At 69.5% G+C, this 57350-nt stretch carries 53 protein-coding genes and 3 tRNA genes (2 of these 56 cut by a window edge); 30 read left to right on the top strand and 26 right to left on the bottom strand.

Going from position 1 to position 57350, the window contains the following annotated elements; all coding sequences use genetic code 11:
• Nucleotides 1-2378, bottom strand: partial view of a variant leucine-rich repeat-containing protein gene (locus tag F8O02_RS01330; RefSeq protein WP_158035376.1) — the 5' portion only. The gene continues 598 nt to the left of window position 1, outside the view; 2378 of the gene's 2976 nt are visible here — the first part of the coding sequence; its start codon is at nt 2376-2378; its stop codon lies off the left edge, out of view.
• 251 nt (nt 2379-2629) lie between these two features.
• Here F8O02_RS01330 and F8O02_RS01325 point away from each other — a divergent pair, with 251 nt between their 5' ends.
• Together F8O02_RS01325 and F8O02_RS01320 are read left to right on the top strand one after the other, a co-directional pair.
• Nucleotides 2630-4087 (top strand): amino acid permease, encoded by a 1458-nt coding sequence (locus F8O02_RS01325; protein ID WP_158035375.1) that lies wholly within the window; start codon nt 2630-2632, stop codon nt 4085-4087.
• Nucleotides 4088-4193: 106 nt separating this feature from the next.
• Nucleotides 4194-4604, top strand: a complete 411-nt coding sequence (locus F8O02_RS01320) for a hypothetical protein (RefSeq protein WP_158035374.1) — start codon at nt 4194-4196, stop codon at nt 4602-4604.
• Between the two features lie 62 nt (nt 4605-4666).
• On the opposite strand, the gene F8O02_RS01315 is transcribed toward F8O02_RS01320, so the two are convergent.
• Entirely contained in the window at nt 4667-6139 is a 1473-nt protein-coding gene (locus F8O02_RS01315) for a CCA tRNA nucleotidyltransferase (protein ID WP_158035373.1), read from the bottom strand.
• A gap of 85 nt (nt 6140-6224) precedes the next feature.
• Here F8O02_RS01315 and F8O02_RS01310 point away from each other — a divergent pair, with 85 nt between their 5' ends.
• The 6 genes from F8O02_RS01310 (at nt 6225) to F8O02_RS01285 (ending at nt 14007) form a co-directional block, all read left to right on the top strand.
• The gene (locus F8O02_RS01310) at nt 6225-8381 is read left to right on the top strand and encodes a DUF6049 family protein (protein ID WP_158035372.1); all 2157 of its coding nucleotides are present in this window, start codon (nt 6225-6227) and stop codon (nt 8379-8381) included.
• A complete protein-coding gene (gene murJ, locus F8O02_RS01305) occupies nt 8378-10030 on the top strand; it encodes a murein biosynthesis integral membrane protein MurJ (protein ID WP_158035371.1) in 1653 nt (550 codons plus the stop codon). Before F8O02_RS01310 ends, murJ begins: the two co-directional genes overlap by 4 nt.
• Nucleotides 10031-10211: 181 nt before the next feature.
• On the top strand, nt 10212-11180 hold the full coding sequence (gene trxB / locus F8O02_RS01300; RefSeq protein WP_158035370.1) for a thioredoxin-disulfide reductase: 969 nt from the start codon (nt 10212-10214) through the stop codon (nt 11178-11180).
• Between the two features lie 60 nt (nt 11181-11240).
• Nucleotides 11241-11564, top strand: a complete 324-nt coding sequence (trxA, locus tag F8O02_RS01295; RefSeq protein WP_158035369.1) for a thioredoxin — start codon at nt 11241-11243, stop codon at nt 11562-11564.
• 47 nt (nt 11565-11611) lie between these two features.
• Nucleotides 11612-12976, top strand: coding sequence for an aminotransferase-like domain-containing protein (locus F8O02_RS01290; protein ID WP_158035368.1), 1365 nt, complete (start codon nt 11612-11614; stop codon nt 12974-12976).
• 71 nt (nt 12977-13047) lie between these two features.
• Nucleotides 13048-14007: a D-alanine--D-alanine ligase family protein gene (locus F8O02_RS01285; RefSeq protein ID WP_158035367.1), complete on the top strand. Its 960-nt coding sequence runs from the start codon at nt 13048-13050 to the stop codon at nt 14005-14007.
• Nucleotides 14008-14157: 150 nt separating this feature from the next.
• Here F8O02_RS01285 and F8O02_RS01280 read toward each other — a convergent pair whose 3' ends face one another.
• The 9 genes from F8O02_RS01280 to rpmH form a co-directional block, all read right to left on the bottom strand.
• Nucleotides 14158-15459, bottom strand: a complete 1302-nt coding sequence (locus F8O02_RS01280) for a ParB/RepB/Spo0J family partition protein (protein ID WP_158035366.1) — start codon at nt 15457-15459, stop codon at nt 14158-14160.
• Nucleotides 15449-16339, bottom strand: a complete 891-nt coding sequence (locus F8O02_RS01275; protein ID WP_318655761.1) for a ParA family protein — start codon at nt 16337-16339, stop codon at nt 15449-15451. Before F8O02_RS01275 ends, F8O02_RS01280 begins: the two co-directional genes overlap by 11 nt.
• A gap of 273 nt (nt 16340-16612) precedes the next feature.
• Nucleotides 16613-16831, bottom strand: coding sequence for a hypothetical protein (locus F8O02_RS01270; protein ID WP_158035365.1), 219 nt, complete (start codon nt 16829-16831; stop codon nt 16613-16615).
• Between the two features lie 26 nt (nt 16832-16857).
• Entirely contained in the window at nt 16858-17535 is a 678-nt protein-coding gene (gene rsmG / locus F8O02_RS01265; protein ID WP_158035364.1) for a 16S rRNA (guanine(527)-N(7))-methyltransferase RsmG, read from the bottom strand.
• A gap of 2 nt (nt 17536-17537) precedes the next feature.
• The gene (locus tag F8O02_RS01260; protein WP_158035363.1) at nt 17538-18092 is read right to left on the bottom strand and encodes a Jag family protein; all 555 of its coding nucleotides are present in this window, start codon (nt 18090-18092) and stop codon (nt 17538-17540) included.
• Nucleotides 18089-19066, bottom strand: a complete 978-nt coding sequence (yidC, locus tag F8O02_RS01255; protein ID WP_158035362.1) for a membrane protein insertase YidC — start codon at nt 19064-19066, stop codon at nt 18089-18091. Before yidC ends, F8O02_RS01260 begins: the two co-directional genes overlap by 4 nt.
• A 21-nt stretch (nt 19067-19087) precedes the next feature.
• Nucleotides 19088-19396, bottom strand: a complete 309-nt coding sequence (gene yidD, locus F8O02_RS01250) for a membrane protein insertion efficiency factor YidD (RefSeq protein WP_158035361.1) — start codon at nt 19394-19396, stop codon at nt 19088-19090.
• A complete protein-coding gene (gene rnpA / locus F8O02_RS01245; RefSeq protein WP_158035360.1) occupies nt 19393-19743 on the bottom strand; it encodes a ribonuclease P protein component in 351 nt (116 codons plus the stop codon). Before rnpA ends, yidD begins: the two co-directional genes overlap by 4 nt.
• Nucleotides 19744-19749: 6 nt before the next feature.
• Nucleotides 19750-19887, bottom strand: a complete 138-nt coding sequence (gene rpmH / locus F8O02_RS01240; RefSeq protein ID WP_158035359.1) for a 50S ribosomal protein L34 — start codon at nt 19885-19887, stop codon at nt 19750-19752.
• Between the two features lie 308 nt (nt 19888-20195).
• Here rpmH and dnaA point away from each other — a divergent pair, with 308 nt between their 5' ends.
• The 9 genes from dnaA (at nt 20196) to F8O02_RS01195 (ending at nt 30959) form a co-directional block, all read left to right on the top strand.
• Entirely contained in the window at nt 20196-21686 is a 1491-nt protein-coding gene (dnaA, locus tag F8O02_RS01235) for a chromosomal replication initiator protein DnaA (RefSeq protein ID WP_404821166.1), read from the top strand.
• A 922-nt stretch (nt 21687-22608) separates the two neighbouring features.
• Nucleotides 22609-23748, top strand: coding sequence for a DNA polymerase III subunit beta (gene dnaN, locus F8O02_RS01230; protein WP_158035357.1), 1140 nt, complete (start codon nt 22609-22611; stop codon nt 23746-23748).
• 12 nt (nt 23749-23760) lie between these two features.
• Nucleotides 23761-24930, top strand: coding sequence for a DNA replication/repair protein RecF (gene recF / locus F8O02_RS01225; protein ID WP_158035356.1), 1170 nt, complete (start codon nt 23761-23763; stop codon nt 24928-24930).
• Complete coding sequence (locus F8O02_RS01220) at nt 24923-25396, top strand: DUF721 domain-containing protein (protein ID WP_158035355.1); 474 nt, start codon at nt 24923-24925, stop codon at nt 25394-25396. The genes recF and F8O02_RS01220 overlap by 8 nt, the downstream gene beginning before the upstream one ends.
• Nucleotides 25397-25599: 203 nt before the next feature.
• Complete coding sequence (gene gyrB / locus F8O02_RS01215; RefSeq protein ID WP_158035354.1) at nt 25600-27546, top strand: DNA topoisomerase (ATP-hydrolyzing) subunit B; 1947 nt, start codon at nt 25600-25602, stop codon at nt 27544-27546.
• A gap of 77 nt (nt 27547-27623) precedes the next feature.
• On the top strand, nt 27624-30185 hold the full coding sequence (gyrA, locus tag F8O02_RS01210) for a DNA gyrase subunit A (RefSeq protein WP_158035353.1): 2562 nt from the start codon (nt 27624-27626) through the stop codon (nt 30183-30185).
• 14 nt (nt 30186-30199) lie between these two features.
• Nucleotides 30200-30613 (top strand): DUF3566 domain-containing protein, encoded by a 414-nt coding sequence (locus tag F8O02_RS01205; RefSeq protein WP_158035352.1) that lies wholly within the window; start codon nt 30200-30202, stop codon nt 30611-30613.
• Nucleotides 30614-30687: 74 nt separating this feature from the next.
• A tRNA-Ile gene (locus tag F8O02_RS01200) sits at nt 30688-30764 on the top strand.
• Between the two features lie 122 nt (nt 30765-30886).
• Nucleotides 30887-30959: transfer RNA gene (locus tag F8O02_RS01195), tRNA-Ala, on the top strand.
• A gap of 101 nt (nt 30960-31060) precedes the next feature.
• Here F8O02_RS01195 and F8O02_RS08965 read toward each other — a convergent pair.
• From F8O02_RS08965 to F8O02_RS08960, 4 genes are all read right to left on the bottom strand, one after another.
• Nucleotides 31061-31201 carry a hypothetical protein gene (locus tag F8O02_RS08965; protein WP_179416240.1) on the bottom strand — a complete coding sequence of 47 codons (141 nt, stop codon included), beginning with the start codon at nt 31199-31201 and terminating at the stop codon, nt 31061-31063.
• Nucleotides 31198-31626 (bottom strand): type II toxin-antitoxin system RelE/ParE family toxin, encoded by a 429-nt coding sequence (locus tag F8O02_RS01190; RefSeq protein ID WP_158035351.1) that lies wholly within the window; start codon nt 31624-31626, stop codon nt 31198-31200. The genes F8O02_RS08965 and F8O02_RS01190 overlap by 4 nt, the downstream gene beginning before the upstream one ends.
• Before the next feature lie 164 nt (nt 31627-31790).
• Complete coding sequence (locus F8O02_RS01185) at nt 31791-32876, bottom strand: 2,3-butanediol dehydrogenase (RefSeq protein WP_158035350.1); 1086 nt, start codon at nt 32874-32876, stop codon at nt 31791-31793.
• A 268-nt stretch (nt 32877-33144) separates the two neighbouring features.
• Nucleotides 33145-33732, bottom strand: coding sequence for a hypothetical protein (locus tag F8O02_RS08960; RefSeq protein WP_179416241.1), 588 nt, complete (start codon nt 33730-33732; stop codon nt 33145-33147).
• Nucleotides 33733-33803: 71 nt separating this feature from the next.
• Here F8O02_RS08960 and F8O02_RS01175 point away from each other — a divergent pair, with 71 nt between their 5' ends.
• Both F8O02_RS01175 and F8O02_RS01170 read left to right on the top strand, forming a co-directional pair.
• Nucleotides 33804-34343 (top strand): peptidylprolyl isomerase, encoded by a 540-nt coding sequence (locus F8O02_RS01175; protein WP_158035349.1) that lies wholly within the window; start codon nt 33804-33806, stop codon nt 34341-34343.
• Between the two features lies 1 nt (nt 34344).
• Nucleotides 34345-35076 carry a rhomboid family intramembrane serine protease gene (locus F8O02_RS01170; RefSeq protein WP_179416242.1) on the top strand — a complete coding sequence of 244 codons (732 nt, stop codon included), beginning with the start codon at nt 34345-34347 and terminating at the stop codon, nt 35074-35076.
• A gap of 202 nt (nt 35077-35278) precedes the next feature.
• On the opposite strand, the gene F8O02_RS01165 is transcribed toward F8O02_RS01170, so the two are convergent.
• The gene (locus tag F8O02_RS01165; RefSeq protein WP_158035347.1) at nt 35279-35539 is read right to left on the bottom strand and encodes a cell division protein CrgA; all 261 of its coding nucleotides are present in this window, start codon (nt 35537-35539) and stop codon (nt 35279-35281) included.
• A gap of 50 nt (nt 35540-35589) precedes the next feature.
• On the opposite strand from F8O02_RS01165, the gene F8O02_RS01160 reads away from it, so the two are divergent.
• From F8O02_RS01160 to F8O02_RS01155, 3 genes are read left to right on the top strand one after another with little or no spacing between them, the layout of a single operon-like run.
• Nucleotides 35590-36393: a class E sortase gene (locus F8O02_RS01160; protein WP_225734047.1), complete on the top strand. Its 804-nt coding sequence runs from the start codon at nt 35590-35592 to the stop codon at nt 36391-36393.
• A gap of 9 nt (nt 36394-36402) precedes the next feature.
• Nucleotides 36403-36558: a hypothetical protein gene (locus F8O02_RS08955; RefSeq protein ID WP_179416243.1), complete on the top strand. Its 156-nt coding sequence runs from the start codon at nt 36403-36405 to the stop codon at nt 36556-36558.
• On the top strand, nt 36558-37205 hold the full coding sequence (locus tag F8O02_RS01155) for an anthranilate synthase component II (RefSeq protein WP_158035346.1): 648 nt from the start codon (nt 36558-36560) through the stop codon (nt 37203-37205). The genes F8O02_RS08955 and F8O02_RS01155 overlap by 1 nt, the downstream gene beginning before the upstream one ends.
• Nucleotides 37206-37324: 119 nt before the next feature.
• Here F8O02_RS01155 and pknB read toward each other — a convergent pair whose 3' ends face one another.
• The 7 genes from pknB to F8O02_RS01120 all read right to left on the bottom strand — a co-directional run bounded on the left by pknB (nt 37325) and on the right by F8O02_RS01120 (nt 46318).
• Nucleotides 37325-39112, bottom strand: a complete 1788-nt coding sequence (pknB, locus tag F8O02_RS01150; RefSeq protein ID WP_158035345.1) for a Stk1 family PASTA domain-containing Ser/Thr kinase — start codon at nt 39110-39112, stop codon at nt 37325-37327.
• A gap of 239 nt (nt 39113-39351) precedes the next feature.
• Nucleotides 39352-40869 carry a serine/threonine-protein kinase gene (locus F8O02_RS01145; RefSeq protein WP_158035344.1) on the bottom strand — a complete coding sequence of 506 codons (1518 nt, stop codon included), beginning with the start codon at nt 40867-40869 and terminating at the stop codon, nt 39352-39354.
• Nucleotides 40866-42320 (bottom strand): peptidoglycan D,D-transpeptidase FtsI family protein, encoded by a 1455-nt coding sequence (locus F8O02_RS01140; protein WP_158035343.1) that lies wholly within the window; start codon nt 42318-42320, stop codon nt 40866-40868. The genes F8O02_RS01145 and F8O02_RS01140 overlap by 4 nt, the downstream gene beginning before the upstream one ends.
• A complete protein-coding gene (locus F8O02_RS01135; protein WP_158035342.1) occupies nt 42317-43735 on the bottom strand; it encodes an FtsW/RodA/SpoVE family cell cycle protein in 1419 nt (472 codons plus the stop codon). The genes F8O02_RS01140 and F8O02_RS01135 overlap by 4 nt, the downstream gene beginning before the upstream one ends.
• Complete coding sequence (locus tag F8O02_RS01130; RefSeq protein WP_158035341.1) at nt 43732-45138, bottom strand: PP2C family protein-serine/threonine phosphatase; 1407 nt, start codon at nt 45136-45138, stop codon at nt 43732-43734. Before F8O02_RS01130 ends, F8O02_RS01135 begins: the two co-directional genes overlap by 4 nt.
• Nucleotides 45139-45141: 3 nt before the next feature.
• Nucleotides 45142-45645, bottom strand: a complete 504-nt coding sequence (locus F8O02_RS01125) for an FHA domain-containing protein FhaB/FipA (RefSeq protein WP_158035340.1) — start codon at nt 45643-45645, stop codon at nt 45142-45144.
• 1 nt (nt 45646) lies between these two features.
• Nucleotides 45647-46318: an FhaA domain-containing protein gene (locus tag F8O02_RS01120; RefSeq protein ID WP_179416244.1), complete on the bottom strand. Its 672-nt coding sequence runs from the start codon at nt 46316-46318 to the stop codon at nt 45647-45649.
• 285 nt (nt 46319-46603) lie between these two features.
• On the opposite strand from F8O02_RS01120, the gene F8O02_RS01115 reads away from it, so the two are divergent.
• Nucleotides 46604-46690, top strand: a tRNA-Leu gene (locus tag F8O02_RS01115).
• 411 nt (nt 46691-47101) lie between these two features.
• On the opposite strand, the gene F8O02_RS01110 is transcribed toward F8O02_RS01115, so the two are convergent.
• Both F8O02_RS01110 and F8O02_RS01105 read right to left on the bottom strand, forming a co-directional pair.
• On the bottom strand, nt 47102-47377 hold the full coding sequence (locus F8O02_RS01110) for a hypothetical protein (protein ID WP_158035338.1): 276 nt from the start codon (nt 47375-47377) through the stop codon (nt 47102-47104).
• Nucleotides 47374-48591, bottom strand: coding sequence for an ABC transporter ATP-binding protein (locus F8O02_RS01105; protein ID WP_158035337.1), 1218 nt, complete (start codon nt 48589-48591; stop codon nt 47374-47376). The genes F8O02_RS01110 and F8O02_RS01105 overlap by 4 nt, the downstream gene beginning before the upstream one ends.
• A gap of 287 nt (nt 48592-48878) precedes the next feature.
• On the opposite strand from F8O02_RS01105, the gene F8O02_RS01100 reads away from it, so the two are divergent.
• The 4 genes from F8O02_RS01100 (at nt 48879) to F8O02_RS01085 (ending at nt 53129) form a co-directional block, all read left to right on the top strand.
• Entirely contained in the window at nt 48879-49835 is a 957-nt protein-coding gene (locus tag F8O02_RS01100) for a carbohydrate ABC transporter permease (RefSeq protein WP_404821164.1), read from the top strand.
• Nucleotides 49835-50728 carry a carbohydrate ABC transporter permease gene (locus tag F8O02_RS01095; protein ID WP_158035336.1) on the top strand — a complete coding sequence of 298 codons (894 nt, stop codon included), beginning with the start codon at nt 49835-49837 and terminating at the stop codon, nt 50726-50728. Before F8O02_RS01100 ends, F8O02_RS01095 begins: the two co-directional genes overlap by 1 nt.
• A 161-nt stretch (nt 50729-50889) precedes the next feature.
• Nucleotides 50890-52257, top strand: a complete 1368-nt coding sequence (locus F8O02_RS01090) for an ABC transporter substrate-binding protein (protein ID WP_158035335.1) — start codon at nt 50890-50892, stop codon at nt 52255-52257.
• Nucleotides 52258-52304: 47 nt separating this feature from the next.
• Nucleotides 52305-53129: a glycerophosphodiester phosphodiesterase gene (locus F8O02_RS01085; RefSeq protein WP_158035334.1), complete on the top strand. Its 825-nt coding sequence runs from the start codon at nt 52305-52307 to the stop codon at nt 53127-53129.
• 341 nt (nt 53130-53470) lie between these two features.
• On the opposite strand, the gene F8O02_RS08950 is transcribed toward F8O02_RS01085, so the two are convergent.
• Nucleotides 53471-53839 (bottom strand): helix-turn-helix domain-containing protein, encoded by a 369-nt coding sequence (locus tag F8O02_RS08950; protein WP_179416245.1) that lies wholly within the window; start codon nt 53837-53839, stop codon nt 53471-53473.
• 100 nt (nt 53840-53939) lie between these two features.
• Here F8O02_RS08950 and F8O02_RS01070 point away from each other — a divergent pair, with 100 nt between their 5' ends.
• The 3 genes in view from F8O02_RS01070 to F8O02_RS01060 are tightly spaced (each overlapping or abutting the next) and all read left to right on the top strand, a layout consistent with a single transcriptional unit that may run on beyond the window.
• A complete protein-coding gene (locus F8O02_RS01070) occupies nt 53940-54680 on the top strand; it encodes an N-6 DNA methylase (RefSeq protein ID WP_158035331.1) in 741 nt (246 codons plus the stop codon).
• Nucleotides 54677-56422: an Eco57I restriction-modification methylase domain-containing protein gene (locus F8O02_RS01065; protein WP_158035330.1), complete on the top strand. Its 1746-nt coding sequence runs from the start codon at nt 54677-54679 to the stop codon at nt 56420-56422. Before F8O02_RS01070 ends, F8O02_RS01065 begins: the two co-directional genes overlap by 4 nt.
• Nucleotides 56415-57350, top strand: partial view of a GIY-YIG nuclease family protein gene (locus tag F8O02_RS01060; protein ID WP_158035329.1) — the 5' end (the start) only. The gene runs 1698 nt beyond the window's last position; only the first 936 of its 2634 coding nucleotides appear in the window; the start codon lies at nt 56415-56417; its stop codon lies off the right edge, out of view. The genes F8O02_RS01065 and F8O02_RS01060 overlap by 8 nt, the downstream gene beginning before the upstream one ends.

The following is a 57350-nucleotide window of genomic DNA, read 5'->3' as shown; positions in this document are numbered from 1 at the left end:
GCGCCGTCGACAGCGCCGCAGACGCCATGACCGTTCTCGTCGTCGCTGGCGTGCACGTCGGCGGCGGTGCGATCGTCCCCGCCGAAGCCCTGCAGGCGCAGCATCGTGGGCGTGCCGTCGCGGTCACCGCAGACGAGCACCCAATCGTCGCCTTCCACACCCCAGCCGAGCGGCGAGGCGCCGACCGGGCATGAGGGCACGGTCTCCGGCGCCTGGGCGGAGTCGCCGAATCCGCTGCGCCCGTTGCCGCTGAACCAGCCCGCGCTGGTGGCCCACACCGTGCCGTCGTCCTCCCTCGGCTGCCAGGTCACCGTCGAGTCCCGCCAGTCGGTGCACACGTCACCGTCGTCGAGGGCGCCGCAGAATCGCGTCCACCCGTCGTTGACGCTGATCTGGTCGCCGGTGTGCGTGGTGCCGTCCGGCAGCTGCAGCTGCACGACCTGATCCTTCCCCGAGTCGTCCGAGCACACGCTGATCCAGCCGTCCTGCCAGCGCGACCAGGAGAGCAGCACCCGGCCGTCCGAACAGGCGGGCACTCCGGCCTGCTCGCTGGTCGTGGTGGACGCGGCACGTCCCCCGCCATCGGTGCCGAGCATCGTCACGCTCGCGGCACCGCCGGTGGCGAGCACCGCTCCGCCGGTGATCAGCGGGCTGGCACCTGATCCCGGATGGAGCTGCCAGAGATCCGAGCCGTCCGTCGCGCTGACCCCGGTGAGCGTGCCCCCGTTGTCCGGGTCCCACACGGGCACGACCTGGTCGAGCCCGGTCGGCACCACGGCATGGGTGCCCTGGCGTGACCACCGTGTCTCACCAGTGGCGGTGTCCGTGGCTCGGAGGGTGAGCGCCTGATCCTGTGAGAGCCGCAGGCCCAGTCGCTGGCTGGGGGCAAAGGGCGCAGAGGCCCCGTCGGCATCGGCTGACGACTGGACGTTGCTCAGGGCGTTGACGGTGAGCGGCGAGGTGGTGCCCGTGTACCCGAGCGCGTCCTCACCGGTAAGCCAGACCTGCCCGGTCCCCGCCGCGCGCAGCTCACCCGAGCCGAGTGAGAAGACCCCGAAGTCCTCGCCGAGCTCCACGAGCAGCGAGTCGCCGGCCTGGTCCACCGTGACAGCGGCGTCATCGGCGCCCTGGTCACCCGGCTGGCCCGGGCGCTCGGCCTGCCAGGCGATCGACCCATCGGCGTGAACCTCGGCGAGCAGGTACCCTGAGCTGCCATCCGAGCCCTGGCCCGTCACGACGATCGCGTCCCGCGAGGCGTCGACGTGAACGCCCTCGAGCAGCAGGCTGGCGCCGTCCTGGCCAAGCACATCACCGGCAGACTGCTGCGAGCGCACCTCGCCGGTCTCCGCGTCCAGCAGCACCAGTGAGTCTCCAGTGACGCAGCCGAACACCTCGCCCACCTGGGTGAGGCCACAGCCACCGAGCGCGGACGCGCCGTCGGTGGGCCACTGGTGCGACCACCGGTAGTCGCCGGTGGCGCGATCGAGGGCGACGACGCCGTGCGTCGCGGAACGGTCGTCTTCGTCGTTGTCATCGAGCGAGGTCGTGTAGTCGAGCAGGACGACATCGTCGCCGACACCCATGGCCATGGCGTTGGGCAGCAAGGGGTCGTCAATGGTACCCGGGACGAATCCCGCCGCGTCGATGTCAGGCAGGTCTGCGACGTTGACCGTCCAGCGCTGCTGTGGCTCCGTGGTGTAGGGATCCTCGGCCATGGGCAGTGCCCCGATCGCCTTGGTCGCGTCCTGGGCGATCGCGCTGGTGGCCGCTCTGTTGCGTCCAGACAGTGGGATCACCCCGGTGAGCACGAGTGCGACCCCTGTCACCACGGCGGTCGCCGCGGCGCCGGCGCCGATCAGCAGCCCTCGATGGGCGTGGAACCAGCCGTCGCGTGCGACCCCGGCGACGCCCATCGGCATGGTCGTCGGGGTATCCGGCACACCCCCGTTCCAGCCGGGTGGCGTGGTCGGCGCACCCCACGCGCCGGGGGTCTGCTGGGCGAGACCGGGCTGGGGAGCCCCCGGCTGAGGCGGCGCCGACGCGGCGAACCCATCCCACGAGAGCTGCGTGCCCCACGAGGGCTGCGGGATGACCTCGGGAACACCGGACACTCCACCCGCCCCGGCTGTGGACACCTCGCCGGCGGAGATCCCTCCGGTGATCCCAGCCGCTGTGGTCCCGACGCTTGGTCCCCCTGTCGACGTCGGCGCGGCGGGCAGCTGACGGATCCACTCCTTGAGCGGCTCGTCGACCCCCGGGTTGGCGAGGATATCCTTCCGCACGTCGGGATGGTCCACGGCGATACGGGCGAGCACGTCGCGATCGGCTCCCGGATGCCCCGCATAAGCACGCAGCTGCTGCAGCTCGTCGCTGTTCATGCGCCCCCTCCTGCTCGTACGCTCGACACCGGTCGGCGTCGACATCTGTTCCATCGTAGATTGCGCACTGGCGGATCCCGATGGGGCGAGACCCCCATGGCGGTGTTGTTTCACGTGAAACACCACTGCGCGGATACCCATCGCGATGCTCCGCCCCATACCTCGGCCCGACTCGCACGCCGACCAAACCGGCTGCGAACGGCGGCGTCCACCACACCCGTGATGCAGCAGAGGGCTAGACTCCGTGTCCAATGAAGCAGCAGACCCTCTCACGCAACCTGCAGAACCGCCATCTGCAACTGATCGCCATCGGCGGAGCCATCGGCACCGGCCTGTTCATGGGCAGCGGCAAGACGATCCATCTGGCCGGCCCATCCATCCTGCTCGTCTACGCGATCATCGGCGCGATGCTCTTCTTTGTGATGCGCGCACTCGGCGAGCTGCTGCTGTCAAACCTGGACTACCGATCGTTCGCGGACTTCTCGGGTGACCTGCTGGGCCCGTGGGCGTCATTCTTCACCGGCTGGACCTACTGGCTGTGCTGGATCGTCACCGGCATCGCCGATGTGGTGGCGATCACCGGCTACGCGCAGTTCTGGTTCCCGGACATCCCACTGTGGGTGCCGGCGATCCTGCTCATCGCACTGCTGCTCGCACTGAACCTGCCGACGGTGCGCAACTTCGGCGAGCTGGAGTTCTGGTTCGCTCTGATTAAGATCATCGCGATCAGCGCACTGGTGATCGTCGGCATCATCATGCTCGTCACCCACTACCGCTCGCCGGACGGCACGGTCGCCTCCGTCTCACATCTGTGGGACGCCGGCGGTTTCTTCCCGACCGGCTTCACCGGCTTCGTGGCCGGGTTCCAGATCGCGGTGTTCGCCTTCGTCGGCATCGAGCTCGTCGGCACCGCGGCCGCAGAGACCGAGAACCCCGAGCGGACGCTGCCGCGGGCGATCGACTCGATCCCCTGGCGGATCATCCTCTTCTACCTCGGATCCCTGTTCGTGATCCTGACGGTGAGCCCGTGGAACACCATCGATCCCGCCCAGTCCCCGTTCGTGAACATGTTCACGATGGCAGGCCTCGGCATCGCCGCACACGTGGTCAACTTCGTGGTGCTCACCTCGGCGGCCTCCTCGGCCAACAGCGGCATCTACTCCACGTCGCGGATGGTCTACGGCCTCGCGACGCAGGGTGAGGCGCCGTACTGGCTGAGCGCGCTGAGCCGCCGCCAGGTACCGCAGAATGCCCTGTTCTTCTCGGTGACCTTCCTGCTCGCCGGCATCGTGCTCCTGTACGCCGGCGACTCGGTGATGAACGCCTTCACCCTGGTCACCACGATCTCATCCGTGCTGTTCCTCTTCATCTGGTCGATGATCCTCATCAGCTACCTCGTGTACCGGCACCGGCGTCCCGAGCTGCACGAGCGCTCACACTTCCGTCTGCCGGGCGGCCGGGTGAGCGTCGTGGTCGTGTTCGTGTTCTTCGCCTTCCTCATCTGGGCGCTCGCCCAGGCGGAGGACACCCGCGCGGCGCTCATCATCACGCCGATCTGGTTCGTGCTGCTCGGGATCATCTACGCCTTCATGCGGCCGAGCATCCGGCGCAACGCACGCGAGCTGGCCGCCGAGGGCGTGGACATCACCCCGCACACCGCGCCGGCCGACGCGCGCCTCGACGACGGACGCACGCATCCCGACGACTGACGGAGTCGGTTTCGCGCCCCGCTGGGCCGCGACGTAAGATCAGGAGCGGATTCAAGAGCCATTCAGCGGCGGCACCACGTCGCCGATCGGACGCAAAGGAGCTCACATGGCCGCTAAGAAGGCTGACCTGTCCAGCATCGAACTTCCCGAGGAGTTCGCCGGCATCGACGTGCAGAAGCTGCAGGATGTCAGCGACGCGCTGCAGAAGGCCGCCGACGCCGCGCTGCTGGCCGCCGAGGCGGGCACGGAGCCCTCACAGTGGCGCCGCCTGTCGGTGTCGACGCTGACGTCGACCATCTCGCGCACCGCGATCGAGACGATCATGCGCGTGACGAACATCCACCCGAGCACCCTGCGCGCCGTGCTCGCCGCCGCCGCCGCGATCAACGCCGAGCAGGTCGCTCACAGCGCAGACAACGCCGAGCAGCAGGTCAAGGACGCCGTCGCCGCCTCCGAGGCCGCGATCAAGCAGCTCGAGGCGGCCATCGCCCACCTCGACGAGATCATCGCCAAGTGATCCCCGGGCGGCCGTGATCGGCCGCCGTCGGGCCTCCGGGAACGACGCCCGGACGCGATCCGTCAGCTGACGGCGCGTCCGGGCGTCGTCGTGTCCGGGTCCTCCGCCTCCGGCTGCTCGGCCCACCAAGCACGCAGGCGCCGAGTAGCCTCCGCCTCGCCGACCGGCCCCTCGTCGAGGCGCAGGTCGAGCAGGAACTGGTACGCGCGCCCCACGACCGGCCCCGGGCTGATGTCGAGCACCCGCATGATCGCCCGCCCGTCGAGCTCGGGCCGCACCGCCGCGAGCTCCTCCTGCTCGGCCAGGTACTCGATGCGCCACTCCAGCTCGTCATACGCGGAGCGCAGCCGGGCGGCCTTGCGCCGGTTGCGCGTGGTCATGTCAGCTCGGGTGAGCCGGTGCAGGCGGTCGAGCAGCGGGCCGGCGTCGCGCACATATCGACGCACCGCCGCATCCGACCACTCGTGCTCGCCGTACCCGAAGAAGCGCATGTGCAGCTCGATCAGCCGTGAAACCTGCTTGATCACGCCCTTGTCGAACCGCAGCGCGCGCAGCCGCTTCGTGGCCATCCGCGCGCCGACCAGGTCGTGGTTGTGGAACGTGACGACGCCGCCGGGCTCGAGCCGCCGCGTCCGCGGCTTGCCGATGTCGTGCAGCAGCGCGGCCAAGCGCAGCACGAGATCCGGCCCGCCCTCGCCCTCAAGGTCGATCGCCTGCCGCAGCACGGTCAGCGAGTGCTCGTAGACGTCCTTGTGGTGATGGTGCTCGTCCATCTCGAGCCGCAGCGCGGGCAGCTCGGGCAGCACATGCTCGGCGACGCCGGTGTCGACGAGCAGGCGCAGACCGGCGACGGGGTCCGGGGCCATGAGCAGCTTGATCAGCTCGTCGCGCACCCGCTCCGCCGAGACCATCTCGATCGTGGCCGCACGCTGGCGGGCCGCCGCGAAGGTCTCGGGGTCGACGGTGAACCCGAGCTGGGCGACGAAACGGGCCAGCCGCATGATCCGCAGCGGGTCGTCCTCGAACGACACGGACGCCGGCCCGGGGGTGCGCAGCACGCCCGCGAGCAGATCGGCCACCCCGCCGAACGGGTCGACGAGCGTGCGCTCGGGCAGTCGCACGGCGATCGCGTTGACCGTGAAGTCCCGGCGCCGCAGGTCGTCCTCCAGGTTGTCGCCGAACGCCACGGTCGGCTTGCGCGTACGGTGGTCGTACGAGTCGGCCCGGTAGGTGGTCACCTCCACCTGCTCGCCGTCGACCCGGGCGCCGACCGTGCCGAACGCCCGGCCGATGTCCCAGTGCGCCGTCGACAGGGGGCGCAGCAGGGCGAGCGAGGCGTCCGGCGACGCGCTCGTGGTGAAGTCGAGATCGACCCCGGCGCGCCCCAGCAACGCGTCGCGCACGGATCCGCCCACGAGCGCGAGCTCCTGCCCGCCGGCGGCGAACGCCCGGCCCAGTCGCTGGATGGTCGGGGAGTCGAGCATCGCGTGCAGGGCACGCATGGCCTCGCGGATGTCGCTGGGAGAGTCTGTCATGGCCTGACAATCTTCCCACAGCCGGCGCCGGCCGGACGCCGCGAACCACCCCGGTAGAGTGGTGGCACCGATGCGAAGGATCCACATGCGCCCTGCCCTCTCCGGCCTGTCAGGCCGGCGTGGTGCCCGACGCATCCGCGCGGGCCTGGTCGCCCTGCTGCTCGCGGCGCCCTGGCCGCTCGCCGGGGCGGCCGCCGCGGACGTCGCGCCGGCCGCGCAGGCCGTCTCACCGGCCGTCACTGCGGCGTCGGCCGCCGCCCGCGTGTCGGCGCGCGACGTGCAGATCGCGCTGACGGACGTCCCCGACCACCTCGACGCCTCGACCGATCTCTCCCTGCACGCCACCGTGACCAACGCCTCCGCCGAGGCGCTGACCGGGGTGACCGTCGAGTTCTCCATCGGCGACCGGCTGATGACGACGACCGGGCAGATCCGCGACTGGTTCGACGCGAACGATGCGGCGCCCTCGCGCACCGTAACCATCGCGACTCGGATGATCGACCGGGTGGACCCCGGAGCGACGGCCACGCTCGACGTGACAGTGGCCGCGAAGCGCCTGCCGACCTGGAGCTTCACCGACGACCGCGGCGTGCTCGGCCTGGGCGCCAGGCTGACCTCCGCGGCCAGCGACACCGTCTGGCTGCCCTCCACGACCGCCTGGAACGTCACCGCCGACGAGCTGCGCCCGCTCGACCTGATCGCCCCCATCACCGGCCCCGCCGAGGCCGACCAGTTCTATGACGCCGACGAGCTACAGCGGATGGTCTCGGCCGGCGGCACGCTCAGCAGCCAGCTGGACGCACTGGATGGCCTCGACGTCGAGCTCGCCGTCGACCCGAAGATCGTCCACAGCATCGACGCGCTCGGCGACCGGGCCACGGCCGACATGCGCGCCTGGCTGCAGCGCCTGGACCGGTTCACCACCACGCCCCTGCTGTGGGGTGACGCGGACGCGAACGCCCTCGCCGCCGCGGGGGTGACCTCGATCGACGACGCGCTGCTCGGCGGGAACGCCGACGCAGACACGCCCCTCGTGCTGGGCTCCTGCGACCGCGGGCTCGGTCAGGCGGCGCGGGAGCTCCTCACCGGCGACCGGCCGATCGTCATCGCCACCGACGAGGTCGCCGACGACTCCGCCGACGTGCAGCTGCACCGCATCGGCGACACCCCCGTCATCGGCGCGAACCACAACCTCCAGAACGCCTTCCAGACCGCGCTGACCGACGCGGACACCACGTCGTCGACCTCGACCGCCCGGATCACGGCCATGGCCACCGCGCTCGGGCTCTCCACACAGTCGTTCAGCGGGGTGACGAGCGTGCTGCCCCGCAGCTGGTCGGAGCAGGCGCAGCTGCTCGGCGACGTCCTGCACTCCCTGGGCGGCACCGTGCGCCTGCAGTCCGGCGTGGACATCCTCGACAACGTCGCCGACGCCCCGCAGACGACCATCACCGCCGAACGGACGCAGGGCGCGGACGACGAGCTCGCCCCGCTGTCGGCCGTGGCCACGGCCCGTTCCGACGCGGAGCTGCTGGCCTCGATCTCCGCCGACCCGCAGCGGGTGCGCGACGGCTATCTGGAGCGGATCGGCTCGCTGTCCAGCCAGGGGCTCGAGCACGACGACGACTGGGCGAGCGCAGTGCAGGCGACCACGGACGACGCCACGACCCAGCTGGCGAAGGTCGCCATCACCTCCACCACGAACGTCACGCTCGTCAGCGGCAGCTCGCAGATCCCCGTGGCCGTGCGCAACGACACCAGCCAGCCGGTGACGGTGCAGGTGCGGGTCGCCCCGTCGAGCGGCCGCGTGGTCACCGACTCCCCCGTGCCGCTCACCATCGACGCGCACACCTCCGCGACCGCGCAGGTACCGGTGCGGGCGATCGCCAACGGCAGCGTCACCCTGAACATCAGCATCACCAACGACACAGGCGACCGGATCGGCGAGATCGTCGCCCGCCCCATGGACGTGCAGGCCCAGTGGGAGAGCATCGGCCTGGCGATCGCCACCGGGGCCGTGGCCCTGCTGTTCGGCTTCGGAGTGTTCCGCAGCGTGATGCGCGCCCACCGGGAGCGGCGCAGCCGGCTCGCGGGCGCCGCGCTGCCGGCCGGCACCGGACGCGGGCGTGCGCCCGCCGGCGAGCGCACGCCGCCGCCCCACGCCGACATCGAGCCAGCCGACGCGGCCGGGCAGGGAGCGGACGGCCGCGGGCCGGGCGCCGGAGAGGAGACGGACCGGTGAGCGCATCCTCGTCGTCGGTGGGACGCAGCTCGCTGATCATGGCGGCCGGCACCGCCGTCTCGCGCGTGCTCGGCTTCGTGCGGACGTTCCTCATCGCCGCCTCGATCGGCGTAAGCACGACCGCGTCGAACGCGTACATGACCGGCAACCAGATCCCCTCGCTGCTGTACCAGCTGACCGCCGGCGGCGTGCTCACGGCGGTGCTGGTGCCGCAGATCGTGCAGTCAACGCGGGATCCGGACGGCGGGCGCGGCTACATCAACCGGATCATGACCCTCGTGCTCACCGGGCTGCTCATCGTGACCGCGGTGCTCATGGTGGCCTCGCCCGTGATCACCCGGGCGTTCACGGGCGGCTGGTCGGGCGAGAACCTCGCCCTCGCGACGGCCTTCACCTACTGGTGCATGCCGCAGGTGCTCTTCTACGGCATGTACGCGCTGCTCGGCGGCATCTACAACGCCCGCCGCGTGTTCGGCCCGTACACCTGGGCGCCGGTGCTCAACAACGTGATCTCGATCGCCGGGTTCGTCGCGTTCATCGCGCTGTTCGGCGCCGATCCAGACGGCCACACGGCGGTGGCCGACTGGACGCCCGGGATGATCGCGACGCTCGGTCTGTCGGCGACGCTCGGCGTGGCCGCGCAGGCGCTGATCATGTTCGCCTGGTGGCATCGGTCTGACCTCCGCTATCGGCCGGACTTCCACTGGCGGCACACCGGGCTGCGTCCGACGTTCGTCGCCGCGGGGTGGATCCTCGGCATGGTCGTGCTGGACTGGGTGCACTCGTTCGTCAAGACGGTCGTCGCCAACTCCACCGAGCCCTACCGCACACCCGGTGACACCACGCTCATGGGGCTGACGAGCTTCGAGACGGCCAGCCTGCTGCAGCTGGTGCCGCACGGGATCATCGCCGTGTCGATCGCGACGGTGTACTTCACCCGTTTCAGCGAGCACGCCGCCGAGCATGACCGGCCCGCGCTCATCGCCGATCTCTCGGCGAGCCTGCGGCACACGGGCGCGGTCACGGTGTTCGCCGCGGCGCTGATGACCGTGGCCGCCCTGCCCATCGCCCGGGTGTTCTCCACCGACGACCTCGCCCAGACCGTCGCGTTCGGCCGGATGCTCACCGTGCTCATGCCGTTCCTCGTCGTCGTGAGCGCGAACCTGTTCGCGATCCGCGCGTTCTACGCGATGAACGACACCCGCACGCCGTTCCTCGTCGCGGCGGTGCGCATGGTACTCGTGCTGCCCCTGTACTGGGCGGCGACGCAGGCGGATCCACACTGGGTCGTCTTCGCCGAGGTGCTCGTCTCCAGCACGGCGATCACGTTCGACACCGTGGTCATGTTCGCCGTGCTGCGCCGTCGACTCGGCGGCATCGACGGCCACCGCATCCTGCGCGCACACGCCCGGATGACCGTCGCGGCCCTCGTCGCCGCCACCGCGGGCGTCACCGTCCTGTGGGCGCTGGGCGGGTTCACCGACGGGCTCGCCGTGTCGACGAGGCTCGCCGCGATCGCCACCTGCGTGGTGCTCGCCGCCGTGATGGGCGTCGTCTACCTGGTGATGACCCGCGTGCTGCATGTGGACGAGATGCGCACGCTGCTGCGTCCCCTCGTCGGGCTGGCCGGCCGGCTCCGGCGTCACTGACCACCCGTCGCGACGCCGCCGTCCCGGTGTCGCCGCGGGTCGCGCCGGGAATGCTCCCGCGGGTCGCCCTGTTGCACTCTCTGGCACCGCCGTCTCGAGATCCGTAGGCTTGAGGCGCACGCAGACCGCGCATCCCCGGCATCGAGCCGGCATGCGGCGACGAGAAGACACAGGAGATTCCATGACCGTCCAGGACGTCGTCATCATCGGCTCCGGCCCCGCGGGCTGGACCGCCGCGATCTACACTGCCCGCGCCGGGCTGCATCCGACGGTGATCGCGAGCTCGGTCGAGGCCGGCGGCGAGCTGATGAAGACGACCGAGGTGGAGAACTTCCCGGGCTTCCCCGAGGGGATCATGGGCCCCGACCTCATGGCCCGCATGCAGCAGCAGGCGGAGCGCTTCGGCGCCGAGGTCGTCTACGACGACGTCACCGGGGTCGACCTGCTCGGCGAGGTGAAGACCGTGCGCACGGGGCTGGGGAAGACCTTCGAGAGCCGCACCGTCATCCTCGCCACCGGGTCCGCCTACCGCCGGCTGGGGCTGGAGGACGAGGACCGCCTGAGCGGCCACGGCGTCTCCTGGTGTGCCACCTGCGACGGCTTCTTCTTCCGCGATCGCGTGATCGGCGTCGTCGGTGGCGGCGACTCAGCGCTCGAGGAGGCGACGTTCCTCAGCCGGTTCGCCTCGAAGGTGTACCTGATCCATCGGCGCGACGAGCTGCGCGCGTCGCGCATCATGCAGCAGCGCGCGCTGGCGGACGAGAAGATCGTCCCCGTCTGGAACAGCCAGGTCGTCGCCCTGAACGGCGACACCGCGCTGGAGTCGGTCGAGCTGGAGGACACGGTCACCGGCGAGCGCCGCACGCTCGAGCTGGAGGGGCTGTTCATCGCGATCGGCAACGACCCGCGCACCGATCTGTTCGCCGATCAGATCGACCTGACCGCGCAGGGCACCGTCGCCCTCGACGGGCGCAGCTCGCGCACGTCCGCGCCCGGGGTGTTCGCCTGCGGCGACGTGACCGACCCTTCGTACCGGCAGGCGATCACCGCGGCCGGGTCCGGCTGTGTGGCCGCCCTCGACGCCGAGCGGCATCTGGCCGCCCTCGCCGACGCGGCAGAGGCCGAGCCCTCGGCCGCCGCGAACGCCTGACCCCGCCGCGCATCACGACCTGACGGCCGCCCGGCCGCCGCAGACTGTAAGGAGCAGATCATGACCGTCATCAACGTCAACGAGTCGAACTTCACCCAGTTCGTCATCGACTCGCCCGTGCCCGTGCTCGTGGACTTCTGGGCCGAGTGGTGCGGCCCGTGCCGCATGATGGGCCCGGTGCTCGAGGAGTACGCGGCCGAGCACGAGGGCGACATCGTCATCGCAAAGCTCAACGTCGACCAGAACCCGGCCCTCGCCGGCCAGTACCGCATCACGTCGATCCCGGCGATGAAGCTGTTCAAGGGCGGCGAGGTCGTCAAGGAGGTCATCGGCGCCCGCCCGAAGGCCCAGCTCGAGCGGGATCTCGCCGGATTCGTCGGCTGACCGACCGGCACGCCGGGAGCCTCTGTCACCGGTTCGCCTCCGGGTCTATGCTGGGGGGAAACCTGACTGGAGGTACAACGGTGTCCGCTTCACAGTCCCCCGCGCAGACCGGCACGCAGCAGTCCATCCGCCTCGATCCGTGGCTCGATCGCTATGCCGATCGCACCGCGGGTCTCAGCGCATCGGAGGTGCGCGCCCTCTTCGCCGTGGCGAGCAGGCCCGAGGTCGTCTCCCTCGCCGGCGGCATGCCGTTCGTCTCCGCCCTGCCGCAGGAGATGCTGCAGGACGCGGCCCGCATCGCGACGACGACCCGGCGCGGCGAGGCCCTCCAGTACGGCTCCGGCCAGGGCATCCCCTACTTCCGCGAGCAGATCTGCGAGATCATGAGCCTCGAGGGCATCCACGCGCACCCGGACGATGTCGTGGTCACCACGGGGTCGCAGCAGGCGGTCGACCTGGTCTCCCAGATCTTCCTGAACCCGGGTGACGTGGTGCTCGCCGAGGGGCCGAGCTACGTCGGCTCGCTCGGCATCTTCCGTTCGTATCAGGCCGAGACCGTGCACGTGCCGATGGACGACGACGGACTCATCCCGCAGGCGCTGCGCGAGACGATCGCCCGCCTCGAGGCGGCGGGTCGGCCGATCAAGTTCCTGTACACGATCCCCGACTTCCACAACCCGGCGGGCGTGACGATGACGATGGAGCGCCGCCGCGAGGTGCTCGACATCTGCCATCGGCATCACATCCTCGTGCTCGAGGACAACCCCTACGGGCTGCTCTGGTTCGACCGGGTGCCGCCGGAGGCGATCCGCTCCCTCGACAGCGAGGGGGTCATCTACCTCGGCTCGTTCTCGAAGATCTTCGCCCCAGGCTTCCGCATCGGCTACGTGCTGGCCCCGCACGCCATCCGCGAGAAGATCGTGCTCGCCAACGAGTCGGCCGTGCTCTCGCCGACCACGTTCGGGCAGATCATGATCTCCGAGTACCTCGACCACAACGACTGGCGCGGGCAGATCGACACCTTCCGCGGCCTGTACCGGGATCGGCGGGACGCGATGATCAACGCGCTCGACGAGCAGCTGCCGACGCTGCCGAAGACGCATCCCAACGGCGGGTTCTACGTCTGGCTGGGCCTGCCCGAGGGGTTCGACTCCAAGGAGATGCTGCCGCTCGCCGTCCACGAGCTGGTCGCCTACACCCCCGGCACCGCGTTCTACGCGGACGGCACCGGTCAGGACCACATCCGCCTGTCGTTCTGCTACCCCACCCCCGAGGAGATCGGCGTGGGCATCCAGCGACTGGCGAAGGTCATCCACCGTGAGCAGGATCTGCTCGACACGTTCGGCACCTCCCCACGGCCTGCCGTCGACACGCAGCACGCGGTGTCGACCCCGCCGCCGGACACGCTCTGACCGCATCCATCCGGCGGTCGGCGCGTGGCCCACGCCGCCCGCAGAACCCGCGACCTCGAGAAAGCCAGGACATGACCGCATCATCCGAACCGCTGCACGTGCTCGTCCTCGCCGGGGGCATCTCGCACGAGCGGGACGTCTCGGTGCGCGGTGGCGCCCGTCTCGCCGAGGCGATCCGGCACGCGGGCGCCCAGGCGACCGTGCTGGAGCCGAACGCGACGCTGTTCGACGCGATCACGTCCGCGGCGCCCGACGTCATCTGGCCGGTGCTTCACGGGGCCAGCGGTGAGGACGGGGCCCTGCGCGACGTGCTGGAGCTGACCGGCATCCCCTACGTCGGCAGCGACCCGGAGGCCGCCCGGCTCGCCTGGGACAAGTCGACGGCGAAGACCCTCGCCCGACGGGCGGGTGTGGCGACCCCCGATGCCGCCGTGTTTCCCCGCGAGACGTTCAGCGAACTGGACGCGACGAGCGTGCTGGGCGCCCTGGCCGAGCGGCTGGGCCTGCCCCTGGTGCTCAAGCCCGTCAAGGGCGGCTCGGCCCAGGGCGTCTCGATCATCACCGAGCTCGACGCCCTGCCGCGCGCGCTCGTCGACGCCTACAGCTACTCCGACGGGCTCGTCGTCGAGCGGCACATCGAAGGCACCGAGGTCGCTGTCACGATCGTGGACACGGGCGACGGACCGCAGGCGCTGCCGATCGTGGAGATCAGCCCGGTGCGCGGCCGCTACACGTACGAGGCGCGGTACACCGCCGGCGAGACCGACTTCTACGTGCCGGCCCGGCTGGCGGACGACATGGCCGCCTCCGTCGCTCAGGCCGCGGTGACCGTGCATCAGACGCTCGGGATGCGAGAGTTCAGCCGCATCGACTTCATCGTCGACGCGGAGGGCGTGCCCTGGTTCATCGACGCGAACGTCATGCCCGGCGTGACGGAGACATCCCTCGCCCCGCTCGCGATCCACGGCACCGGCCGTGACGAGGGCGAGGTCTACCTGGACATCGCCCGCGCCGCGATCGCCCGAGGCTGATCCGCCCCGCCTCCGCATCACCGCCGCGGCTCGCGCCGCGGGAGCCCCCACCACATCCCAGGGTGCGCTGTTCACCGCACGCCGCCGGCTCCACCATGCTGGCGGCATCCACCACGCCGGCGGCGCTGACGCATCCCGTCAGGGCACTCGTCAGTGCTCGCCGAACCCCTTGACACCCATCAGGCCGACGATGCGGTTGAGGTCGGCGACCGTGGCGAAGTCGATCGTGATCGACCCCTTCCGCTTCGACAGCCGCACCCGCACGCTCGTGTCGAGCCGCTCCTCGATGCGCTCCTCGACCTCGTGCAGCTGCTCCTGCACCCGCCCGGCGCGCGCCTGCGCGTGACGCTGCCGCTGGGGCTGCGCGGCGAGCCGCTCGGTCTCGCGCACGCTCAGCCCCTCACGCACGACGCGATCGGCCAGCCGGTCGAGGTCGTGCGTCTTCGCCACCGCGAGCAGGGCGCGGGCGTGTCCGGCGGTGAGCACCCCGGCGGCGACCTTGCGCTGCACGCCCTCCGGCAGCTTCAGCAGACGCAGGGTGTTCGCCACCTGCGGACGCGAACGGCCGATCCGCTCGGCGAGCTGCTCCTGCGTGATGCCGAAATCCTGCATGAGCTGCTGGTAGGCGCTCGCCTCCTCCAGCGGGTTGAGGTTCGCCCGGTGCAGATTCTCGAGCAGCGCGTCGCGGAGCATGTCCTCATCGGCCGTGTCGCGGATGAGCGCGGGGATGCGATCGAGCCGGGCCGCCTTCGCGGCGCGCAGGCGCCGCTCGCCCATGATGAGCTCGTATCCGCCGGCCTCGCGGCGACGCACCACGATCGGCTGCAGCACCCCGAACTCGCGCACCGAGTGGGTGAGCTCGTCGAGCGCCGCCTGATCGAACTCATGGCGCGGCTGCACGGGGTTCGGCACGATCTCGGCGGGGTCGAGCTCGACGAGGGTGAGCCCCGGCACCTCGGCGAGCTCCGACTGTGCGGCCGCGACGTCAGCACCCGCCTCCGCCACCGCCGTCATGCGCTCACCGGCGGCGCCCGACGCAGCGGGACGCGCCGCGCCGCTCCTGCGCCCGACGGCCGGTGTCGTGGACGCCTGACCCGCCACATCCTGCGTCGGCGCGGCCGCCTCGGCAGGCCTCACCCGTCGAGTCGACCGGCGGAAGCGGCCCTCCGGATCCCGGTGTGCGGCCGCCATCTCGCGCGCGGCGCGGGCCGCGGAGCGGCTCGGCCGGGCGTCGTCGGCTTCGGCGTCGGCACCGGCGAAGAACACGTCCACCGGTCGCCGTCCGGCGCGCGCGGGCGCCGTCGAGTCCGTGCCGGACCCAGTCGGCTGCGCGTCCGTCGGCTGTGCATCCGCCTGTGCGTCCGCGGCCTCCCGCTCGCGCTCGATGCGATCGGCCCGGGTCGGGATCAGCGAGCTGATCCCCCGGCCGAGGCCACCTCGTCTACCGGACATGCTGCTCCTCTCGCAGGCTGAGCTCGGACGCCGCCTCCATGTAACTGAGCGCGCCCTTGCCGCCGGGGTCGTACGCGATGACGCTCTGCCCGTAGCTCGGCGCCTCGGAGATCCGCACGGTGCGCGGGATCATGGTCTGGAGCGTCTCGCGGCCGAAGTGCTCGCGCACCTCGCGGGCGACCTCCTCGGACAGCCTGGTGCGTCCGTCGTACATCGTCAGCAGGATCGCGCTCAGCCGCAGGTCGGGATTGAGCTCGTCGTTGACGAGCAGGATGTTCTTCAGCAGCTGGCTGAGCCCCTCGAGTGCGTAGTACTCACACTGGATCGGGATGAGCACCTCCTGCGCGGCGACGAACGCGTTGACCGTGAGCAGACCGAGACTCGGCGGGCAGTCGATGAGCACGAAGTCGATGCGATCGTCGCGCTCGTCCTGCAGCAGCCGGTCGATCGCCTGCCACAACCGATACTCGCGCGAGGGCAGCGTGACGAGCTCGATCTCGGCGCCGGCCAGATCGATGCTCGATGGCGCGCACAGCAGCCTGGGGTCCTCCCCGCTCGGCACGATGACCTGGTCGAGGGTGTGCTCGCCGATGAGCACCTCGTAGATGCCCGGGCCCCCTTCGCGGATGTTCACACCCAGCGCGCTGGAGGCGTTGCCCTGCGGGTCGAGATCGATGACGAGCACGCGCATCCCGCCGCGGGCGAGCGCGGCGCCGAGATTCACAGCGGTGGTCGTCTTGCCGACGCCGCCCTTCTGGTTCGTGACGCTGATCACCCGCGTGTGCTCGGGGCGCCGGAACTCGAGGCTCTCGGCCGCTTTGCGCCGCTCGGAGAGCCGCGCCAGCTCACGTGCCAGCGGGGTCGAGTCGTCGAATTCCACGCGAACGTCACCCTCACTCGTCGTCTTGGATCGCCAGCGTCGGTCGACGCCTGACCTCAGTGTAGTGCGACCCGCCGACGCGTCGACGGCCGGATGCGCCGCCGGACACCGACCCCGCGAGATCGCGACCGAGCGGCGATGTTTCACGTGAAACACCGGGCGGCGAGGTCGTCGGAGCGCTGCTGCCGACACTGTTCCATCAGGGGCGAAGCCTTTCCAAGGCGACATCCCGAGCGGGCGGCCGTGCAGCCGACGACTCAACAGCCGCTTGGCTCAGTAACCGCCCTCGACCGCGCCGTCGAGCTCGGTCTGGTCGCCCTCGACGGTGCCATCCGGAGTCATGCCCACCGGCGCCTGTCGCGGCCAGCCCAGGCCGACCGGAGTGGTCCGCTCGCCGGGCAGCGGCTCCTGTTGCTCCGGGGCCAGTCCACCGAGCCCGTCGGCGACCTCGCCGGAGACCTCCGGCACCGTCCGATCGCGTCCCTGCACCACCGTGACCTCCGTTCCCGCGGCTCCGATCACCGCTCCTCCGCCGGCACCCGCGCCGTCACCACCGTGGTCGGCTCCGCGAGCCAGCCCTCGCCGAGACGGCGCACCCGGACGTCCTGCAGCCGGTGCCGCCGGATCGCCTTGGCCGCCGCCTCGATCTCGCGCTCGGCGGAGCGGCCCTTCATCAGCACGAGCTCGCCGCCGGGCCGCAGCAGCGGCGCCGTCCAGCCGATGAGCGTCTTGAGCGCGCTGACCGCCCGGGCCGTTACCACATCGACGAGGATCTCGTCGGCCACGTCCTGGGCCCGGGCGCGCACCACGCGGACGTTGTCAAGACCGAGCCGGGCGCTCTCGTCCTCGAGCCAGGCGCAGCGCCGCTCCATCGGCTCGATGAGCGTGAACTCCGCCCGGGGCATGACGCAGGCGAGGACGAGGCCGGGCAGTCCCGCCCCGCTGCCCACGTCGGCCACGCGGGCGTCCGGGGCGATCGCCTCGCTCACCACGGCGCAGTTGAGCAGATGCCGCGTCCACAGCCGCTCGTACTCCCGGGGGCCGAGCAGTCCCAGCCGCTCGCCATGCTCGTGCAGATCCTCGGCCAGCCGGACGAGGCGGTCACGGGCGGCGCCGAAACGCTCGCGCACCACCGCGGGCTCCGGTTCGAGCGGCCCGACCGCGTTCGCCGGCCGTCGCGGCGACTCCTCGGCCATGGTCAGCGCGCCTCCTCCGGCTCGCCGGCCTCGGCATCCGCGTCCGCAGGCGCGTTACTGTGGGAGAGAACGACATGGCGACCATGTCCCTCGCCCTCGGAGTTGCTGCCCAGCCCCGCCTCGCGGGCGAAGTCGTGCACGAGCTTGCGCTCGTAGGATGACATGGGCGCCAGGGCGACCCGGGCGTCCCCCGCCTGCAGACGCTCGGCGGCGTCGGCGACCAGGTCGCGCAGCTCCTGCTCGCGCTGCTCACGCGACCCCTGGACGTCGAGGACGAGCCGGCTGTACTCGCCGGTGCGTCGCTGCACGGCGAGCCGGGTCAGCTCCTGCAGCGCGGCCACGACGGGCTGCCGGGCGAGGACGCCCAGGTTCGCCTCCTCGTCATCGCTGTGCACGGAGACATAGGCGCGTCCGTCGCGCACCTCGATGTCGATGTCGCCGTCGAGGTCGGCGATGTCGAGCAGCTCCTCGATGTAGTCGGCCGCCGCATCACCCTCGATGTCGAGCGTCGTGCGCTCCGGCTCGTCGTGCTGGTCGTCGATCGGCTCGTCGCTCATCGTGTGCCCTTTCCGCCACGCTTCTGGCTCTGCCGCTTCGCGCGGCTCTTCCCCACCGGCTGCTGACGCTGCCCCTGCGGGTGCCCCTCGTGCCGGTCGAGCTCCTGCTGCTCCTTCTCGTCCAGCCGCCCCTTCGCGGCCAGCCGGCGCTGCCGGTCATAATAGGCCTTGCTGCCCGGGGTGGGCATGCGCCGGATGACGATCGCCTGCTGCACCATCGTCCAGATGTTCGAGGTGAACCAGTAGACGAGCAGGCCGATCGGGAAGGCGACGCCCGAGAAGATCATGATGAACGGCATGCCGTACATGAGCATCTTCTGCTGCTTGAACATCGGGGCGGCCTTGGCCTCCTCGGAGATGTTCTTGCCCATCATCTGCATGCTCGTGAAGAGCTGCGAGGAGACCATGAAGACGACGAGCACGGCGGCGAGCAGCACGACCTGCCATTCGGTCGGCTGGGCGTTGAGCGCGTTCATGAATGTCGTCGAGAGCTTCGCGCCGAAGATCGAGCTGTCACGGAAGCTCTCGGCGAGCCCCTCGTCGACGAGGCCGACACCCGCCTTGCCCGTGGCGGCGTCGTGGATCACGGAGTAGAGGGCGAAGAAGACCGGCAGCTGCACGAGCATCGGCAGGCACCCGGCCATCGGGTTCGTGCCGGCCTCCTTGTAGAGCGCCATCTGCTCCTGGGCCATGGCCTGGCGGGAGAGCTGGTCGGTCTTGCCCTTGTACTTCTGCTGGATCGCCCGCATCTTCGGGGCGAGCTCCATCGAGGCCCGGGAGGACTTGATCTGCTTGACGAACAGCGGGATGAGGGCGGCACGCACGACGAGCACGAGGCCGATGATCGACAGCGTCCACGCCCAGCCGGACGAGGGGGCCATGCCGACGACTGACGTCCACAGCCAGTGCCAGGCGACCAGAATCAGCTCGATGACCCATTTGATGGGCCACAGGATGCTGCCGATGAGATCCACGTCTCTCCTTCGTCCGGGGGTTCAGCAGGCGTCGTGCGCGCGGTGGCGGTGTGGCTCGGGCACCGGGTCGACACCACCGGCGTTGAAGGGCTGGCAGCGCAGCAGCCGCCACACGGTCAGGCCGGTGCCGACGACGAAGCCACGTCTCTCGTACGCCTCCTGAGCATAGGCCGAGCAGGTGGGATAGAAGCGGCAGACGTCGCCGTACAGCGGAGAGATGAAACGTCGATACCCGCGCAGCAGCAGCACCATCAGCCGCCGGGGGGCGAGCCACAGCCAGCGCCCCAGTGTGCACAGCGGGTTCGAGCAGGAGGTCAGGGCCGCGGTCATGCGCGCTCCGATCCCCCGACGAGACGATCGATCGCCCGGTGGACCTCGGCGCGGAGCGTCTGATGGTCGGCGCCGGCGGCGCCGGGCTTCGCCCGCAGCACGATGAGCAGGCCACACGGATGCTCCGCGAGCACCTCGCGGGCGATCTCGCGCAGCCGGCGCTTGACGCGATTGCGCACCGTGGCCTTGCCGACGGCGCGGCTCGTGATGCAGCCGACCCGACTGGTCGCGTCCGGCTCGATCGCCAGCGCATGGACGACCAGGTGCCGGGTGCCGCGACGCCTGCCCTGACGGCTCACCCGGGAGTAGTCGAGCGCGGAGGTCAGTCGATGCGCGCGATCAAGCATCCGCTGCTACGCGGCGAGCTCGGAGCGCCCCTTGCGACGACGGGCGGAGAGGATGGAGCGGCCGGCGCGCGTGCTCATGCGGGCGCGGAAGCCGTGCTTCTTGGCGCGACGACGGTTGTTGGGCTGAAACGTTCTCTTGGTCATGATCTCTCCGAAGGGGTGAAAAAGGCATGCCGGTATGACTGGCAACTGGCGATCGAGCCTACCCCGAACGCACCATGTCGGTCAAACCGGGCAGCGGACGACCATACATCCTCTCCGATCCAGCCGTGGATGCCGGCATGGACACGCCGACCGCCGGGGAACTCGGATTTGCAGACCCGTCCCGGCGGCGCTAGCGTGGCACAAGCGACTCATGGGGAGTGGCTTCCCAGCTGGTTATACACATGTTGAAACCATTGTGTACAACCCTGTGGAAAAGACGGAGGTCCGGGGAGTGGTGCATGCCGCAGATCGATGCGACGGTCGACCCGGCGGGCTTCTGGAGCGCCATGGCCCAGGCGCTGGCCGGTGACCCCGACGTCACCGGCCAGCTCTCCGGATTCATCGGGCTGATCCATCCCAAGGGCGCCATCGGCGACACCATCCTGCTCGAGGTGCCTGACGAGCTCGCCCGCGAGATGATCGAGCATCGGGCCCGGGATGCGATGGCGCGCGCGCTGGTCGCCGTGCAGCCCGAGCACCAGGACATCACGAACTTCGCCGTCATCGTCAACGCGGCGCTGCGCGACCTCGTGCAGAAGTCCCCCCAGCCGAGGCGCGCACCCAGCCAGCACGCGCTCGACCGCGCCGCCGAGCCCGTCGAGTCAACGGCGGCCGCGCATCCCGCGGCCGCGCAGCAGCGCATCGACCCGGCCACCGTGACCCCGCCGGCCGCGCCGGCGCGTCCGCACCAGCCGACCGCGGTCGGCGGCAGTCGCCTCAACCCGAAGTACACCTTCGACAGCTTCGTCATCGGCGCCTCGAACCGGTTCGCGCACGCCGCCGCCTTCGCCGTCGCGGAGACCCCTGCGAAGGCGTACAACCCGCTGTTCATCTACGGCGAGTCCGGGCTCGGCAAGACGCATCTGCTGCACGCGATCGGGCACTACGCGATCAGCCTGTTCCCCGGCATCCGGGTGCTGTACGTCAGTTCCGAGGAGTTCACGAACGACTTCATCAACTCGATCCAGCGCAACGAGGCGGCCGAGTTCCAGTCGCGCTACCGCGACATCGACATCCTGCTCATCGACGACATCCAGTTCCTGCAGGGCAAGGACTCCACACAGGAGGCCTTCTTCCACACGTTCAACAACCTGCACGACCACAACAAGCAGCTGGTGATCACGAGCGACTTGCCGCCGAAGCAGCTGACCGGGTTCCAGGAGCGGATGACCTCGCGGTTCGAGTGGGGGCTCACCACCGACGTGCAGGCGCCCGACCTCGAGACCCGCATCGCGATCCTCCGCCGCAAGGCCGAGAACGAGCAGATGGACGTGCCCGACGAGATCCTGGAGCTCATCGCCAGCCGGGTCTCGTCGAACATCCGCGAGTTGGAGGGAACACTGCTGCGCGTGATCGCCTACGCGAGCATCGAGCAGAAGCCGATCGACTTCGCCCTGGCGCAGACCGCGCTGAAGGACATGATCACGCTCGCCGACGACAACCACGTCGATCCGAAGACGATCATCGAGACGACCGCGAACTACTTCTCGCTGAGCGTGAAGGACATCGTCGGCACCTCCCGGTCGCAGCAGATCGCGCTGGCCCGGCAGATCGCCATGTACATCTGCCGCGAGCTGACGAGCCTGTCGCTGCCGAAGATCGGCCAGCTGTTCGGCAACCGCGATCACACCACGGTGATGTACGCCAACAACAAGATCTCGCGGCTCATGCAGGAGAAGCGGGCGATCTACAACCAGGTCAACGACATCTCCACCGCGGTGAAGCAGGCGCACCGGTAGGGACGATCCCGTCCCGAGCCGCCCCCCGACCAGGAATGCGCCGGGGCACTCGCGCACCGCCACGAGGGCGCCCCCTCTGGCATATCTCCAGTCGCGGCGACGAGATCTGGCGCGTGTCTGGTCGCCCGGTCAGCGGCGTCATCCAGCACACGATCCCGTGCACACGACACGTCCCGAGACCTCTCGATCCATCCACATCCTCATCCACACCCTGTGCACAGAACTACACGGGTGTGCTTCTCGTGGAACAGCGTTATCCACGGGTTTCTCCACACCCTGTGGATAACGCTTTCCCCAGGGTTTGCCATCCACAGTTCCACAGTGTTGTCCACAGGTCCTGTGGATAACCACCCTTTTCTGGGGATAAAACACCCCTTCGTGTGCACAATCCACAGGACTGGACGCCGCCCACGACAGCTCTCCACATCCCCATCCACAAGCTGTGCACAAACTACACACGTGTCGTTCCGCACCAGCATGCGGATCCCGCCGTTCATGCACCGATTGCACAGCCGTTGTTATTACCTGAGAGCATCACAAAGGGATCTCGAACTTCACGAACCTCTGCTCCGCCATCGGTCGGGACCCCGCCCGACATCGCATGACCGTGCCCTCTCCGTCGGCCCTGCGCTGCCGACGCACCCGGCCTTCGCCGGTGTCCGAGGAATGTGCGAAGATGTACCCTGCGCTGCTCCTAGCAGGTCCGCCCACGATGACGTGCGCAACACGCCGCTCCCGCATGGTCGCCACCCGATCCGCTCCGTCGGACCGCTCTGCCGACTGATCCGAGGCATGACGAGGGATCGCGGGGAGACGATCCGGTCACCCGGTGACGACGTCCACCGACGTGGCCGGCGGGAAGCGCGCCCGGCGCCCTGCACGGGCTGCCGGAACCGAGAGCAGAGATGGGAAGAGGGCATCAGTGAAACTCCAGATCAACCGTGACCTGCTCGCCGAGGCCGTGTCGTTCGCGGTCAAGCTGCTGCCGCAGCGGACGACGCTGCCGATCCTGAGCGGCATCCTGCTCGAGGCGCATGACGGTGATCTGCACCTGGCCACGTTCGACTACGAGGTCTCCTCGCAGACGGCCGTCGCCGCGGACATCGAGAGCGAGGGCAGCGTCCTGGTCTCGGGCCGGCTGCTCGCCGAGATCGCGGCGAAACTGCCCGACGACGACGTCACTCTCTCGCTCGAGGAGGGGCGGCTGCTCGTCATCAGCGGCTCCGCACGGTTCGAGCTGTACACGATGCCGCTCGAGGAGTACCCGACCCTCCCCCAGATCACGGAGTGGGTGGGCACCGTCGACGGCGAGCGGTTCGCGGACGCCGTGGCCCAGGTCGCCGTGGCCGCCTCCCGTGATGACGTCACCCCCGTCATCACCGGCGTGGAGATCGAGATCACCGCCGGCGAGCTCACCTTCCTCGCCACCGACCGGTACCGGGTAGCGGTGCGCGGCATCGAGTGGGAGAACACCGGCGAGACCACCGGTGAGGCGCTCGTGCCGGCCCGCACGCTCAGCGAGATCGCCAAGACGTTCGCCCACCAGGGGAACGTGCGCGTCGCGCTCGTGAAGAACGACGATCGCGAGCTCATCGCCTTCAGCGCGAACCGCCGCACCGTCACCTCGCTGCTCATCAAGGGCAACTACCCGCCCGTCCGCCGCCTGTTCCCGCAGAGCGTCGAGAACCACGCGGTGGTCAACACCGCCGAGCTCATCGACGCGGTGCGCCGCGTCTCGCTCGTGCTCGACCGCGAGAGCCCGCTGCGGTTCACCTTCAACCTCGACGGCGTGACCCTCGAGGCGATCGGCAGCGACCAGGCCCAGGCCCGCGAGCAGGTCGAGGCGTTCCTGACCGGTGACGAGGTCGTCATCTCGATGAAGCCGCAGTTCCTCATCGACGGGCTGCACTCCACCCGCTGCGAGTTCGCCCGGCTGGCGTTCACCCGCACCGACAACCCGCACAAACCGGGGCCGGTGCTCATCACCGGGCAGACCAGCCGCGACGCCGTCGAGGCCGGCGCCTTCAAATACCTGCTGCAGCCGAACCTCCTGCTGCGCTGAGCCGGGGCACCCGTGTACGTGCAGCGGCTGGAGGTGCGCGACTTCCGCAACTACACGCATGCCGTCCTCGAGCTCGGGCCGCGCATCCAGGTGTTCGCCGGGCGCAACGGCCAGGGCAAGACGAACCTCGTCGAGGCGGTGCGGTATCTGTCCGTGTTCGGCTCGCACCGCGTGCCCACCACGGTGCCGCTCATCCGGGCCGGATGCGACCAGGCGATCGTGCGGGCGACGGTGCTGCACGAGGGGCGGCAGCTGCAGCTCGACGCGCAGCTGAACCGGGACGCGCCCAATCGCGTCCGCGTGGGCCGCGCCCCGCGTCGGGTCGCCGAGGCCGCCGGCCAGCTCGCCACCGTGCTGTTCGCGCCTGAGGACCTCGCCTTGGTGCGCGGGGGGCCGGAGACCCGGCGGCGGATGCTCGACGAGCTCGCGGTGGCCATGCGCCCCCGCCTCGCCGAGACGATCAGCGGCTACGACCGGGTGTTGCGGCAGCGCAACACGCTGCTGAAGAGCGCCCGGGCCTCGCGGGTCGGCACCGGCGGCCTCGGCACCCTCGACGTGTGGGACGAGCAGCTCGTCGACCTGGGCACGGCGATCCTGCGGCAGCGGGTCGCGCTCGTCGGCTCGATCGCCGGTCCGCTGGCCCGTCTCTACGACCTGATCGCCGACACTGACGCCGGGGCGACGGCCGAGCTGCGCACGAACACGGTCGCCGCGCTCGCCGGGGCCGGGGACGCGTCCGCCGTGCGCGCCGAGTTCGCCGACCGGCTGCGCGAGGCCCGGCCCCGCGATCTCGAGCGCGGCGTCACCTCGGTCGGCCCGCACCGCGACGATCTGCTGCTCGCGATCGACGGGCTGCCCGCCCGGGAGTACGCGAGCCACGGCGAGGGGTGGTCGCTGGCGCTGGCCCTGCGCCTGGCCGGCGCCGAGGCGTTGCGGGCCGTGTCGCCCGCCGGCGACCCCGTGCTCATCCTCGACGACGTGTTCGCCGAGCTGGACGCGGCCCGGCGGGGCCGGCTGATCGGGCTCGCCTCCGGCTACGAGCAGGTGCTCGTCACCGCCGCCGTGCTCGAGGACGTGCCGCGCTTCGCCGACCGGCCGACTGCCGTGGTGCACGTCGACCGCGGCCGGCTCAGCGGCGACGGGGTGATCGTCGGCGGCGGGGCGGAGGCCGTGGATGGCTGAGATCCGCGACGAGGCGTCGCTCGTCTACCTGCGGATGCGCCGCGTGTTCGGCGGCCGGCGCCGGCGCGCCCGGCAGGGCGACGGCTCACCCTCGGACGAGCCGTTCGCGCCGGGCCGCGATCCGCACGGCATCGGCCAGGTGATGGGCCGGCTGGTGCGCGAGCGGGGCTGGGAGCCGACGCTGGAGAAGGCCCGGCTCGCGGTCGACTGGCGTCTGGTCGTCGGCGACGACATCGCCGCGCGCACGAGCGCCCGGCTCAACGGCACGGTGGTCGAGGTGCGTTGTCAGTCGACCGCCTGGGCGGCGAACCTGCGCCTGATGAAGAGTCGTCTGCTCGGCCGGATCGCCGAGCTGCTGCCCGAGGTGGAGGTCACCGACATGCGCTTCATCGGGCCGGACGCGCCGTCGTGGCGCCGCGGCATCCGGTCGGTGCCCGGTCGCGGCCCTCGCGACACCTACGGGTAGCGGAGGCGGAATCGCCGTCACCGGCCGTCACACGCCGTCTCGGCCGTGTGGAGGGCGTCCGGAGTGAATCCACGCGAGTGCCCGGTGAATGGCTGAGAGGGCCGGAATCGCGCCGGAGAGGGCTGCAAGCTGCTAGAATGGGCAGGCTTGACCGGTGCTCTCCACAGCCGGTCGCATCGACGAATCAGGAGCGGCACAGCGCGATGACCCCAGAGCAGCATTCCTACGATGCCAGCGACATCACCGTCCTCGAGGGGCTCGAGGCGGTGCGGAAGCGGCCCGGCATGTACATCGGCTCGACCGGGCCGCGCGGGCTGCACCACCTGGTCTACGAGGTCGTCGACAACGGCGTGGACGAGGCGCTGGCCGGCTATGCGACGCACATCGAGGTGACGTTGCTGCCGGGCGACGGCGTGCGGGTCGTCGACGATGGCCGCGGCATCCCCGTCGCGGAGCATCCCACCGAGCACCGCTCGACGCTCGAGGTCGTCATGACGGTGCTGCACGCCGGCGGCAAGTTCGGCGGCGGCGGTTACTCGGTCTCCGGTGGCCTGCACGGCGTCGGCATCTCCGTGGTCAACGCGCTCTCCACCCGGGTCGACACCGTGGTGCGGCGCGACGGCCACGTCTGGCGGCAGTCGTTCCATGACGGCGGGGCCCCGATCGCCCCGATCGAGATGGGCGAGGCGACCGACGAGACGGGCACCTCGCAGACCTTCTGGCCGGACCCGGAGATCTTCGAGACGACCCGCTTCGACTTCGAGACGCTGCGGCAGCGGTTCCAGCAGGTCGCCTTCCTCAACAAGGGGCTGACGATCACGCTCACCGACGAGCGCGGCGAGGAGCCGGTGAGCGTGCGCTACCGGTACGACCGGGGGCTGACCGACTACGTCGAGTTCCTCAACGCCGCGAAGAAGGCCGAGGTCATCAACGACCCGATCATCGACTTCGAGGCCGAGGACGCCGAGCGCGGCATGTCGCTCGAGGTCGCCATGCAGTGGACCACCGGGTACACGGAGAGCGTGCACACGTACGCGAACACGATCAACACGTACGAGGGCGGCACGCACGAGGAGGGCTTCCGCGCGGCGCTGACCTCGCTGATCAACCGGTACGGGCGCGACAAGGGCATCCTCAAGGACAAGGACGACAACCTCACCGGCGACGACGTGCGCGAGGGGCTCACCGCGGTCATCTCGATCAAGCTCGCCGAGCCCCAGTTCGAGGGGCAGACCAAGACGAAGCTCGGCAACACCGAGGCCAAGGCGTTCGTGCAGAAGGTCACCGGTGAGCAGCTGACCGACTGGTTCGACCGCAACCCGCAGCAGGCGAAGGACATCATCCGCAAGGGGATGCAGGCCTCCCAGGCGCGGGTCGCCGCCCGCAAGGCCCGCGAGGCGACCCGGCGCAAGAGCGTGCTGGAGTCCGGCGGCATGCCGGGCAAGCTCAAGGACTGCTCGTCGAAGCACGCCGAGATCTGCGAGATCTTCCTGGTCGAGGGCGACTCGGCCGGCGGCTCGGCCGTGCAGGGGCGCAACCCGGAGACGCAGGCGATCCTGCCGCTGCGCGGCAAGATCCTCAACGTCGAGAAGGCCCGGCTCGACCGGGCGCTGCAGAACAACGAGATCCAGGCGATGATTACCGCGTTCGGCGCGGGCATCGGCGAGGAGTTCGACTACGACAAGCTGCGCTACCACAAGATCGTGGTGATGAGCGATGCGGACGTCGACGGTGCGCACATCGCGACGCTGCTGCTGACGTTCTTCTTCCGCTACATGCGACCGCTCATCGAGCACGGCAACGTGTTCCTGGCCCAGCCGCCGCTGTACCGACTGAAGTGGAGCGACCGTGACCACGAGTTCGCCTACTCCGACGAGGAGCGCGACGAGCTGCTCGCCGCCGGGCGGGCCGCCGGGCACCGGCTGCCGAAGGACGCCGGCATCCAGCGCTACAAGGGCCTCGGCGAGATGAACTACGAGGAGCTGTGGGAGACCACGATGAACCCGGAGACGCGCACGCTGCTGCAGGTGCGGCTCGATGACGCGGCGAAGGCCGACGAGGTGTTCTCGGTGCTGATGGGCGAGGACGTCGACGCCCGGCGCACGTTCATCCAGACGAACGCCAAGGACGTGCGCTTCCTGGACATCTGACGCGCCGGCCGCGGCGATGACCGCGGCGGCGCCCACGACATCCGCCACAGGCAGCCGGAACAGGAGACAAGAGGACGATGGCAGACGACATGACCGAGACCCCGCACAATCACGGGAGGATCTCGCCGGTCGATCTCAACACCGAGATGCAGAAGTCGTATCTCGACTACGCGATGAGCGTGATCGTGGGACGGGCGCTGCCGGACGTGCGCGACGGGCTCAAGCCGGTGCACCGCCGGGTCATCTACGGCATGTTCGACGGCGGGTACCGCCCTGACAAGGGGTTCAACAAGTGCTCGCGCGTCGTCGGCGAGGTCATGGGCCAGTACCACCCGCACGGCGACTCGGCCATCTACGACACCCTCGTGCGCCTCGTGCAGCCGTGGAGCATGCGCTACCCGCTCGCGCTCGGCCAGGGCAACTTCGGCTCCCCGGGCAATGACCCCGCCGCCGCGCCCCGGTACACCGAGACGAAGATGGCGCCGCTCGCGCTCGAGCTCGTGCGCGACATCGACGAGGAAACCGTCGACTTCGAGGACAACTACGACGGCAAGACCCAGGAGCCGACCGTGCTGCCGAGCCGGTTCCCGAACCTGCTCGTCAACGGCTCGGTCGGCATCGCCGTCGGCATGGCCACGAACATCCCGCCGCACAATCTCCGCGAGGTCGCCGACGGCGTGCAGTGGGCGCTCGCACACCCGGACGCCACCCGCGAGGAGCTGCAGGACGCGCTGATCGAGCGGATCAAGGGCCCGGACTTCCCCACCGGCGCGCTGATCCTCGGCCGCAGGGGCATCGAGCAGGCGTACCGTACCGGGCGCGGCTCGATCACGATGCGCGCCGTGGTGAGCATCGAGGAGATCCACAACCGCACCTGTCTGGTGATCACCGAGCTGCCCTACCAGGTCAACCCCGACAACCTCGCGATCAAGATCGCCGAGCTCGTCAAGGACGGCCGGGTGAGCGGCATCGCCGACATCCGCGACGAGACCTCGGGCCGCACCGGCCAGCGCCTAGTCATCGTGCTCAAGCGCGACGCCGTGGCGAAGGTCGTGCTCAACAACCTGTACAAGCACACGCAGCTGCAGGACAACTTCGGCGCGAACATGATCGCCCTGGTGGACGGCGTGCCCCGCACGCTCTCCATCGACCAGTTCATCTCGCTGTGGATCGATCACCAGATCGACGTCATCGTGCGCCGCACCCGCTTCCGACTGCGCAAGGCCGAGGAGCGCGCCCACATTCTCGAGGGGTATCTGAAGGCGCTCGACGCGCTCGACGAGGTCATCGCCCTCATCCGCTCCTCGCGCACCGTCGACGACGCGCGCGAGGGCCTGAAGACGCTGCTGGCCATCGACGACCTGCAGGCGCGGGCCATCCTGAACATGCAGCTGCGCCAGCTGGCCGCCCTCGAGCGGCAGAAGATCACCGATGAGTACACCGAGCTGCAGGAGCGCATCGGCGAGTACCACGAGATCCTCGCCAGCCCTGTCCGGCAGCGCGAGATCGTCGGCGAGGAGCTCGGCGAGATCGTCGACCGGTACGGCGACGAGCGGCGCACCACCATCGAGTACGGCTATGACGGCGACATGTCGGTCGAGGATCTCATCCCCGAGGAGCAGGTCGTCGTCACCATGACCCGCGGCGGCTACATCAAGCGCACGAAGGTCGACAGCTACCGCTCGCAGCACCGCGGTGGCAAGGGGATCAAGGGCGCCCAGCTGCGCGCGGACGACGTCGTCGAGCACCTGTTCGTGACCACCACCCACCATTGGCTGTTGTTCTTCACGAATACCGGGCGGGTTTACCGGGCCAAGACGTATGAGGTGCCGGAGGCCGGCCGCGACTCGAAGGGTCAGCACGTGGCGAACCTGCTCGCCCTGGCCCCGGACGAGACGATCGCGCAGGTGATCGACATCTCCGGCTACGATCAGGCGCGCTACCTCGTGCTCGCCACGCGGCGCGGACTCGTCAAGAAGACCCGCCTGGACGCGTACGACTCGCCTCGCTCGGCTGGGCTCATCGCGGTGAACCTGCGCGAGGGCGACGAGCTCGTCTCGGCGATGCTCGCCGATCCCGGCGACGACATCATCCTCGTGTCGCGGCAGGGGCTCAGCCTGCGCTTCACCGCCGACGACGACACGCTGCGCCCGATGGGTCGCGACACGTCCGGGGTGAAGGGCATGACGTTCCGCGAGGGCGACGCCCTGCTGTCGGCGAGCGTCATCCCCGCCGGGGTCGACCCGAGCGACCAGTTCGTGTTCGTCGTCACCCAGGGCGGGTACGCCAAGCGCACCGCGGTCGACCAGTACCGGGTGCAGGGCCGTGGTGGCAAGGGCATCAAGGTGGCCAAGCTCAACGACGACCGCGGCGAGCTCGCCGGAGCGCTCATCGTGTCGGAGCACGACGAGGTGCTCGTGGTGCTCGCCGGAGGCAAGGTCATCCGCTCCGCGGTCGATGAGGTGCCCGCCAAGGGGCGCGATACGATGGGAGTCGTCTTCGCCCGAGTCGAGGGGCGTGACCGCGTCATCTCCGTGGCGCGCAACGAGGAGCGCGCACTCGACGAGGCGGACGTGGGGGAGACGGCCGACGTGGTGCGGGATGACGCGGCCGACGCGTCCGCCCCGGCGCAGCAGTGAGAGGAACCAGGAAGATGAACAGCATCGCCCCCATGTCGGGGTCCACGGCGAACCGGCCGGCGCAGGGCCGTCGGCTCGTGCACCTGCGACTCGTCGCGGTGAACGTGTGGTCGGCTTTCAAGGTCTCGTTCCTGGTCTCGATCGCCCTGGCGATCGTGGGCCTCGTGCTGGCCCTGCTCACCTGGCTGTTCGTGTCGCAGCTCGGCCTGTTCCAGCCGATCAACGACCTGCTGTCGACGACGAGCAGCGACGGCGCCGAGAACGTCGCGCGCATCTTCAGCTTCGGCCGGGTGATGGGGCTGTCAGTGCTCGCAGGCATCGTCACCATCATCTTCGGCACGCTGTTCGGCGGGCTGTGCGCGGTGATCTACAATGCCATCGCGCGCATCGTCGGCGGTCTGAAGCTCACGTTCAGCAACGTGCGGTGAGGGCGGTCGTGCCCCCGTGGCGTGATTTGCCTGCGGCGCCAGACCTGTTGTAAACTCATCTGGTGCTGTGAAACGGGCCTATAGCTCAGGTGGTTAGAGCGCTTCGCTGATAACGAAGAGGTCCCTGGTTCAAGTCCAGGTAGGCCCACCAGTTCCGGTCGGATCCCGCGTGAACGTGGTTCTCGATCCCGCCGGCGATGAGCATCCCGCCTCCTCCGTCGTGTCCGGAGGAAGCGCGAGGAAACTCGAGCCGCGGTCACTCGGCTCGGGCACGGGGCCTTAGCTCAATTGGTAGAGCGCCTGCTTTGCAAGCAGGAGGTCAGGGGTTCGATTCCCCTAGGCTCCACGATCCCCAGGGGCAGCCGAATCCCCTGACCGAGTGTTCCCTCCTGTCGTGACGGTGAAAGGCTCCACGAGGTGGAGGGGTGCGCCCTTTAAAGATCGACCCTAGACCTGCGCCTTGGTGGAGAGAACGACCTTGCGGCTGCCGAAGGCGGCAGTGACCTCCACGATGCCACCGAGGGCCTCGTCGACGGGGCGCTTGGCGCGCACGTCGCTCCAAGCGGTGGTCGTCGTCCTGACGCTCATCTCATTCCTCCCCCGTTCGTCAGCCCCTCATCGAACCGGTCATCGGCGATCGGGGTGTTCACGCCGTGCCACTGCCTCCATCTGCCTGCCCTGTCTCCTGCGATGGGCGGGATGGCGCGGGGCTTCGGATCGAACGCGAACAGAATCCTGATCTCGCTGCGCCCCGCCGATCTTGGACGCAGCTCCTTCATGTCGTGATGGCGAGAACCTCTGATCCGATCCGCTGTCGGTCGCCCGTGCGTGGGCCCTTCGGTCTCCAGCCGGGTGATCGCGGCAGCGACCAGGTCGTACGTCTCGTCATCCAGTCCCAGACCCCACGACTGCACGTCTTCCCCGAACCGCACCTTCTCAGACACGTCGCCGACACAGACCAGGGATGATGTCGACTCAGGCCTGTGTCTGTCGCGGTTGCCACGGCGTCTCATGTGGCATCCAGACTGGAGGATCGTGCAACTCGCACGCGCGCCCGCGCTCGGTCGTCTCCAGCCGCACACGCGAACGGCGGGCCACGAGGCGTCTGCCCCGTGACCCGCCGTCATGGCGCCGTCAGCGGCCGCCCGTCAGCGATGTCGGGGCGGCCGCGTCTGACTCACTTCTCGTCGAGGCCCTTGCCCGACGGCGAGACCAGGATCTTCACCGCGGTCTCGTTGTGGTTGATCAGCGTGTCGAAGCCCTCGTCGACGAGGTGCTCGAGCGCGATCTTCTTGGTGATGAACGGCTTGAGGTCGACCTTGCCGCTCTCGACCAGAGCGATCGTCTTGGGGTGCGTGTTGACGTAGCCGATCGTGCCGCGCACGTCGAGCTCCTTCATCACGAGCTTGTGCATGTCGAACTGGGCCTTCCTGCCCCAGATCGACACGACCACGATCACGCCGGTCGGGCGCACCGCGTCCATCAGCGTGTCGAACACGACCTGCACGCTCGTGCACTCGAAGGCGACGTCGGCGCCCTTGCCGTCTGTGCGCTTGCGCACCTCCTCCACCACGTCGACCTCGGCCGGGTTGAACGCCTCGTCGACGACGCCGGCATCGAGGGCCTTCTGCCGGCGCAGCGGGCTGAGCTCGGAGATGTAGACCTTCAGACCGAGGGCGTGCAGCACGGTGGCGGTGAGCAGGCCGATCGGGCCGGCGCCGCCGACCAGGGCGGTCTGGCCCTCCTTCGCGCCCGAGCGCTCGACCGCGTGGTAGGCGACCGACAGCGGCTCGATGAGCGCGGCCTCGTCCAGCGGCAGCTTCGAGTCGATCTTGTGCACCCAGCGACGGCGCACGACGATGTTCTCCGACAGGCCGCCGCCGCGTCCGGCCAGACCGATGAAGTTCATGTCCTTCGAGAGGTGGTAGTCCTTGCTCTCCGGGCCGGTGTACACGTCGTCGCCGACGATGTATGGCTCGACGACGACGTGGTCGCCGACCTTCAGGTCGTCGACGCCCTCGCCGACCTCGCTGATCACGCCCGAGAACTCATGGCCGAGCGTGACCGGGCTCTCCTCGCCCGAGATCGGATGCGGATGCCCCTTCGGCGGGCAGAAGATCGGCCCGTCCAGGTACTCGTGCAGGTCGGTGCCGCAGATGCCGCACCAGGCCACGTCGATGCGCACCGTGCCGGGCTCGAGCTTCTGCTCGGGGATGTCCTCGATGCGGATGTCGTGGTTGTCGTAATAGCGTGCTGCCTTCAACTGAGCCTCCTTGTCGCCCATTCTCAGTGATCGGCGGGACACCGCCCGATGGCCGTGCCCGTCGCCCCGGACGTCGGCTCGCTCGGCGAATCTGCTCGTCTGCGGACGGTGACATCCGGGTTCACGATCGAGTGTAGGCAGGGGCGTCTCGGAACAGAACGGGCATCCGGGGGCGGAACGTGACAGCGCCGCGGGAATGTGTCGAAATGGGACACTCCCGCGGCGCTGTGGTCCGACCGTGTCGGGTGACACGGTCGGCGTGCGTCGATCAGCGTGCGTCGATCTCGTCGTCCAGACCGATCCAGTGCTCGTCGGCCAGGGTCAGCGAGCGGGCGACGGTGACCCCGATGGCGATCGCGGCGACCCCGGCCACGCCGATCAGCGTCCACCGCAGCACATGCCGCTTGCGGCGACGCGGCACCGGCAGCCGCTCGGCGATGGTGTCGGTCGCGGCCCGGGCGGCGTCCTTCGCCGTCGATCGTGCCGTGTCGCGCGCCTGGCGGGCCACCGCACCGGCTCGGCTCACCCCGTCGGCGACGACCTGCGACGCCTGACGCGCCACGTCGCCGCCCCGGGCGCCGTCCAGCACGGAGCGGGCCTGTGCGACCGCGGCGCTCGCCGCGGGCAGCACGTCGGAGACGAGGCGCTCCCGTGCCGCCTGCGTGGCCTCGCCGGCCTTCTCTGCCCCCTTCTGCGCCAGCGGGCGCACGGTCGAGTCGGTGAACCGCTCGACCTCGTCCAGTGCGCGATCCAGCCGTGAGCGCAGCTGGCCGATGCCCTGTGCGACCCCGTCGACGACGGTGTCGGTGACGCTCTCGGCCGCTTCGCGGCCCTTCTTCGCAGCCCTGTCTGCCATGGTGTGACCTCCTCGCTCTCATTGTGCCATCCGCTCGTCGGCGCCGAGCACGAGTGTGGGAGAATCGGGGCATGACTCAGCAGACCCATACCGCGACCATCCACACGAACCACGGCGACATCGTCGTGAACCTCTTCGGGTTCCACGCGCCGAAGACCGTCGAGAACTTCGTCGGCCTCGCCACGGGCGAGCGGGAGTGGAAGGATCCGGCCACCGGCGAGCAGAAGAGCACGCCGCTGTACGAGAACGTGGTGTTCCACCGGGTCATCCCCGGTTTCATGATCCAGGGTGGCGACCCGATCGGCACCGGCACCGGCGGTCCCGGCTACGTCTTCGACGACGAGATCCACCCCGAGCTGCAGTTCGACCGCCCCTACCTGCTCGCCATGGCGAACGCCGGCAGGCGCATGGGGCACGGCACCAACGGCTCGCAATTCTTCATCACAGTCGACGCCACGCCGTGGCTGAACGGCCACCACACGATCTTCGGCGAGGTCGCCGATGACGCCTCGCGCAAGGTCGTCGACGAGATCGCCGCCGTGCCGACCCAGGGCGCCGACCGTCCCGTGGACGACGTGGTCATCACCGGCATCGACGTCGCGAAGGCCTGACGTGGCCGCACTCGCACAGCGGGTGCGCCGGGCGTTCGCGCGCCCCGGCGCACCCGTCGTCAGCTACACGCTGATCATCCTCTGCGTGGCCGCCTACCTGCTGCAGCTGGCGTGGCCCGGCTTCACCGCGCTGATGGAGCTCGACAGCGTCGCGATCGGCGGAGTGTTCCTGTCCGGGCCGGCCGCAGCGTTCTCCGGGCTCGTGCCGTTCGAGCCCTGGCGCATCCTCACCTACGGGTTCGTCCACTCGACCGCGAGCCTGATCCCCTGGCACCTGCTGCTGAACATGTACACCCTGTGGATCTTCGGGGTGATGCTCGAGCCGATGATCGGCCGGGGACGCTTCCTCACCCTGTATCTGTTCGGTCTCGTCGGCGGCGCGCTGGGTGCGTACATCCTGGCGCCCGGCTACGCGGTCGTGGGCGCCTCGGGCGCGCTGTTCGCGATGATGGCCGCGCTGCTGATCATCCAGCGGAGCATGGGCGGGCAGACCACCCAGCTGCTCGTGCTCGTGGCCATCAACTTCATCTACGGACTGTTCGCCGGCGGGGTCTCCTGGCAGACGCACCTGGGCGGCCTGGTGACGGGCGCGCTGGTGGGGCTCATCCTCGCCGAGACGCGGAGATCGAGGGATCGTCGCGCGATGATCGGCTACTTCGTGCTGCTCGGGGCGGTGATGGCCGTATTGTTCTGGATCACTCCGCAGGTGGTCTGGGTGCGGGCGTTCGGCTGAGACGCCGCGGCGTTCGACCGGGGCCCGGGCCTTCCTGCGGTGCGGGGTGGCTTGGCGGCCGTATGCAGGCCGTGGCAGCCCTGGGGTGGCCGTGCCCGGCCTGGCGACGTGGGCTGCGGCGCTCGCCCGGATGTGTGGGAAAGCCGTTGTGCGTGGACGCGCTCGTGCATCGGCTCGGTGCCTCAGAGGGCGCTGGTCTGACTCAGGAGCGCCAGCGGGTGGTCATCAGGAAGCCGGCCATGAGGATGCCGAAGCCGACCAGGATGTTCCAGTTACCGATCGAGGGGATCGGCCAGTGCTTGTCGAAGCTAATATAGAAGACGATGATCCAGAGCAGGCCGATGATCATCAGCCCGAACATCACGATCTTGAACCAGAGCGCGTTCGGCTTCGGGGTCTGATGGCCGTGGGGCGCGACGGAGTCGGCCCGACCGTCGGAGTTCTGCTTCGCGTTCTTGGTCACGGACACTCAGTGTACCCCACACGTTGTGGGCCGGAGGAGGACCGATCCACGTGAACGGTGACGAGCGCCGCGTGCCCACCCGTCGCGAGCTGCGCGCGCGCGAGGCGGAGCCCGCCAGGCGTCCGCGCGGGGGTCGGCCGGACGCCGGGCGCATCGCCCCGTGGCGTGTGGTCGTGGGGGTGATCGGCGAGCTCATGCTCACCGCCGGCGTGCTCGTGCTGCTGTTCATCGGCTGGAAGCTCTGGGTCAATGACGCGAGCGTCGACCGACAGCAGGAGCAGGCGGCCGGAGAGCTCGCCCAGCAGTGGGCGGACCAGACCGGCGACGGGAGCACCGAGAGCACCGCGGAGCCCGACGACCCCTCCGTCACGCCACAGGGACACGACCAGTTCGGCGTCATGTACGTCCAGCGCCTCGGCGACACCTGGCAGCGCCCGATCGCGCGCGGCGTCGAGAAGAAAGAGGTGCTCGACAAGATGGGGCTCGGCTGGTACCCGACCACGCAGCTGCAGGGGCAGGTGGGCAACTTCGCCGTGGCCGGTCACAGAGGCGGCTACGGCGCGAGCCTGCGCTATGTCGACAGCCTGACCGTGGGCGACCACATCGTGGTCGAGACCGCGGACGGCTGGTATGACTATCGCTACCGCAACAGCGAGTACGTCATGGACAGCGCGGTCGACGTGCTCGACCCCGTCCCCCGGCAGACGACCGCCCCGGACGCCCGGCTGCTGACCCTCACCACCTGCAACCCCTACCCCTTCACCAACGGCGAGCGGCTCATCTCGTACGCCGTGCTCGACCGCTTCACCCCGCGCGCCGCGGGACGACCCGCGGTGCTCGACTATCTGCAGTAGAGGACACACATGTACGCACTGATCTGGCGCATCCTCCCCGGCCCCTGGCCCGTGAAGACGCTCGAGGCGCTCGCCCTGCTCACCGGGGTGCTCGCGCTGCTCAACTGGGTGGTGTTCCCCTGGGTCAACACCCTCGTCGACACCGGGGAGGTGACGGTCGGCTGATGAGCGAGATCCTGGTCATCGACAACTACGACAGCTTCGTCTACACGATCGTCGGGTACCTGCGCCAGCTGGGCGCGCACACGACCGTCGTGCGCAACGACGCCCTCGATGCCGCCGGGCTCGACCGAGCGATCGCCGCCGTGGACGGCCTGCTCGTCTCCCCCGGCCCGGGCGCGCCCTGCGACGCCGGGATCAGCCAGCAGGCGATCCGGCGTGCCGCCGAGCGCGAGCTGCCCATGCTCGGCGTGTGTCTGGGCCACCAGGCGCTCGCGGAGGTCTTCGGCGGCCGTGTGGACCGCGCCGAGCGGCTCATGCACGGCCGCCTGAGCACCATCGTCCACGAGCCGGACGTGCCGCTGTTCGCCGGGGTGCCGGAGCGCTTTCGAGCCACCAGATACCACTCGCTCGCGGTCATGGACGGCACGGTGCCCGACGAGCTCGAGGTCACCGCCCGCACCGACGACGGCGTGATCATGGCCCTGCAGCACCGCGAGCTGCCGCTGTGGGGCGTGCAGTACCATCCCGAGTCGGTGCTCACCGAGCACGGCCACCGGCAGCTGGGCAACTGGCTCGAGCGCACCGGCCAGCGGGGCGCTGCGGAGCGCGCCGCGCGGCTGAGCCCGATGATCGCCGCCCGCGACGCCTGACCTCGGGCGGGCGTGCGGCGGTCATCCTCATCCAGCCACCGCACGCCACCTGCCCGTGGACGGCGTGGGCACCTCCTGATCCCTGATCGGTCAGCCGTGTCGTCGGTCGCCGGTGCGCGTCACTGCCCGGTCGACGGGGCCTCCGAGGCCGGTGCGGAGGACGGCGTCGGCGTCGGCGTCGGCCTGGCGCACTTGGACGCGTCGGCCATGTAGTAGTACAGGATGATCTTGGTGTTGTCGTTCGCCGCGAACTCCGTGCCGGGGGTCGGTTTCGTGTACTGCACGGTGTAGCCGCCGGACGCCTGGCAACGCGGCACGGCCTGCGCCCGGGACGAGAGACCGGCCTGCCGCAGCTCTTCGATGGCGTCGTTGATCGGCTTGCCCACGAGATCGTCGGGCACGACGACACGGCCATTCGAGATGACCAGCGAGATCGACGTGCCGGTGCGCACCTCGCTCTGGGCGACCGGGTCGCTCGAGATCACGTGGTCGAGGGCGACATCGCCGTTGATCTGCCGGGTCGTGCCGCCCACGGTGAGGCCCGCGTCCTCGATCTTCTGCCGGGCGTCATCCTCGGTGAGCCCGGACACGTCCGGCACGTTCACCGTCGGGGCGCCGCTGGAGATCCTGACCGTCACGGTGGACCCGACGTCGGCGAGCTCGCCGGCCGGCGGGTCGGTCTCGATGACCCGGCCCGGGGTGACGTCGCTGTTGGCCTCCTCGACCTTCGTGGCGTTCAGACCGCGATCCTGCAGCTGCTGCTCGGCGGTCTCGTACGTTGCGCCGGAGAGGTTCGGCACCGCGACTTGGGCGGCGGAGGGGCCGGAGAACCGCGGCTGCAGCAGGGCCAGCCACAGCACCGCGATGAGGCCGAGCACCCCGATGCCGATGACGATGCCCCAGATCGTGCCCACACCGCCACGGTGCAGCTCGCGGTTGATGAGCCGGGAGGACGGGTCGTCGTCGTCCGGGTCCAGGTCGAGCGCGTCGTCGATGGGCGAGTCGTCGAGGATGACGGTGCTCGCGGCGTCGAAGGTGGGGCCCTGCGACGGCAGACCCCGGGCGAGCCGGTCGACGTCGGCGCGAAAGTCCTCGGCGGTCTGATACCGTCGCGCGGGATCCTTCGCCAGCGCGGAGAGGATCACCCGGTCGTCGTCGGCGTGGAGGTCGTCGTTCAGGCTGCTCGGCGTCGGCGGGGTCGCATTGACATGCTGGTAGGCGATCGAGGCGGGGCTGTCGCCCTTGAACGGCACCCGACCGACGAGCATCTCATAGAGGATCACGCCCACGCTGTACAGGTCGGAGCGACCGTCCACCCGCTCGCCGCGAGCCTGCTCGGGGGCGAAGTACAGCGCCGTGCCGACCACTGAGCCGGTCTGGGCGACGGTGCCCTCGCTCTCGCTGATCGCCCGCGCCACGCCGAAGTCCATGACCTTCGCGTCGCCCGTCGGGGTGATCATGATGTTGCCCGGCTTGATGTCTCGGTGGATGATGCCCGCACGGTGCGAGTACTCGAGGGCCCGCAGGATCTGATCGGTGATCCGCAGCGCGTCGGCGCGCGGGATGGGCCCCCGGGCCAGACGCTCCTTGAGGCTCTCACCCTCCACGTACTCCATGACGAGGAAGGGGACCTCCTGCGGGCGGGCGTTCGGGCCGCCCGCGATGAGATCCTGACCGGCATCGTAGGTGCGCACGATGTACGGGCTGATCATCCGCGCCGCAGCGGTGGTCTCGTTGTGGAAGCGCTTCTGGAACACCGGGTCGTCGGCGAGCTGGGGGCGCAGCAGCTTGATCGCCACGGTGCGGCCCAGTCGGGTATCCGTGCCCAGATACACGTCGCCCATGCCCCCGTGCCCGATGAGCCGGCCGACGCGATAGCGTCCGCTCAGCAGCGGCTGTTCGCTCATACACCCCACCTGTGATAGTCCTCAGGCGATTCTACCGGCAAAGCGGGCCGGAACACCTGAATGGACGCGGAATGCCCTGCGCGAGGGCGTGGCCAAGGACCCTGGAGGCATGGGGCCGGACGGGCGTGGACTGACCTCATGGCTGGATGATGGGGCGGTGGGATGACGGATCGGGCCCGCTGATCCGGGGACGGGCCAGCGAACCCGATCCTGTGCCGAGGCGCCGGGACAGGATCCGGTCAGGCGTGCGGGGAGGTCGCCGGCGGAGTCGTCGTCTTCGTCGGTGTCGGTGTCGGTGTCGTGTACTCGTAATAGGTCACCTGCACCGACTGCCCGGGCTGGAAGGTGCCTGAGTCATGCGAGATGACCTTGCCGTCCAGCGAGCTGTCGGTCGTGGCCTGGGTGGCGGGGTTGACCGACAGACCCTCGGCGTTCAGCTGGGAGCGCACGGCCTGGTAGTCCTGGCCGACGTACTCGCCGGACGAGATCGTCACGGTCTTCTGCGTGGGCGTCGGCGTGGCCGTCTGCGTGCGCGTGGGCGTCGGCGAGTGCGTCGTCGCGGTCGGGGAGGGCTCGGCCGTCTCCTCCTCGAAGGACGGCGAGGGCGAGGGGCTCTGGCTCGCGTTGCCGCCGCTGCTCATGAGGGCCCAGATGCTGCCGCCGGCGACGAGCACGAGCAGCAGGATCAGCGAGACCAGCGGCCACGTCCATCGGCTGCGTTTCTTCTTCTTGGACGCGGCGCTTTTTCCCGCCTCCTTGGCCGGGGTCCCGGTCGACGTGCTCGACAGCAGCGGCTGGCCGTTCTGCGTGCCGATGATCGCAGTGGCCGGCTGCGTGGCGTCAGGCTGGGTGCCGATGAGCGCGGTCGGGGTCTCCGCGGCGTCCGGGATCTGCCCCGCCGGGGCGATCTGCGGCACGTCACGGGCGGCCGCGGCGATGTCGCCGCGGCGCAGCGCCTCGGCGGCCCGGGCCAGATGCGTGGCCGACTGGGGGCGGTCCGCCGGGTTCTTGGCGATGCAGCTCATCACGAGCCGGTCGACCGCAGGCGGCACCGTGGAGGGCAGCGGCGGCGGGGTCTCGTTGATCTGGGCCATCGCGATGGCGACCTGGCTCTCGCCGGTGAACGGCCGTCGCCCGGCCAGGCACTCGTAGGCGACGATGCCGAGCGAGTAGATGTCGGTGGCCGGCGACGCCGGATGCCCGCTCGCCTGCTCGGGAGAGAGGTACTGCACGGTGCCCATGACCTGGCCGGTCGCGGTCAGCGGCACCTGGTCGGCCAGACGCGCGATGCCGAAGTCGGTGATCTTCACCCGGTGGTCGGGGGTGATGAGCAGGTTGCCGGGCTTCACGTCGCGGTGGACGAGGCCGACCTTGTGCGCCGCGGCCAGTGCATGGGCCGTCTGCGCGACGATGTCGAGCACCTCGTCGACCGGCAGCACGCGCTGCTGCTCGAGGAGGTTCGACAGCGGCTCGCCTGGCACGAGCTCCATGACGAGGTAGGCGCTGCCCTTCTCCTCGCCGTAGTCGTACACGCTCGCGATGCCCTCGTGGTTGACGAGGGCCGCATGCCGCGCCTCGGCGCGGAACCGCTCGAGGAACCCGGGATCGCCCATGTACTCGTCTTTGAGGATCTTGATGGCGACGTCACGGCCGATGACGTCGTCATAGGCCTTCCACACCTCGCCCATCCCGCCGACCGCGATACGGCTCACCAGCTGATACCGGCCGCCATACGTGAGGCCTTCCGTGGGTCTCATCTGTCCAACACCGCCTTCATGATCTTCCGGGCCATGGGAGCCGCGACCTTGTTCGAGCCCTCCGAGTTGTTGTAGGTCCCGCCGTTCTCCACCACGACGGCGACCGCGACCTGCGGGTCGTCAGCCGGCGCGAAGCCGGTGAACCACAGGTCGTACTGGGACTCCTTCGTCGTCTCGGCGGTGCCCGTCTTCCCCGCGACATCCACCCCGTCTATTCTTGCACCTGAGATCTCGCCCGAGGACACATCGTTCACCATCATCTCGGTGAGGGTCTGGGCGGTCTGCGTCGAGAACGCCTGGCCGAGCGTCGTCGTCTGGAACGACTGCGTCGTGGTGAGACCCCGATCGCGCACCGAGTCGACCAGCCCGGGCTGCAGCCTCGTGCCGCCGTTGGCGATCGTCGCCGAGATCGACGCGACTTGCAGCGGGGTCACCCGCACGTCGTACTGCCCGAAGCTCGCCAGCTGCAGCTGGGCGGTGCTCATGCCCGTCGGGTAATGGCTCTGGGTGACGTCCAGCGGGATCTCGAGATCCTGGTCGAAGCCGAGCGCGCTGGCGACCGCGCCGATCTTGTCCTCCCCCAGCTCCGCGCCGAGCTCGGCGAAGGGGATGTTGCACGAGTACTGGAGCGCCGTCTTCAGCGTCGTCGTGGAGCCTCCGCCCCCGCAGGAGCCCATGGTCACATTGTGGATCTGGGTGTTCGTGCCGGTCAGCGTCAGGGCGCTCGGGTTCGCGAAGCGGCTCTCCGGCGAGTACCCGTTCTCGAGGGCGGCCGCGGCCACCACGAGCTTGAACGTCGAGCCGGGTGGGTACGTGTCGCCGGCGGTCGCGCGGTTGACGAGGGGCTCATCGGCGTCGGCGGAGAGGGCGTTCCATGCCTGGGTCGCGCTGTCGGTGTCGTTGCCGGCCAGTGCGGTCGCGTCATATGACGGCTTCGAGACCATGGCGAGGATGCGCCCCGTCTTCGGCTCGATGGCCACGGCCGCGCCGATGCGGTCGCCGAGGGCGTCCCACGCCGCCTGCTGCACCTCGGGGTCGATGGTGAGGGTCACGTCCGACCCGCTCGGGGTGACGCCGTTGATGCGGTCGACGAGCTGGTCGAACGTCTGCCCCCGGGACGTGCCGGTCAGCGTGAGGTTCTCGCTGGCCTCGATGCCCGTCGGGGCGAGCACGTGCGAGTAGTAGCCGGTCACCGCGGAGTACATCTCGCCGCCCGGGTAGACACGCGTGTACCGGTAGGCGTTGTCGACCGGGTCGGAGCGGGCGATGACCTGCCCGCCGGCGACGATGCTGCCGCGCTGGATCTGGTACCCGTCGAGGATGGCCCGGGAGTTGCGGGCGTCGCCGTTGATCCGCTCGCCGAACAGCACCTGGATCAGGCTCGTCGAGCAGAACAGGGCGAGGAAGAGCAGGAACACGACGATCGTCACCCGCCGCAGTCGTGCCGTCATGCGCGTGCCCCCTCTCGATCCGTGGCCCGGGCTGCGGGCGCGGGCGACGGCCCGCCGAGCGCGCCGAAGCGGTCGGCCTGCGCGCGGATCGAGTCGGTGATCCGCAGCAGCAGCGCCATGATCACCCAGTTCGCCAGCAGACTCGACCCGCCGGCGGCGAGGAACGGCGTGGGCAGGCCGGTCAGCGGGATCACCCGGGTCACCCCGCCGACGACGATGAACACCTGCAGAGCGAGCACGAACGACAGCCCCGTGGCCAGCAGCCGGCCGAACTCGTCGCTCGCAGTGTAGCCGATGCGCAGACCGCGGCTGATGAGCAGCAGGTACAGGCACAGGATCGCGAACACCCCGACCAGGCCGATCTCCTCGCCGATGCTCGTGAAGATGTAGTCGGAGCGCGACAGCGGGGTCAGCTGCGGGTAGCCGCGCCCCCATCCGGTGCCGAACAGGCCGCCGTGCGCCTGGCCGAACAGGCCCTGCACGAGCTGGTAGCTGCCGCCGTTCGCGTTGTACACGTCGTCGTCGAACGGGTCGAGCCAGGCGTGGATGCGGCCCTGCACGAGCGGGATCATCGCGTACGCGGCCGCGCCGCCCGCGGCGAACATGACCAGGCCGATGGCCACCCAGCTGGCGAGCCCCGTGGAGACGTACAGCATCACGAGGAACAGGCCGAAGTACAGCAGCGACGTGCCGAGATCCTTCTGCACCACGAGCACGGCCATGGCCATCGCCCACACCACGACGATCGGGCCGAAGTCCTTCGGCCGCGGGAACGTCATGCCGAGGAACCGCCGCCCGGCCGCGCTGATCGTGTCGCCGCGGGCGACGAGATAGCCTGCGAAGAAGATCGCCATGGTGATCTTCGCGTACTCGCTCGGCTGGAACGTGATCGGACCGAGCCGCACCCACAGCGAGGCGTTCGTGCCCAGCGCGGTGCCGATCCCCGGGATCATCGGCAGCACGAGCAGCACGACGCTGGCGGCCATGAACACGTACGTGTACCGCTGCAGCACGCGGTGGTTGCGCAGGAACCACACGACCGCGGCCGCGGCGAGCACTGAGAGGATCGCCCAGAGCGCCTGCCTGAGGGCGGGCGTGCCGACCCCGGTGGTCTCCGAGCTCAGATCGATGCGGTGGATCGCGATCAGCCCGATGCTGTTGAGCGTCGCGGCCACCGGCACGATGATCGGATCGGCCTTCGACGCCCGGGCGCGCAGCACCACGTGCAGCACGAGCACCGCGATCCAGAACAGCGTGCCGATGAGGAACGGCCCCGCGGAGAGCGCGCCGGCGACGCCCAGCTGCACGGCGGCCAGCCCGGTCGCCGAGACGAGGGCGCCCAGCAGGATCAGGCCCAGCTCGATGGCGCGCAGATTCCGGTCGGCCAGCCGCAGGCCGCGCTCGCGGCGGCTCATCGCGTCCCCGCCTCGCCTGCGGCCTGCGGCGAGGCGGAGCCGGCACCGACATGGTCGTCGGCCCCGGGATCCGTCCCGGCGCCCTCGCCGCTCGCCGAGGGCTGCGGGGACGGCGTCGCGGCGTCGTCCCGGGCATGCTGGCTGCTCAGCTCGGCCAGTCGGCTCGTGGCGGTGTCGAGCGACGAGAACGGCACCGTCTGGCGCACCTGCTGCTGGGTGAGCTCGTCGAGGTCGCTCATCGGCACCTGCGGCAGGCGGGGGTCGTCGATCGGCTCGCTCAGTCGGAACGGGCCGATCTGCTGGTGCACGCCCTGGTAGATGACCGCGTAGCCGCCATCCTCGCCGATGTAGTACTGCGACTGAGTCCAGCGCCAGCCGAGCCAGCCGCCCACGGTGAGGCCGGCGACGACGAGCACGGCGATCACGGCCAGGGCCACGCGACGCACGACCGTGCGCCGGTGGACGTCGGCGATCAGCTCGTCAAGGTACTCGTCGGCCTGCGACTCGAACTGGGTCGGCTCCAGCCGCCGCGGCTTCAGGTGGCTCGCCGCCTCGCGCAGGGCGTGCAGGCTCTGCGCCTTCTGGGTGCGCGCGCGGTCGATGTGGTCGAAGCGCACCTCGCGCGCCGCGGCGCCGACGATGACCGGATGCCCCGGGGTGCCGTGCGGGGTCGCGTCGGGGTCCGCGTCCGGCTCCACCAGCACGACCGTGCAGTTGTCCGGGGCGCCGTTGCGCAGTGCGAGCTCGACGAGGTGCGCGCAGGTGAGATCCGCGCTCTCGCCGCGGGCGAGGGTGCGCTCGATCAGCTCGTCGCCGACCGGGCCGCTCAACCCGTCGGAGCAGATGAGCAGCCGGTCGCCCGGCAGCACCGGCTGCACCGAGATATCGATGTCCGGGTTCGTCTCGATGTCGCCGAGCACCCGCATGATCACAGAGCGGCGCGGATGGACGAGCGCCTCCTCCGGGGTGAGCCTGCCGGCGTCGACGAGCCGCTGCACGAAGGTGTGATCCTTCGTGAGGTGCTCGAGGCGTCCGTCGCGGAACCGGTAGACGCGCGAGTCGCCGATGTGGGCGATGACGATCTGATCGCCGACGGAGAGGAAGCCCGAGAAGGTCGTGCCCATCCCGGTCAGCTCCGGGTAGTCGGCGACCGTCTCGGAGAGCATGTCGTTGGCGCGGTGCAGCGCGTCGCCGATCGCCTTGGCCGCCTCGTCGACGTCGTCGAAGCGCCGGTCGAGGTCGACGAGCGACTGGATGGTGAGCGCCGAGGCGATGTCGCCGCCGGCGTGCCCGCCCATGCCGTCGGCCACGGCGAACAGGTACTGGCCGGCGATGGCCGAGTCCTGGTTGTCGCGCCGGACCTTGCCGACGTGACTCAATGCGGTCGCCCTGAGCACGGTCATCGGTCAGCCTCGCAGCTCCATGACAGTGGTGCCGATCGTGATCGGCACGCCCACGGCCACCGGCGTGGGGCGCGAGATGCGGCGCCCGGCCACGGTGGTGCCGTTCGTCGAGCCGAGATCCTCGACGACCCAGGTCGCCCCCCGGCGGGTGAGCCGGGCATGCTGCGACGAGGTGTAGTCGTCGCGCAGCACGACCGTGCAGTCCGCGCTGCGGCCGAGCGTGATCATGTCCTGCGCGAGGGTCAGCTGGCGGCCCCGGGCCGGGCCCTCGAGGAAGACGAGATGGCGAGCGGCGGTCGCATCCGATCGCGCCGCGCGACGGCCCGTGGACTGCGGCGCCGGGGCCGCGACGGGTGCCGCGGCCGCGCCGGCGGCCGACCGATGCATCCGCTTGACCTTCGGGCCGAACAGATCGGAGCGGATCGCCCACATCACGGCGAGCACGAACAGCCAGAGCAGCACGAGGAAGACCGCGCTGACGATGAGGTACAGCAGCTCGCCGCTCATCTCACCCCACCGCCTTCGGGGCGAGCAGGTACCGCACCGGCGTCGCGCCGATGACGAGGTCGAGCGGCCCGGTCAGCTCGAGCAGGGTGATGCGCTCGCCGCCGACCTTCGTGCCGTTCGTGGAGCCGAGATCGCGCAGCACGACGTTGTCGCCGTCGCGGGTGATGCTCGCGTGCCGCTTCGACACGGCCGAGTCGGCGATGGTGATGTCGCAGTCATGGCTGCGACCGATCGTCGTCACGCCCTGGCGGAGCGGATGCACGCGCCCCTGCACCTCGAGTGCGGGCACGAGGGTGACGTCGCCGGCGCTCATCCTGCTGTCGACCTCCAGCATCCCCACGGTCAGCGAGTCGTCGGGCACGATGGTCACGGTCACCGGGCCGGGGAACTGGTAGCGCTGCTGATGGGCGTAGGCCCGCAGGTCGCGCACGAACTGGTCGACGAGCGCGGAGCCGTCGGGCGCGAGGCGCTCGAAGTCGGCGCGGCTGACACGCACGGTGAGGCGATCGGGCACCAGGATCGCGTCACGCGAGAGCACCCGCGTGTTCGCGTCGAGCTCGCCCTTCAGCGCGGAGAAGATCTCCAGCGGCTGCAGGCGAGAGCGGAACGTCTTCGCGAACACGCCGTTGACGGCGCGCTCGAGTCCCCGTTCCACGTTGTCGAGTAGTCCCACTCGTCTCCTCGTCCAGGCCCGGGCGCTCCCCGGGTGTCGGTGCCCCCTGTCCCGACATGGTACCCGGTGCGGCTCGACGCGGGTCTGTGAGGGAGGACTCGGGGCGGGGTGGGTGTGACGGGTGCGCTGCGGTGGGGCGCGTGCGTTCCGCGGTGGCGGAGGTGTGTCGGGCTGCGGGTCGTGCGGTGGGCTGCGGGTCGTGTGCTGGATCACCGGTTGTGCGGTGGTCGGACGATCATGCTAATCTGTTGCAGTGCCGTCGCGCGGCAGTCAGGTGCGACGCATGCCCGAGTGGCGGAATTGGCAGACGCGCTAGCTTCAGGTGCTAGTGATCGCAAGGTCGTGGGGGTTCAAGTCCCCCCTCGGGCACCACGCCAGACCCCCGGAATCGCAACGTTTCCGGGGGTCTTCTCATGCAGGTGGAGGTCTTCTCCTGCAGCCGGACGGGGCAGGGCCCGAACTCTGGTCGAAGCGTCTGAGCGCAGCCGGCTGATCGGTGGAGCGCAGCCAACCAGTCACTCGGGCCGGACGCCTGGTGTGCCTCGCTCTCACCGGGCGCCGCTGATCGTCCGGTGTGCCTCGCTCTCACCGGGCGCCACCGGCCGCCCGGTGCGCGGAGCCACTCCGCCGCATCACTCAGCGGAACTGGACCGCGGGTGCTGCGTCGACGTCCTGCGCTGCTCGAGCACGATGCGATGCCGGGCACTGTGGTGCGGGTGGAGCGGTCTCGCGCTCGGGACGGCCGGACTGGCAGCAGCCGATCCGAGTCGCATCCCGAGCGGCTCACCGCCGTCGGAGCACGATGGTGAGGATGCCGAAGGCGATCACCGCCAGCGAGCTGAGCAGCAGGAGCACCAGACCGAAGCCGACCGAGGCCGTGCCGAAACCGCTGGTGGAGCTGGTCACGTCCCCGATCTTCGACATGGCCACGAAGGCCACGAGTGTGCCCAGCGTCCCACCGCCGATGTCGATGCCGCCCGCGGCAGCCGCGGTCCGGCCCGATGAGTTGCGTCTGCGAGTGGCGCGACCCGGCACCAGGCCCGTGGCCTCGTCGCTCACGCGGCTCGGGACATCCTCGCGCCGCTCTCGGGATCGAACACGTGCACCCGGGCCGGATCGAGCCGAACCGGCACGACGTCACCGGTCGCAGGATGCCGCCGGCCGTCCACGCGCACGGCCAGCCTGGCGGGGGAGGCCTCGCCGCCATCCTCGTGCCCGGTCGCATGCCGCCAGCCGGTCACCCGGTCGTCATCGACGATCTCCCCGTAGAGGAACGCCTCGGCGCCGAGCACCTCGACCGACCGCACGACGAGGCGGGCGTCGGCCTCGCCGGCGGAGACGACCGAGACGTCCTCGGGGCGCACGCCGATGAGCAGCCGCCCGGCCGATGCGTCCGACCTCGACAGGCCGGCTGCCGCACCCCGCCCAGGCTGCCCGGCCGACGGGCCCGGTCGTGCTGGAGCGGTCGGCACCGGGCCGTCCGTCGGCCCGGTCAGCGGGCGGTCGGTCAGCAGGGGGCGCCCGTCGCGGGCGGGCACCTCGATGAGCGACATCGCCGGTGACCCGATGAACCCGGCGACGAACGCGTTGACCGGCGCGTCGTAGAGCGCGACAGGAGAGGCGAGCTGCTGCAGCTCGCCATCACGCAGCACCGCGACCCGGTCGCCCATCGTCATCGCCTCGGTCTGGTCGTGGGTGACGTACACCGTGGTCACGCCGAGCTCGCGGGTGAGCCGCGAGATCTCCGCCCGGGTCTGCACACGCAGCCGGGCGTCGAGATTCGACAGCGGCTCGTCCATGAGGAACACGCGCGGCTCGCGCACGATGGCCCGGCCCATCGCCACACGCTGTCGCTGACCGCCGCTGAGCGCCCTCGGCCGGCGATCGAGCAGGTCAACCAGATCGAGCATCTCCGCCGCCCGGCGCACCCGGCGCTCGCGATCGACGCGGTTCACCCCGGCGAGCCGCAGCGCGAACCCCATGTTCTCGGCGACGGTCATGTGCGGGTACAGCGCGTAGTTCTGGAAGACCATGGCGATGTCGCGATCCTTCGGCGCGACGTCGGTGACGTCGTCACCGTCGATGCGGATGCTGCCTGCGGTCGCCTGCTCCAGCCCGGCCAGCAGCCGCAGCGTGGTCGACTTGCCGCATCCGGAGGGGCCGACGAGCACGAGGAACTCGCCGTCCGGGACGTCGAGGCAGAGGTCCGAGACCGAGGGGCGCTCGGCACCGGGGTAGACGCAGGTGACGTGGTCGAACTGGACCGTGGACATGACTCTCCATTCCGATATGGGCATATGGGCGCGATGCGGACGCGCAGGATGACGTCCGGCGCCGCGGGGGCATCCGCCGACCGTAGTGAGCGCGGACGAGCGGAGGGTGAACGCGAGGTGACGGCGAGTGCTCTCTCGGTGAACACGGGGGACGAGCGGGTGAACGCGATTGAACGGATGGCGAAGGCTCGGTGAAAGCGGTCGATCCGGCATCGCCGGACTCCTACTCTTTCGGCGTGCCGGGCGGCTCGGGAGCCCGGCGCGACATCCCCCATCGAAGGAGTTCCGTGAGCATCATCAGCGCGCCCAGTGCGCGATCCGGGCGGGGCACGCCCCCGGCCGCCTCCCCCGACGTCCCCCGGCGACGGCATCGTCGCAGGGGTCGCGACATCGCCCTGTTCCTGCTGCTCGCCGGGCCGAACATCGCCCTCCTCGCCGTGTTCGTCTACCGGCCGCTGCTGCAAAGCCTGCAGTACTCCCTGCTGCAGTGGAACGTCGGCTCCCCGATCGCCCGCTTCGTCGGCGCGGGCAACTACCTCGCCTGGCTGACCGATCCCTCGACACCGCGGGTGCTGCTGACCACAGCCGTCTTCACCGTGTGCACGGTCGCCGGCGGCATGGCGCTGGGACTGTGGCTCGCGCTCGTCCTCGACCGGCGCCTGCCGGGCCACACGATCGTGCGCACCGTGAGCTTCGCGCCGTACGTCCTCTCGGGTGTCGCCGTGGGGCTGCTGTGGCTGTTCATCTTCGACCCCCGATACGGTGTGCTCGCGGCCCTGCTGAACGCGATCGGCCTGCCCTCGCCGGACTGGTACAACAGCCAGCCCTGGCCGCTCGTGATGCTCATCATCGTCTACATCTGGAAGAACGTCGGCTACGTCGCGCTGATCTACCTGGCCGGGCTGCAGGCCGTGCCACACGAGGTCCGCGAGGCCGCCGCACTCGACGGCGCTACCCGGGGGCAGACGACCCGGCGCGTGATCATCCCGCTGCTCGGGCATACCACGTTCTTCCTGAGCATCACGACCCTGCTGAGCTCCCTGCAGTCCTTCGACCTGATCCAGGCGATGACGCGAGGCGGGCCGGTGGGCTCGACGACCACCCTGATGTACGAGATCTATCAGGTCGGCTTCGTGGACGGCCGTGCCGGCTACGCCTCCGCCGTGGCCACCGTGCTGTTCGCCATCCTGCTGGCGATCACGATCGTCCAGCTCATCGTCATGGAACGGAAAGTGAATCTCTGATGAGCGTGCCCTCGATCACCGGTGTGGCCACGGTGGAGCGAGTCGCGGAGGCCCGCGGCCCACGACGCGGCCGACTCGTCCATCTCGATCTCGGCGCCTTGCTCACGATGCTGCTGGCCGGCGTCGTCATGGTCTTCCCGCTGCTGTGGATGATCGTGTCGAGCTTCAAGCAGCAGGACGAGATCTTCACGATCCCGCTGCAGTGGCTGCCGCATCAGATCCAGTTCGAGAACTACGCGGAGGTGGCGCAGACACTGCCGATCGGGCGGCTGTTCCTCAACAGCGCGATCGTCACCGTGATCGGCGCCGGGGTCAAGGTGCTGCTCGGGCTGACCACGGCCTATGCCCTGGTGTTCATCGACTTCCCGTTCAAACGGGTGATCTTCGTCGTGGTCCTCGCGGCGCTCATGGTGCCCCAGCAGATCACGATCATCCCCAACTACACCCTGGTGTCGTCCCTCGGCTGGGTGAACAGCTATCAGGGCATCATCATGCCGGGGCTGGCCAGCGCGTTCGGCACGTTCCTGTTCCGGCAGCACTTCCTCACCCTTCCACGATCGGTGCTCGAGTCGGCCGAGGTGGACGGCGCCGGCCACTGGCGGCGGCTGTGGGGCTTCGTCGTGCCGATGTCGGCGCCGACCATCGTCGCCGTGGCCCTCGTGGCGATCGTCACCGAGTGGAACGAGTACCTCTGGCCGCTGCTGATCATCGACAAGCCGGACATGATGACCCTGCCCGTCGGGCTCACCCTGCTGCAGAACGTCGACGGCTCGAACAACTGGGGCGTCATCCTCGCCGCGACAGTCCTGGTCACCCTGCCAGTGCTCGCGGTGTTCCTGCTCATGCAGAAGCGTCTCGTCGCCGGACTGACCGCCGGAGCAGTCAAGGGGTGATCCGTGCTCGCATCCTCCCGGCTATGTCGGAAGCCAGGTGCCGCGCCGCCGCAGCCATGCCGTCCTTCAGACCCACATCCATCAGCATCACATCCACCACGTCGATCGCATCCGCGATCCAGCACATCAATCACGAGATGAACCAGCACAAGGAGAACCGCATGTCATCCGCATTCATCAGCAGCCGCACGATCAGTCGACGCAGCGTCCTCGCCGCCGGCGTGCTCGGCGCACTCGGACTCGGCCTGGCCGCCTGCTCCGGGCCCTCGGTTGGCGGCTCGAGCGCCGCGCAGACCGACACCACGGACTGGTCCGGGGTCACCCCGGCTGACCACATCACTTGGTGGAGCAACCACCCGGGCAAGTCCCAGGACATCGAGAATGAGCTGATCCGGCGGTTCCAGGAGCAGCACCCGGACATCTCCGTCGAACTCGTGACCGCGGGCAAGGACTACGACGAGGTCGCCGCGAAGTTCCAGGCCGCCGCCTCCAGCGACAGCGTGCCCGACCTCGTCGGCGCGAGTGACGTGTGGTGGTTCCGGTACCACCTCAACGGGCAGATCCTGCCGCTCGACAACGTGCTCGCCCAGATCGGCACGGACCTCGACGACTACAACAGCACGCTGCTCGGGGATTACCAGTATGACGGCCAGCAGTGGGCCATGCCCTATGCCCGCTCGACGCCTCTGTTCTATTACAACAAGAGCGCGTGGGAGGCCGCAGGGCTGCCCGATCGCGGCCCCGAGACCTGGGACGAGTTCGAGGAATGGGCGCCGAAGCTCAACAGCGTCAGCCAGAGCGGCAAGGCGCTTGCACTCGGCAAGGGCACCTCCTGGGCCGCCTGGTGGTTCCTGAACATCATGTGGGGGCAGGGCGGCCGGTACTCCGATGAGTTCGACCTCTCGCCACTCACCGGTGACGAGACCGTCGCCGCGGGAGAGTACCTGCGGCGGATGATCCACGAGCAGGGCTATGCGGCCATCGCCACCGATCAGGACGTCGACTTCGGCGCCGGTGCGTTCCCATGCACGCTCAGCTCGACCGGATCGCTGGCCGGCATCCTCAAGAGCGCGAGCTTCGAGGTCGGCACCGCCTTCCTGCCGGACGGCCCTCAGGGTGGGGGTGTGCCCACCGGCGGCACCGGGATGGCCATCCCCTCGGGGAGCACCCCGGAGCGGCAGCTGGCCGCCGCGATGTTCCTCAGTTTCATCACCGAGCCCGACAACACGGCGCTGTTCTCCGCCGGAACCGGGTACATCCCCGTGCGTACGTCGGCTGTGGACAGCGATGCCATGCAGCAGGTGATCGCGAAGACCCCGCAGGCGCGCACGGCGATCGATCAGCTCGCGCAGAAGAGCCGAACGCAGGACTGGGCTCGGGTGTTCATCCCCGGCGGTGACAAGATCCTCACAGAGGGGATCGAGCAGATCATGGTCAACGGCACGGCCGCGGCGGATGCCTTCAGCGGCATCGAACCGCAGCTTCAGCAGGCCTACGACGAGAACGTCAAACCGTACCTGAACGACTGAGTGAGGGTGATGATCCGGCACACGCACAGGAGAGCGGAGATGGACCGATGACGCATCCCATCGCCTGGGGCGGCACGCGCCCCACGGTCATCGCGCATCGCGGGGCCTCGAGCGAGGCCCCGGAGAACACGCTGGCCGCGTTCGACGCCGCGGTGGAGGCCGCTGAGGACACCGCCGAGACGCAGGACCCGAGGCGGCCCGTCTGGATCGAGCTCGATCTGCAGCCGACCGCCGACGGCGAGGTCGTCGTCATCCACGACGACCGGCTCGATCGCACCACCGACGGACACGGCCTCGTGCGCGCCCATACGCTCGCCGAGCTGCAGCGGCTTGACGCCGGCGGCTGGTTCGACGGCCGGCGCGCAGCAGGAGCTGCACGGGCATATGCCGGTGAGCGCATACCTTCGCTCGATGATCTGATCGACTGGATCGTGGCGCATCCGGTCGTCCGCGTGCTCGTGGAATACAAGGGCGAGTGGGCGCCGGCGGACATCACGCGCACGGTCGCCGCATTCGAGGCGGCCGGCGTGCTCGACCGTCTGGTGCTGCAGAGCTTCCAGCCGGGCACCGTTGACGCCCTGCGCCTTCGCGCGGGGGATCGGCCGCGCGGGCTGCTGATCGACATGACCCGCCGGTACCCGGAGGTGGAGCTCGCCCGCCTGCTCGACGTCTCGGCCGTCAACCCGGGCTGGCGTCGCGTGGTCGGTGAGACGGCGGACGCCGGACTCGTCCCCGCCGTGCACGATCGCCTCGGCGCCCGGGTCGCCGTGTGGACCCCTGACGAGCCGGCACTGTGGGATGCGCTCGTCGCGGTCGGGGTCGACGCGATCATCACGAATCGGCCGCGGGAACTCAGGTCTCATCTGGGGTAGGTGACCTGGTGCAGTCAGGGCTCGTGCGTGCGGAGTCTGTCGTGTCTGCTGAAGATCGGGGCGATCAGGTCATCGCTGGGCGTGCGCGGGGAGCCTGACGGAAGCGGGGCGGTGGCGGCTGGGCAGACGAACGCTGGCCTCGAGTCGCGTATCTGGCAGCGCGTTCTCGGACATTGCACGGTGGCGGGTCGCTGACGGTCTGTTCTGTATTGTCTTGCAGACCCTTCACACGGCGGGTGCCTGCGCTCGGATCTGGCGGATGCCTGTGCTCGTGCCCTGCCGTCGCCCCGCCGCCCTCGACGCTCGTCCCGTCGTCCGTCTCGCTGCCGTACGGCCTGCGGTCACGCGCCACGCTGGTGCTCGCCCCGACGCCTGTCCTGCAGTGGACTCCGCTGCTCGCCTCGCTGATTGTCCTGGGGCTTGTCTCGACTCGTGTCTTCCCGCTCGCCCCGCCGCTCGCCCCGCAGGCGCTCGGGCAGATGCACCTCGACGCCGCCACCGGGGAACATGTCAGGCCGCAGCGGCTCGATGAGCTCCCCGGCGGACACCTCGAGCGCCGCGGCAATGCGGATGAGGGAGTGAACGTTCATCATCTGCCGGCCGGCCTCGTAGGAGCGGATGTTCGCTGAGTCGATGCCGCACGCTGCGGCGAGGCGATCCTGCGTCCACTCGCGCCGCAGGCGGGCGGCCCGGATCCTGGTGCCGAGCACGCGGGCGGCTTCTGAAGGTACACGGGCCATGCATTCAGCGTCCTGACACCCGGGTGCGGGCACCAGTGTATTAGTGCCGGGTACTAGTACACTGTCAGACATGCGTGCCCACAATGACGCTGAGGCGGGGGAGTCGCTCGTCCGCTCGCGGCAGCGAGTCATCGAGCATGGGGAGGTCTTCACCCCACGCTGGCTGGTGCGCGACATGGTCGATCTCGTCGTGGACGAGGCGACGCGGGCCGACGCGCGGTTTCTCGAGCCGGCTTGTGGGTCGGGCAACTTCCTGGTCGAGGTGCTGGAGCGGCGGCTGGACGCCATGCGCGGCCGCTACCGGTGCAGCCCCTTCGAGCACCGGCACGCCTCGCTGCTCGGGCTGATGTGCCTGTACGGGATCGAGCTGCTGCCCGACAACGTGGCGGAGTGTCGGGCCAATCTGCTTGACGTGTTCCGTGCGGGGCTGGGGTTGGGCCCTGACGACGAGTGGGCACGCGCGGCCCGAACCGTGCTCGCGGCAAACATCGTGCAGGGCGACGCACTGAAGATGCAGACGGTCGACGGCCGGCCCATCGAGTTCGCCGAGTGGGCGTATCTGGGCCGCGGAAAGTTTCAGCGCCGCGACTTCGCCTACAAGGACCTCACCCAGCGCTCGCTGGCGGGCGGAACCCTCTTCGATCAGTTCGACGAAGACGAGCTGTTCGCCCCGGTGCGCTCACACCCGGTGATGACGGTGGGTGATCTCGCCGCGATGGGCGAGGAACGCTCGGTCACGGCACCGGTCACGGCGTCCGACAGGACATCACCAGCGTGTACCTCAGCGACGGCGGCAGAGAGCGGGAGATGAGCATCGCTCAGGGGGAGGGGCGGAAGCGAGTGGACGACCGCCACGGCCAGAGCGGAAAGGTCACCTTCTCGCTGGGCGGGCACAATCCCGACGTACTCACATGCATTGCGAACCTGTCGAACGACGAGGTGTTCACGCCGCCCGTGTTCGCCGGCGAGATGCTCGACACGCTGGCCGACGCCTGGGCCGAGGCGCATGACGGCCGCAGCATCTGGAGCGATGCGACGGTCACCTTTCTCGACCCGTTCACCAAGTCGGGGGTGTTTCTGCGCGAGATCACCAAACGGCTGGTGGACGGCCTGGCCGAGCAGATGCCCGATCTGCAGCAGCGCGTGAATCACATCCTCACCCGGCAGGTGTTCGGCATCGGCATCACCCAGCTGACCGCGCTGCTCGCCCGGCGCAGCGTCTACTGCTCGAAGAACGCCACCGGTGAGCACTCGATCGCCACCGGGTTCGACCGCCCGTGGGGCAACATCTGGTACGAGCGCACCGAGCACACCTGGGTCAACCGCAAGCGGGTGCGCCAGGCGAACCCGCTCACCGGCGACGACGAGGTCGTGGAGCAGGTCGGCACGGGCAGATGCAAGTACTGCGGTGCATCCGAGGCCGAGTACTCGCGCGACGAGGTGCTCGAGACCCACGCCTATGCCTTCATCCACACCGACGACATCTCGTCGCGGCTCGCAGAGATCTTTGGAGTGAATGTGCACTTTGATGTGATCATCGGGAATCCGCCGTATCAGTTGAGCGATGGCGGCTTCGGCACGAGCGCCGCACCGATCTACGACAAGTTCATTGAACAGGCGCAGAGGCTGCATCCGAGATTCCTCACCATGGTCGTTCCCGCGCGCTGGTATTCGGGCGGCAAAGGGCTCGCCGCGTTCCGTTCCGCCATGCTGCACGATCGTCAGATCGTCGAGCTGCATGACTTCCCCGACAGTCGCGACTGCTTTCCCGAGGTGGATGTCGCCGGCGGCATCTGCTACTTCCTCTGGGAGCGCGGGGCCGATCGAGACTGCACGGTGGTGACACACACCGGCACGCACACATCCAGCTCCGTGCGCCCTCTTCTGGAACAGGGCGCAGACATCTTCATCCGTCAGAATGAGGCACTGAGCATTCTGCGCAAGATCAGTGCGGTGGATGGGGCTCACCGCCAGGATGGATCTCTCACGTTGGAGCCTGACAGGAGGTTCAGCGCACTGGTCAGTGCGAGAAAGCCCTTCGGGCTTGCAAGTAATTTCAGAGGAGCTATGACCGAAACCGCTCCGAACGACGTCATGGTTGTGCAGAACGGTGGTACCAGTTGGGCGAACAGATCCGAGATTTCCGCGGGCCGTGATCTCATCGACCGATGGAAGGTCTTGATTTCCTATACCTCCAGTGAACATGCGGGTCAGGCCGACAAGAATGGCCAGAAACGAGTACTTTCGCGAGTCGAGGTGCTCCCACCAGGTACAGCAACAACCGAGACATATCTGATAGCCGGATCGTTCGAAAGCCGAACACAGGCAGATATCCTGGTTCAATATCTGAAGACCAAGTTTGTCCGTTTTTTAGTCTCTCAACTCGTCACGACGCAGCACGTTACTCGTGGATCGTTCGCCTTCGTGCCCATCCAGGACTTCACCCGCCCCTGGACCGACGCCGATCTCTACGCCAAGTACCACCTCACCGAGGATGAGATCGCGTTCATCGAGAGCATGATTCGCCCGATGGAGCTTGACGACAATGCCTGAACAAACCGTCGACCAGCTGCTACCCGCAAAACCCGACGCGCATCCGCGCATCTACGCCTGGTCGTCGAACGAGGTGGCCGAGCGGTGGCGCGACTGCCTGAAGATCGGGCAGACCACGCGCGACGTGAACACCCGCATCCGCGAGTCGCAGGGGCAGGCCCGCGTGAACTACACGCTCGAGCTCGACGAATCCGCCGTGCGCGACGACGGCAGCAACATCACCGACACCGAGGTGCGACGGCGCCTGAACGAGAAGGGGTTTGCAACCGTCGCGTATGAGTCGAGCCGCGAATGGGTGCGCTGCGACGTCACCGCGGTGCGCACCGTGATCGCCGAGCTGCGCACCGGGCAGCACTTCAGCGGCACACATCACGCCACATTCCCCATGCGCGATGAGCAGCGCGACGCGGTCGAGCAGACGATCGAATATTTCAATTCAGTGTGGGCGCAAGACGACGATGCGGTGCCGGAGTTCCTCTGGAACGCCAAGATGCGCTTCGGCAAGACGTTCACCACCTATCAGCTCGCCAAACGCATGCGCGCCCGACGCGTGCTCGTCGTCACGTTCAAGCCCGCGGTGGAGGACTCCTGGCGCGACGATCTGCAGTCACATGTCGACTTCGACGGCTGGCAGTTTGTCTCGCGCGAAACCGGAGGCGACCCGACGACGGTCGACCCCGAGCGTCCACTCGTGTATTTCGGGTCGTTCCAAGACCTGTTGGGGCGCGACAAAGCCGGCAACTTCAAGCCCCGCCACGCCTGGCTGCACGAGGTGATGTGGGATCTCGTGGTGTTCGACGAATACCACTTCGGCGCCTGGCGCGACACCGCGAAGGAGCTGTTCGAGGGTGAGGACGACATCACCCGGCGCAAGGCCGAGAACGAGGAGTTCACGAAAGACCACGCCACCTTCGCCGACGAGCTCGAG

Origin of the sequence: Pseudoclavibacter caeni, assembly GCF_008831125.1 — a bacterium.
Taxonomy (GTDB): domain Bacteria; phylum Actinomycetota; class Actinomycetes; order Actinomycetales; family Microbacteriaceae; genus Pseudoclavibacter_A; species Pseudoclavibacter_A caeni.
The sequence above is the reverse complement of the archived record's forward strand: the minus strand, read 5'-3'. Positions and strand labels throughout refer to the sequence as shown.

Bases quoted from the DNA above. Each gene is read 5' to 3' on its own strand.
- pknB (WP_158035345.1), bottom strand. From the start codon at position 39,112: ATGAGCGAACAGCCGCTGCTGAGCGGACGCTATCGCGTCGGCCGGCTC.
- trxB (WP_158035370.1), top strand. From the start codon at position 10,212: ATGACCGTCCAGGACGTCGTCATCATCGGCTCCGGCCCCGCGGGCTGG.
- F8O02_RS01315 (WP_158035373.1), bottom strand. From the start codon at position 6,139: ATGACAGACTCTCCCAGCGACATCCGCGAGGCCATGCGTGCCCTGCAC.
- F8O02_RS01205 (WP_158035352.1), top strand. From the start codon at position 30,200: ATGAACAGCATCGCCCCCATGTCGGGGTCCACGGCGAACCGGCCGGCG.
- F8O02_RS08955 (WP_179416243.1), top strand. From the start codon at position 36,403: ATGTACGCACTGATCTGGCGCATCCTCCCCGGCCCCTGGCCCGTGAAG.
- F8O02_RS01175 (WP_158035349.1), top strand. From the start codon at position 33,804: ATGACTCAGCAGACCCATACCGCGACCATCCACACGAACCACGGCGAC.
- rnpA (WP_158035360.1), bottom strand. From the start codon at position 19,743: ATGCTTGATCGCGCGCATCGACTGACCTCCGCGCTCGACTACTCCCGG.
- F8O02_RS01065 (WP_158035330.1), top strand. From the start codon at position 54,677: ATGAGCATCGCTCAGGGGGAGGGGCGGAAGCGAGTGGACGACCGCCAC.
- F8O02_RS01325 (WP_158035375.1), top strand. From the start codon at position 2,630: ATGAAGCAGCAGACCCTCTCACGCAACCTGCAGAACCGCCATCTGCAA.
- F8O02_RS01280 (WP_158035366.1), bottom strand. From the start codon at position 15,459: ATGTCCGGTAGACGAGGTGGCCTCGGCCGGGGGATCAGCTCGCTGATC.
- F8O02_RS01105 (WP_158035337.1), bottom strand. From the start codon at position 48,591: ATGTCCACGGTCCAGTTCGACCACGTCACCTGCGTCTACCCCGGTGCC.
- rsmG (WP_158035364.1), bottom strand. From the start codon at position 17,535: ATGGCCGAGGAGTCGCCGCGACGGCCGGCGAACGCGGTCGGGCCGCTC.
- F8O02_RS01290 (WP_158035368.1), top strand. From the start codon at position 11,612: ATGCTGGGGGGAAACCTGACTGGAGGTACAACGGTGTCCGCTTCACAG.
- F8O02_RS01090 (WP_158035335.1), top strand. From the start codon at position 50,890: ATGTCATCCGCATTCATCAGCAGCCGCACGATCAGTCGACGCAGCGTC.
- F8O02_RS08965 (WP_179416240.1), bottom strand. From the start codon at position 31,201: ATGAGCGTCAGGACGACGACCACCGCTTGGAGCGACGTGCGCGCCAAG.
- F8O02_RS01190 (WP_158035351.1), bottom strand. From the start codon at position 31,626: ATGAGACGCCGTGGCAACCGCGACAGACACAGGCCTGAGTCGACATCA.
- F8O02_RS01260 (WP_158035363.1), bottom strand. From the start codon at position 18,092: ATGAGCGACGAGCCGATCGACGACCAGCACGACGAGCCGGAGCGCACG.
- rpmH (WP_158035359.1), bottom strand. From the start codon at position 19,887: ATGACCAAGAGAACGTTTCAGCCCAACAACCGTCGTCGCGCCAAGAAG.
- F8O02_RS01135 (WP_158035342.1), bottom strand. From the start codon at position 43,735: ATGAGCCGCCGCGAGCGCGGCCTGCGGCTGGCCGACCGGAATCTGCGC.
- F8O02_RS01125 (WP_158035340.1), bottom strand. From the start codon at position 45,645: ATGAGCGGCGAGCTGCTGTACCTCATCGTCAGCGCGGTCTTCCTCGTG.
- yidD (WP_158035361.1), bottom strand. From the start codon at position 19,396: ATGACCGCGGCCCTGACCTCCTGCTCGAACCCGCTGTGCACACTGGGG.
- F8O02_RS01070 (WP_158035331.1), top strand. From the start codon at position 53,940: ATGCGTGCCCACAATGACGCTGAGGCGGGGGAGTCGCTCGTCCGCTCG.
- F8O02_RS01220 (WP_158035355.1), top strand. From the start codon at position 24,923: ATGGCTGAGATCCGCGACGAGGCGTCGCTCGTCTACCTGCGGATGCGC.
- F8O02_RS01155 (WP_158035346.1), top strand. From the start codon at position 36,558: ATGAGCGAGATCCTGGTCATCGACAACTACGACAGCTTCGTCTACACG.
- F8O02_RS01145 (WP_158035344.1), bottom strand. From the start codon at position 40,869: ATGAGACCCACGGAAGGCCTCACGTATGGCGGCCGGTATCAGCTGGTG.
- F8O02_RS01320 (WP_158035374.1), top strand. From the start codon at position 4,194: ATGGCCGCTAAGAAGGCTGACCTGTCCAGCATCGAACTTCCCGAGGAG.
- F8O02_RS01095 (WP_158035336.1), top strand. From the start codon at position 49,835: ATGAGCGTGCCCTCGATCACCGGTGTGGCCACGGTGGAGCGAGTCGCG.
- F8O02_RS08960 (WP_179416241.1), bottom strand. From the start codon at position 33,732: ATGGCAGACAGGGCTGCGAAGAAGGGCCGCGAAGCGGCCGAGAGCGTC.
- F8O02_RS01310 (WP_158035372.1), top strand. From the start codon at position 6,225: ATGCGCCCTGCCCTCTCCGGCCTGTCAGGCCGGCGTGGTGCCCGACGC.
- F8O02_RS01085 (WP_158035334.1), top strand. From the start codon at position 52,305: ATGACGCATCCCATCGCCTGGGGCGGCACGCGCCCCACGGTCATCGCG.
- F8O02_RS01140 (WP_158035343.1), bottom strand. From the start codon at position 42,320: ATGACGGCACGACTGCGGCGGGTGACGATCGTCGTGTTCCTGCTCTTC.
- trxA (WP_158035369.1), top strand. From the start codon at position 11,241: ATGACCGTCATCAACGTCAACGAGTCGAACTTCACCCAGTTCGTCATC.
- gyrB (WP_158035354.1), top strand. From the start codon at position 25,600: ATGACCCCAGAGCAGCATTCCTACGATGCCAGCGACATCACCGTCCTC.
- F8O02_RS01285 (WP_158035367.1), top strand. From the start codon at position 13,048: ATGACCGCATCATCCGAACCGCTGCACGTGCTCGTCCTCGCCGGGGGC.
- gyrA (WP_158035353.1), top strand. From the start codon at position 27,624: ATGGCAGACGACATGACCGAGACCCCGCACAATCACGGGAGGATCTCG.
- F8O02_RS01130 (WP_158035341.1), bottom strand. From the start codon at position 45,138: ATGACCGTGCTCAGGGCGACCGCATTGAGTCACGTCGGCAAGGTCCGG.